Origin of the sequence: Streptomyces europaeiscabiei (assembly GCF_036346855.1) — a bacterium.
Classification (GTDB): Bacteria; Actinomycetota; Actinomycetes; order Streptomycetales; family Streptomycetaceae; genus Streptomyces; species Streptomyces europaeiscabiei.
The window spans coordinates 2,929,608-2,987,278 of record NZ_CP107841.1; the positions used below are offsets into that span (position 1 = coordinate 2,929,608).

The 57,671-nt window shown below is 70.9% G+C and carries 42 protein-coding genes and 3 pseudogenes (2 of these 45 cut by a window edge); 26 read left to right on the forward strand and 19 right to left on the reverse strand.

The window, feature by feature from the left end:
- Together OG858_RS12730 and OG858_RS12735 are read left to right on the forward strand one after the other, a co-directional pair.
- Positions 1-3,665, forward strand: partial view of an nSTAND1 domain-containing NTPase gene (locus OG858_RS12730; protein WP_328544904.1) — the 3' portion only. It extends 121 nt beyond the left edge of the window; 3,665 of the gene's 3,786 nt are visible here — the last part of the coding sequence; its start codon lies beyond the left edge, outside the window; the stop codon is at positions 3,663-3,665.
- A gap of 581 nt (positions 3,666-4,246) precedes the next feature.
- Positions 4,247-4,504 carry an SCO2583/SCO2584 N-terminal domain-containing protein gene (locus OG858_RS12735; RefSeq protein ID WP_319064590.1) on the forward strand — a complete coding sequence of 86 codons (258 nt, stop codon included), beginning with the start codon at positions 4,247-4,249 and terminating at the stop codon, positions 4,502-4,504.
- A 482-nt stretch (positions 4,505-4,986) separates the two neighbouring features.
- On the opposite strand, the gene OG858_RS12740 is transcribed toward OG858_RS12735, so the two are convergent.
- Positions 4,987-5,277 carry a hypothetical protein gene (locus tag OG858_RS12740; protein WP_037693903.1) on the reverse strand — a complete coding sequence of 97 codons (291 nt, stop codon included), beginning with the start codon at positions 5,275-5,277 and terminating at the stop codon, positions 4,987-4,989.
- Between the two features lie 174 nt (positions 5,278-5,451).
- On the opposite strand from OG858_RS12740, the gene OG858_RS12745 reads away from it, so the two are divergent.
- Positions 5,452-6,387 carry a phosphotransferase family protein gene (locus OG858_RS12745; RefSeq protein WP_328544903.1) on the forward strand — a complete coding sequence of 312 codons (936 nt, stop codon included), beginning with the start codon at positions 5,452-5,454 and terminating at the stop codon, positions 6,385-6,387.
- Positions 6,388-6,457: 70 nt separating this feature from the next.
- On the opposite strand, the gene OG858_RS12750 is transcribed toward OG858_RS12745, so the two are convergent.
- The gene (locus OG858_RS12750; protein WP_328544902.1) at positions 6,458-7,798 is read right to left on the reverse strand and encodes a DUF2252 domain-containing protein; all 1,341 of its coding nucleotides are present in this window, start codon (positions 7,796-7,798) and stop codon (positions 6,458-6,460) included.
- A gap of 686 nt (positions 7,799-8,484) precedes the next feature.
- Here OG858_RS12750 and OG858_RS12755 point away from each other — a divergent pair.
- Complete coding sequence (locus OG858_RS12755; RefSeq protein WP_328544901.1) at positions 8,485-9,666, forward strand: winged helix DNA-binding domain-containing protein; 1,182 nt, start codon at positions 8,485-8,487, stop codon at positions 9,664-9,666.
- A 275-nt stretch (positions 9,667-9,941) separates the two neighbouring features.
- Here OG858_RS12755 and OG858_RS12760 read toward each other — a convergent pair whose 3' ends face one another.
- Both OG858_RS12760 and OG858_RS12765 read right to left on the reverse strand, forming a co-directional pair.
- Complete coding sequence (locus tag OG858_RS12760) at positions 9,942-10,589, reverse strand: DUF4360 domain-containing protein (RefSeq protein ID WP_086747804.1); 648 nt, start codon at positions 10,587-10,589, stop codon at positions 9,942-9,944.
- A 314-nt stretch (positions 10,590-10,903) separates the two neighbouring features.
- Positions 10,904-11,218 carry a hypothetical protein gene (locus OG858_RS12765; protein ID WP_037696402.1) on the reverse strand — a complete coding sequence of 105 codons (315 nt, stop codon included), beginning with the start codon at positions 11,216-11,218 and terminating at the stop codon, positions 10,904-10,906.
- A gap of 176 nt (positions 11,219-11,394) precedes the next feature.
- Between OG858_RS12765 and OG858_RS12770 the strand changes: the two genes are divergently transcribed.
- From OG858_RS12770 to OG858_RS12800, 7 genes are all read left to right on the forward strand, one after another.
- Positions 11,395-11,754, forward strand: coding sequence for an arsenate reductase family protein (locus OG858_RS12770; protein ID WP_319266724.1), 360 nt, complete (start codon positions 11,395-11,397; stop codon positions 11,752-11,754).
- A 159-nt stretch (positions 11,755-11,913) separates the two neighbouring features.
- Positions 11,914-12,618 carry an RlpA-like double-psi beta-barrel domain-containing protein gene (locus tag OG858_RS12775; protein ID WP_086747818.1) on the forward strand — a complete coding sequence of 235 codons (705 nt, stop codon included), beginning with the start codon at positions 11,914-11,916 and terminating at the stop codon, positions 12,616-12,618.
- 316 nt (positions 12,619-12,934) lie between these two features.
- Positions 12,935-13,963, forward strand: coding sequence for a glutamine synthetase (gene glnII / locus OG858_RS12780; protein ID WP_086747803.1), 1,029 nt, complete (start codon positions 12,935-12,937; stop codon positions 13,961-13,963).
- Positions 13,964-14,059: 96 nt separating this feature from the next.
- A complete protein-coding gene (locus OG858_RS12785) occupies positions 14,060-15,037 on the forward strand; it encodes a DUF6891 domain-containing protein (RefSeq protein WP_327743705.1) in 978 nt (325 codons plus the stop codon).
- Between the two features lie 334 nt (positions 15,038-15,371).
- The gene (locus OG858_RS12790; RefSeq protein WP_327743706.1) at positions 15,372-16,007 is read left to right on the forward strand and encodes a winged helix-turn-helix domain-containing protein; all 636 of its coding nucleotides are present in this window, start codon (positions 15,372-15,374) and stop codon (positions 16,005-16,007) included.
- A gap of 285 nt (positions 16,008-16,292) precedes the next feature.
- Positions 16,293-17,315, forward strand: a complete 1,023-nt coding sequence (locus OG858_RS12795; RefSeq protein ID WP_256960418.1) for an NAD-dependent epimerase/dehydratase family protein — start codon at positions 16,293-16,295, stop codon at positions 17,313-17,315.
- Between the two features lie 277 nt (positions 17,316-17,592).
- A complete protein-coding gene (locus OG858_RS12800) occupies positions 17,593-19,173 on the forward strand; it encodes a DUF1996 domain-containing protein (RefSeq protein WP_319064597.1) in 1,581 nt (526 codons plus the stop codon).
- A 116-nt stretch (positions 19,174-19,289) separates the two neighbouring features.
- On the opposite strand, the gene OG858_RS12805 is transcribed toward OG858_RS12800, so the two are convergent.
- Complete coding sequence (locus tag OG858_RS12805) at positions 19,290-19,736, reverse strand: hypothetical protein (RefSeq protein ID WP_179200984.1); 447 nt, start codon at positions 19,734-19,736, stop codon at positions 19,290-19,292.
- Positions 19,737-19,851: 115 nt separating this feature from the next.
- On the opposite strand from OG858_RS12805, the gene OG858_RS12810 reads away from it, so the two are divergent.
- The 3 genes from OG858_RS12810 to OG858_RS12820 all read left to right on the forward strand — a co-directional run bounded on the left by OG858_RS12810 (position 19,852) and on the right by OG858_RS12820 (position 26,239).
- Positions 19,852-22,980: an alpha-N-acetylglucosaminidase gene (locus OG858_RS12810; RefSeq protein WP_327743707.1), complete on the forward strand. Its 3,129-nt coding sequence runs from the start codon at positions 19,852-19,854 to the stop codon at positions 22,978-22,980.
- Between the two features lie 533 nt (positions 22,981-23,513).
- Positions 23,514-25,469: a hypothetical protein gene (locus tag OG858_RS12815; protein WP_086749749.1), complete on the forward strand. Its 1,956-nt coding sequence runs from the start codon at positions 23,514-23,516 to the stop codon at positions 25,467-25,469.
- A 71-nt stretch (positions 25,470-25,540) separates the two neighbouring features.
- Positions 25,541-26,239 carry a TetR/AcrR family transcriptional regulator gene (locus OG858_RS12820; protein ID WP_086749747.1) on the forward strand — a complete coding sequence of 233 codons (699 nt, stop codon included), beginning with the start codon at positions 25,541-25,543 and terminating at the stop codon, positions 26,237-26,239.
- A gap of 70 nt (positions 26,240-26,309) precedes the next feature.
- Here the strand turns inward: OG858_RS12820 and OG858_RS12825 are convergent, their stop codons facing one another.
- From OG858_RS12825 to OG858_RS12845, 5 genes are all read right to left on the reverse strand, one after another.
- The gene (locus OG858_RS12825; protein WP_037693939.1) at positions 26,310-26,666 is read right to left on the reverse strand and encodes a 5-carboxymethyl-2-hydroxymuconate Delta-isomerase; all 357 of its coding nucleotides are present in this window, start codon (positions 26,664-26,666) and stop codon (positions 26,310-26,312) included.
- Between the two features lie 43 nt (positions 26,667-26,709).
- Positions 26,710-28,317 carry a fused response regulator/phosphatase gene (locus OG858_RS12830; protein WP_319266729.1) on the reverse strand — a complete coding sequence of 536 codons (1,608 nt, stop codon included), beginning with the start codon at positions 28,315-28,317 and terminating at the stop codon, positions 26,710-26,712.
- An 83-nt stretch (positions 28,318-28,400) separates the two neighbouring features.
- The gene (gene pulA / locus OG858_RS12835; RefSeq protein WP_328544900.1) at positions 28,401-33,833 is read right to left on the reverse strand and encodes a pullulanase-type alpha-1,6-glucosidase; all 5,433 of its coding nucleotides are present in this window, start codon (positions 33,831-33,833) and stop codon (positions 28,401-28,403) included.
- Positions 33,834-33,973: 140 nt separating this feature from the next.
- Complete coding sequence (locus OG858_RS12840) at positions 33,974-35,356, reverse strand: alpha-amylase (protein ID WP_086749242.1); 1,383 nt, start codon at positions 35,354-35,356, stop codon at positions 33,974-33,976.
- 227 nt (positions 35,357-35,583) lie between these two features.
- The gene (locus OG858_RS12845; RefSeq protein WP_086749243.1) at positions 35,584-36,447 is read right to left on the reverse strand and encodes an aldo/keto reductase; all 864 of its coding nucleotides are present in this window, start codon (positions 36,445-36,447) and stop codon (positions 35,584-35,586) included.
- Between the two features lie 74 nt (positions 36,448-36,521).
- Here OG858_RS12845 and OG858_RS12850 point away from each other — a divergent pair, with 74 nt between their 5' ends.
- The gene (locus tag OG858_RS12850; protein WP_319064601.1) at positions 36,522-37,220 is read left to right on the forward strand and encodes a helix-turn-helix transcriptional regulator; all 699 of its coding nucleotides are present in this window, start codon (positions 36,522-36,524) and stop codon (positions 37,218-37,220) included.
- 426 nt (positions 37,221-37,646) lie between these two features.
- Here the strand turns inward: OG858_RS12850 and OG858_RS12855 are convergent, their stop codons facing one another.
- The 4 genes from OG858_RS12855 to OG858_RS12870 all read right to left on the reverse strand — a co-directional run bounded on the left by OG858_RS12855 (position 37,647) and on the right by OG858_RS12870 (position 42,808).
- Positions 37,647-39,329 carry a glycoside hydrolase family 13 protein gene (locus OG858_RS12855; protein WP_179201200.1) on the reverse strand — a complete coding sequence of 561 codons (1,683 nt, stop codon included), beginning with the start codon at positions 39,327-39,329 and terminating at the stop codon, positions 37,647-37,649.
- 173 nt (positions 39,330-39,502) lie between these two features.
- The gene (locus OG858_RS12860; RefSeq protein WP_086750171.1) at positions 39,503-40,414 is read right to left on the reverse strand and encodes a sugar ABC transporter permease; all 912 of its coding nucleotides are present in this window, start codon (positions 40,412-40,414) and stop codon (positions 39,503-39,505) included.
- Between the two features lie 13 nt (positions 40,415-40,427).
- Positions 40,428-41,432, reverse strand: coding sequence for a carbohydrate ABC transporter permease (locus OG858_RS12865; protein ID WP_037693957.1), 1,005 nt, complete (start codon positions 41,430-41,432; stop codon positions 40,428-40,430).
- Between the two features lie 104 nt (positions 41,433-41,536).
- On the reverse strand, positions 41,537-42,808 hold the full coding sequence (locus tag OG858_RS12870; protein WP_328544899.1) for an extracellular solute-binding protein: 1,272 nt from the start codon (positions 42,806-42,808) through the stop codon (positions 41,537-41,539).
- A 480-nt stretch (positions 42,809-43,288) separates the two neighbouring features.
- Here OG858_RS12870 and OG858_RS12875 point away from each other — a divergent pair, with 480 nt between their 5' ends.
- Both OG858_RS12875 and OG858_RS12880 read left to right on the forward strand, forming a co-directional pair.
- Positions 43,289-44,323 carry a LacI family DNA-binding transcriptional regulator gene (locus OG858_RS12875; RefSeq protein ID WP_037693963.1) on the forward strand — a complete coding sequence of 345 codons (1,035 nt, stop codon included), beginning with the start codon at positions 43,289-43,291 and terminating at the stop codon, positions 44,321-44,323.
- A 132-nt stretch (positions 44,324-44,455) separates the two neighbouring features.
- Entirely contained in the window at positions 44,456-45,319 is an 864-nt protein-coding gene (locus tag OG858_RS12880) for a phosphatase PAP2 family protein (RefSeq protein ID WP_086750169.1), read from the forward strand.
- Here OG858_RS12880 and OG858_RS12885 read toward each other — a convergent pair.
- A complete protein-coding gene (locus OG858_RS12885; RefSeq protein WP_086750168.1) occupies positions 45,309-46,241 on the reverse strand; it encodes a LysR family transcriptional regulator in 933 nt (310 codons plus the stop codon). The genes OG858_RS12880 and OG858_RS12885 overlap by 11 nt on opposite strands.
- 73 nt (positions 46,242-46,314) lie before the next feature.
- Here OG858_RS12885 and OG858_RS12890 point away from each other — a divergent pair, with 73 nt between their 5' ends.
- Positions 46,315-47,298: a DMT family transporter gene (locus tag OG858_RS12890; RefSeq protein WP_327723904.1), complete on the forward strand. Its 984-nt coding sequence runs from the start codon at positions 46,315-46,317 to the stop codon at positions 47,296-47,298.
- On the opposite strand, the pseudogene OG858_RS12895 reads toward OG858_RS12890, so the two are convergent.
- Positions 47,264-47,515, reverse strand: a pseudogene (locus OG858_RS12895) (MBL fold metallo-hydrolase); the annotation flags it as partial. The gene OG858_RS12890 and the pseudogene OG858_RS12895 overlap by 35 nt on opposite strands.
- Here OG858_RS12895 and OG858_RS12900 point away from each other — a divergent pair.
- A pseudogene (locus OG858_RS12900) lies at positions 47,512-48,074 on the forward strand (CGNR zinc finger domain-containing protein); the annotation flags it as partial. The pseudogenes OG858_RS12895 and OG858_RS12900 overlap by 4 nt on opposite strands.
- Before the next feature lie 39 nt (positions 48,075-48,113).
- Here the strand turns inward: OG858_RS12900 and OG858_RS12905 are convergent.
- On the reverse strand, positions 48,114-51,125 hold the full coding sequence (locus OG858_RS12905) for a bifunctional [glutamine synthetase] adenylyltransferase/[glutamine synthetase]-adenylyl-L-tyrosine phosphorylase (protein ID WP_319064604.1): 3,012 nt from the start codon (positions 51,123-51,125) through the stop codon (positions 48,114-48,116).
- A gap of 309 nt (positions 51,126-51,434) precedes the next feature.
- On the opposite strand from OG858_RS12905, the gene OG858_RS12910 reads away from it, so the two are divergent.
- The 4 genes from OG858_RS12910 to OG858_RS12925 all read left to right on the forward strand — a co-directional run bounded on the left by OG858_RS12910 (position 51,435) and on the right by OG858_RS12925 (position 53,686).
- Positions 51,435-51,788, forward strand: a complete 354-nt coding sequence (locus tag OG858_RS12910; RefSeq protein WP_256960965.1) for a hypothetical protein — start codon at positions 51,435-51,437, stop codon at positions 51,786-51,788.
- 128 nt (positions 51,789-51,916) lie between these two features.
- A complete protein-coding gene (locus tag OG858_RS12915; RefSeq protein ID WP_086753023.1) occupies positions 51,917-52,432 on the forward strand; it encodes a pyridoxamine 5'-phosphate oxidase family protein in 516 nt (171 codons plus the stop codon).
- 78 nt (positions 52,433-52,510) lie between these two features.
- On the forward strand, positions 52,511-52,951 hold the full coding sequence (locus OG858_RS12920; RefSeq protein WP_086753036.1) for a VOC family protein: 441 nt from the start codon (positions 52,511-52,513) through the stop codon (positions 52,949-52,951).
- Between the two features lie 171 nt (positions 52,952-53,122).
- Positions 53,123-53,686: a DUF4291 domain-containing protein gene (locus OG858_RS12925; protein ID WP_086753024.1), complete on the forward strand. Its 564-nt coding sequence runs from the start codon at positions 53,123-53,125 to the stop codon at positions 53,684-53,686.
- A 28-nt stretch (positions 53,687-53,714) separates the two neighbouring features.
- Here OG858_RS12925 and OG858_RS12930 read toward each other — a convergent pair whose 3' ends face one another.
- Together OG858_RS12930 and glnA are read right to left on the reverse strand one after the other, a co-directional pair.
- A complete protein-coding gene (locus tag OG858_RS12930) occupies positions 53,715-54,212 on the reverse strand; it encodes a hypothetical protein (protein WP_086753026.1) in 498 nt (165 codons plus the stop codon).
- A 115-nt stretch (positions 54,213-54,327) separates the two neighbouring features.
- A complete protein-coding gene (glnA, locus tag OG858_RS12935) occupies positions 54,328-55,689 on the reverse strand; it encodes a type I glutamate--ammonia ligase (protein WP_037693979.1) in 1,362 nt (453 codons plus the stop codon).
- A 404-nt stretch (positions 55,690-56,093) separates the two neighbouring features.
- On the opposite strand from glnA, the gene OG858_RS12940 reads away from it, so the two are divergent.
- The 3 genes and pseudogenes from OG858_RS12940 to OG858_RS12950 all read left to right on the forward strand — a co-directional run.
- The gene (locus OG858_RS12940; protein ID WP_086753028.1) at positions 56,094-56,753 is read left to right on the forward strand and encodes a DUF3105 domain-containing protein; all 660 of its coding nucleotides are present in this window, start codon (positions 56,094-56,096) and stop codon (positions 56,751-56,753) included.
- 27 nt (positions 56,754-56,780) lie between these two features.
- Positions 56,781-57,401, forward strand: coding sequence for a DUF305 domain-containing protein (locus tag OG858_RS12945; protein ID WP_086753030.1), 621 nt, complete (start codon positions 56,781-56,783; stop codon positions 57,399-57,401).
- Positions 57,402-57,557: 156 nt separating this feature from the next.
- Positions 57,558-57,671 (forward strand): annotated as a pseudogene (locus OG858_RS12950) (hypothetical protein); its annotated part runs 483 nt beyond the window's last position; the annotation flags it as partial.

Below are 57,671 nucleotides of genomic sequence, written 5' to 3' on the forward strand. Positions count from 1 at the left end.
CCGGATTCTCGGCGACGACCCTGTCCCAGGCGGCGGCCGGGGAGCGGCTGCCCTCGCTGGCGGTCGTCCTGGGGTATGCGAGGGCGTGCGGCGGGGACCCCGGCGAGTGGGAGCCGTACTGGAAGGAGGCCGAGGCGGCGGCCTCGGCGGTTTCCGCGGACGACGAGAAAGACGCGCCGGCGCCGTACCGGGGCCTCGCCCGCTTCGAACCGGACGACCAGAAGCTGTTCTTCGGCCGCGACCGGCTGGTGGCGGAGCTGTGCGAGCTGATGGCCGCGCACCGCTTCGCCGCCGTGTTCGGCGCCTCCGGCAGCGGCAAGTCCTCGCTGCTGCGCGCCGGGGTCGTCCCCCGGGTCCGCGAGGCCATCGCGCGGCGGGAGAGCGCGGCGGTGCTGCGGGTGTTCACGCCGGGCGCCCGACCGGCCGAGACGTACGGACATCTACTGACCCCCGCGGCGGACGAGCCGGAGAGCTGGGTGGCGGTCGACCAGTTCGAGGAGGTCTTCACCCTCTGCCGGGACGAGGCGCAGCGGGCCCGCTTCATCGAGCTGCTGCTGACCGCCCGGGAACCCGGCTCCCGGCTGCGGGTACTCATCGCCGTACGCGCCGACTTCTACGCCCGCTGCGGCGAACACGCGGAACTGGCGAACGCGCTGAGCCGCGCCGGGCTGCTGGTCGGCCCGATGAACGCGGACGAACTTCGCGAGGCGGTGGTACGGCCCGCGCAGGCGATCGGTCTCCAGGTGGAACGGTCGCTGACCGCGACGCTCGTCGAGGAGGTCCAGGGCCGGCCCGGCGCGCTGCCCATGCTGTCGCACGCGCTGCTGGAGACCTGGCGGCGCCGCAAGGGCCGCATGCTGACGACGGCAGCGTACGAGGCGGCCGGCGGCCTCAACGGTGCGATCGCGGCGAGCGCCGAGGAGGTGTACGGGCAGCTGTCCGCGTCACAGGCCGCCGCCGCCCGGCAGCTGCTGCTGCGGCTGGTCGAGCCGGGCCGGGGCACCGTCGACACCGGGCGCCCCCTGACCCGGGCCGAACTCCTGGAGTGGTCCCACCCCGATGTGCACGTGGTGGTGGAGCGGCTCGCCTGCGCCCGGCTCCTGACCGTCGACGAGGACGGCGTGCGCCTCGCCCACGAGGCGCTGATCGGCTGCTGGCCCCGGCTGTACGGCTGGGTCGAGCAGGACCGCGAACGGCTGCGCCACCACCGGCAGCTCACCGAGGCCGCCCGTGCCTGGCTGGAGCACGACCGCGTCCCCTGCACCCTCTACCGGGGCACCCGGCTGGCCCGCGCCGCGGAGGTCTTCCCCGGCCACCGCCGCGACCTCGCGCTCACGGAGGTCGAACGGGACTTCCTCACCGCCGCGTTCGACGCTCGTGAGGCGGAGCGCCGGGCCGCCGCCCGCTCCACCCGCCGGTCCCGGACACTGGCCGGCGCGCTCTCGGCGGTCCTCGCGGTGGCGTTGGTCGTGGGCCTCGCCGCCTGGCGGGAGCACGACGACAACCGGCGACAGCACACGCAGAACACCGCCCGCCGCATCGCCGCGGTGGCCGACGGCCTGCGCGCCACCGATCCCCGGGCCGCCCTGCTGCTGGGCGCCGCTTCCTGGCGCATCGCCCCGCTGCCCGAGACCCGTCGGGCTCTCCTCGGTTCCCTCACCCAGCCCGAACTGGACTCCTTCAGCGACCCCGCGTCCGGCTACCGCTCCCAGCGCTTCCTCGCCGACTCCGGCCGCACCCTCCTCAGCGTCGACGACCGCACCTGGCAGACCTGGAACCTGGCCACGCGCCGCAGCACCGGCACCGGCCGCCTCCCCGAGGGCGAGGTCCAGGCGGCCGGCCCGGACGCCCGGATCCTGGCGATCGCCGGTACCGACGGCCGTATACGTCTGTGGGACACCCGTGCCGACCGCTGGACCGACGGCGAGCCACTGCCGCCCGGCCACCACGCGTTCGCCTTCGGCGCCGGCGGCGGTGGTTATGTCGTGGCCGATCCCGGACCCGACGTCGGCTCCGGGGCCGGCTCAGGCTCCGGCTCCGGACCCGGCCGCGTACGGCTGCGGTCCGTGGCGGGCGGCGAGGTGTTGTTCGAGACGCGGGAGGCCGGTCCGGCGAACGTGGTGCCGAGCGCCGATGGCCGGCTGGTGGCAGTGTGCCCCGTCGGGAAGGCCCCGCAGGTCCGGGAGATCGGCACCGGACGTGTGCTGCCGGGCTCGTGGCAGCGGACCCAGGGCCTCTGCGGTGCCGACTCGGCGCTGGTGTTCGGCGCCGGAGCCCAGTTCGCCGCCGTCTCCGAGGACGGGGTACGGGTGTGGGACATCAACTCCGGACGCCCGGTCGCCGAGATCGACGATCCCGGTGCGCGGTACGCCTCCTTCAGCCAGGACGGCAGGTTCCTGGCGACCGCCGGTGCCGCCGACGAGATCCGGGTGTGGCGGCTGTCGGACCCCGCCACGCCCGTCCTGCGCCACCCCCTGAACAACCAGCGGCTCCACGGCGGCCTCGCCTGGGACCCCGGCTCACCCGTCCTGCGCTACCTGGAAGGCAGTACGGTCCACACCCTCGACCTGGTGACGACCGTCACCTCCGCCTGGCGCGACCGGCCCATGGGCGTGCTGCTCAGCCCGGACGGCCGGGTGTTCGCCACCGCCGAACGATCCGGTGCCGGCTACCAATTCCAACTGCGCGACACCGAGGACGGCCGCCTCGTCCGCACCCTTCAGCCCCCGCCCCCACTCATGTCCCGCTCCCGCGTCGGGGAGCCGGTCGACCCTGGGGACACTGTCCCGGTGATGGTGTTCAGCCCCGACGGCGGCAGGTTCGTCTACGGCGTCTCCGCCCCCGGCCTGGGGGCCGCTCCCCAGCGGTTCATCATCTGGGACCTGACCCGCGACCGCGAACAGACCGCGCTGGATCTGGCGACGACCGAGTCCGGCACGGCGGTGACCGCCCTCGCCCTCCCCCCCGACGGCCGCACCCTCTTCACCGCCCGCACCTCGGCCGCCGGCGAGCTGAGCGCCGAGCACTGGGACACGGCCGACCGTCGCCGGACGAGGGTCGCCACCGGGCCCGGCCTGGCGGGTACCCGCATGGACCTCTCCCCGGACACCGAAATGATCGTCGGCGACAACCGCGTCTTCCGCCGGAGTACCGGTCGGAGTGTCGCGCTGGACCTCGTCCAGGGCGACCACACCAGCGCTGTCGCCTTCAGCCCCGACGGCAGCCGCGTGGCGGCGGGCGACCGTACGGGCCGGGTCGCCCTGTGGGACGGCGACCTGCGCCGCCGCGTCGGCGTCCTGCGCAACGTCTTCCCGGCCCCGCTCGGCGACACCCCCGAGGCGGTCAGCGCCCTCGCCTTCAGCCCCGACGGCCAGACCCTCGCAGTCGGCGGCGACGCCGGCACGATCCAGCTCTGGGACACGACCACCCAACAGCCCCTCGGCGACCCGCTCCCCTCCCCCGGCGAGCCCATCGCCTCCCTCGCCTTCAGTCCCGACAACGCCACCCTCTACACCGGCGGCGGCAACGTCCCCCTCCACCGCCACCCCGTCGACCCCACCCGCGCCATCGCCCACGTCTGCGCCCGCGCCGGGAACGAGGACCTGACGAGGAGCGAGTGGGACACGTACGTACCGGACGCGCCGTACAGAAGGGTGTGCGACTGAGGAGCAGCGATCGGCGGTCAGTGAGGGTGAGCGGGTAAGCGGGTCATTGGGTCAGCGACCGAACGTACCGCGTAGTGGGCGGCTGTTCCGCGACGGCCGTCTCGCGACGGCGAGGGAGCCACCCCCTGGGGAGCGGCGCCCTCGAAGACCCTCGGTCCGCCGTGGTGGTTCAGCGGTCGAGGACGATCTTCGTCGTGGTGACCGGCGCGGCGTTCGGCGAGGCGGTCGCGGACTTCTTCTTGTCAGGGTTGATGGCGTACTTAAGCCCTGGTCGGCACCGTTGGGCTTGGGCCGTCTGTGGGCCGTCCAAGGGTGGCCGGCGACGACCAACAACGACAGACAACGACAGCATCCGCGCTGGTTAGAGCGGAGGAGCAAACCCGCACCGAGGTCGCGGCACCGGGGCATCACTTCTTCGACGTGTGATCGAGCCCGCAGGCCCGTGCTTCGCGCCGCACGCGTGAGGTTCCGATCGGCCCGCCGAGTCGTTCGACGGCGCCCCCGTTCCGGCTTTGCGGGACGGGGGCGCCGTCGTATGGTTTCTGGCACGACTGTTCGAGAGATAACGGGGAGACGCGGGGATGCCCGAACAGGACGACGACGAGCGCGAGTTCGATATCAGGTGGGCGGACAACGCCGAGCACAAGGAGCCCTCCGCACGGGCCCGGATGCTCGCCGCGCGCTGGAAGGAGAACCCGCCGGCACCCCAGCCCTTCCGCGCCGACCCCGGCCCGGCCGGACCGCGCCGGTCCTCGTGGGTGTCGACGGTGATCGTCTTCGGATGCATGGCGGGACTCATCGCGCTGATCGGCTACGTCAACTACCGGTCGTCGTACTGAGCCTGCGGACCCGAAGGCCGTGCGAGGTTCGTGGGATCCGGGGAGGCGGGCCGAGCGGCATGGGGCTCATGGACGTCCGTCTCGGGCGTACGAAGCCGGTGGCACCCCCCGACCTCGACCGGCTCTTCTCCTCCCGTCGGCCGCCGTCGCGCTGAGGGCAGCCGTGTCCCTCACCTCGACCGGGACGGACGCGGGGCGGAGCGGGCCGCACGTCGGGGTCGAGCAGGACAAGTGCGCCTGCTCGTGAGCGCGGGACGTTCTGTCCGTTCGCGCCGCCGGCGGGTGCGGAAACGGCGGCGGGACAACGCGCTGGAGCCGCGGGTCCGGGCCGTATTCGGGGACGAGCTGCGGATCGAGCCCGCGCTGGGGCGGCGGTTCCCTATCTGAGGTGCCCCGGGGCTGTGAACTGCCCCGGGGCACCTTGCCTGCCGACTCGTCGACTCCTCGGCTGGTCGGCTCGTCGCTCCGGTTCCGTTCCTTCGCTACTTGCCGCTCTTGTCGCGAGCCTGCCGACGGGTCTCGGAAGGCCGTTCGCGGCTGTAGCGGCGCTCCCACTTCGCCTGCTGGTCACGGCGATCGCGGTACGCGCGGTAGGAAGCGGGGGCCGGGCCGCCGCTCGCCGGGGGTCCGGACGAGGACGCCGACGAGCCTCCCCCCGTGCGGCCGTAGCGGACGTACAGGTAGAGCAGGGCGACCGCGGCCAGCCAGAGGACTTGGTTGGAGAAACCCATGACGACCAGAACCGCGGTCGCCGAAAGGATCAAGGTGCCCATGACGGGACTCCTCGGGACGTGGCGTGGGTGATGACTGTGCGTGGAAGAGTAGCCCCGGGGCCGGAAAGTGATGCCCTTCCTGCGCGGGCCCGGTGATCGAGGACTCCGATGCGCGTATCCAGGATGCTCGTGCGACGGGTGCGCGGGCATCCCATTTATCGAGATGCTGGGCCCATGGAACGTGACGATCAGAGGTGGGCGGCGACCCGCACGTGGGTGGACAAGCAGCTGCAGGAGGGCCGCACCGTACGGAACTGGGCGGATCTGCGCGGTGGTTGGACCTCGCGGATGCGTCGGCTGACGCTCGACGACGGGACGGGTCTTGTCCTGCGGTCGTTCGTGAAACCGTTCTTCCGGATGCACGCTCCGGGGCTGTTGAACCGTGAGGCCGCGATACTCACACTGCTCGCGCCGTACGACGACATCCCGACGCCCCGCCTGTACGCCGTCGACCCGGCGGCCGAACTCACCGACCATCCCTCTTTGTTGATGTCCCTGCTGCCGGGATCGGTGCGGGTGGAGGAGGACGCCGACCTGGAGGCGCGGCTGGATCTGCTCGCCGGGCAGCTCGCCCGGATCCACGCGGTCGTACCGGAGGAACGGCCTCGTACGTACCAGGCCTGGACCTCGCCCGAGCGGGTCACCACGCCCGGTGGGCCGTTGTGGGAGCGGGCCGTGGACGTGATCCGGCGGGAGGCGCCGTCCTACCAAGGATGCTTCCTGCACCGGGACTTCCATCCGGGGAACGTCCTGTTCACGGGCTCGGGCGCGGGCGGGGATCTGCGGATCAGCGGGGTCGTGGACTGGGTGGAGACCTCGTGGGGGCCGGCGGATCTTGACGTGGCCCACTGCTCGACCACGCTGGCGTTGTTGTACGGGGCGGAGTACGGGGCCGGGTTCCGTGAGCGGTACGAGGCGCGGGGCGGGCGTCAACTGGACCAGGCCCAGGATCACTTGTACTGGCGGCTGCTGGACGCGCTGGCCTATGCGCCCGACGCGGAGAAGCTCGCGGTGCCCTGGCGGGAGCTGGGGCGGACGGATCTGACGCCGGAGGTGCTGGGGGCGCGGCTGGAGGCGTATGTGGGCGGGCTGTTGGAGCGGTACGTCTGACGGGCCGGGTGGAGCAGGGTGTGGGGCGGGGTCGGGCTGGGCTGTACCGAAGGTCTGCGCTCGCGACGGTTCACACGTTCGGTGTCGCCGTCACCACGCCCGCCGCGACCGCCGCGCCCAGGGCGGCGTGGTCCCTGACGGTCTGGTCGGCGTAGCGGAGGGCGAAGTCGGCGAGGGCGTGGTCGAAGGTGTCCTTGGCGCCGAGGTAGGCGGCGATGGCGACACGGTCGCCGGAGCGGGCGTGGGCGCGGGCGAGGGTGGTGCCGCAGAGGCGGGCGTAGGCGCGGAGGTCGTCCGGGGGCATGCCGGCGACATCCGCCGAGCCCTGTGTGTCGCGGAGCTGACGCCAGTAGTACGCGCGGCCCTGGGGGCCGGTCAGCCAGCCGAGGAAGATGTCACTGGCGGCCTGGAGAAGCCGCTGGCCTGCGACGACACGGTGCCCTGGGTGATCGTACGGGCCGCGGGGGAGATGGTGTTCGAGAACGGACCGGCCGGCTTCCTTGATCTGGAGGAAGAGCAGGTCGTCGGCGTCACGGCCCACGAGCAGGACGATGAAGCAGCGGGTGCCGACGCTGCCGACACCAACGACCTTACGGGCGGCGTCGGCGAAGCGATAGCGGTCGAGAAGGAGTCGGCGTTCCTCGGCGAGGGTGGAGCGGTAGTCGCTGAAGATCTTGCGGAGGGCCGCCATGTCGGAGGCGCCGGCGGGCTCCAGCAGAGGCGGGTCGTGGAGGATGCGGCGCTGTCCGTCGACGGTCTCGGTGAGCTTGCCGAGGGCGTGCAGGCTGGTGCGGCGGCGGGCCCGGCCGAGGCTCGACTCCAGGCGCCGTCGGCGACGGCCCGAGCGGACCAGCGGCAGCAGCCGGTCGGCGTCGACACTCGTGTACCAGACGGCGAGTTCGCCCTCCCCCGCCAGCTTCCGCATCGTCCGGCGGTACGCGGCGGCCGCCCCGTACGCGGCGGCCCTGGCGTCGGCCTCCGCGTGGCCGTTCTCGCGTGCGGCCACGGCGACGGAGGCCGCGAGCCGTTTCACGTCCCACTCGAAGGGGCCCGGGTACGTCTCGTCGAAGTCGTTCAGATCGAACTGCAGGGCGCGTTCCGGGGAGGCGTAGAGGCCGAAGTTGAGCAGGTGCGCGTCTCCGCAGAGCTGCACGGTGAGGCCGGTGTGCGGCTGGGCGGCCAGGTCGGCCGCCATGACGGCGGCCCCGCCGCGCAGGAAGGCGAACGGTGACACCGACATCCGGCCGTACCTGATGGGCAGCAACTCCGGCAGCCTGTCCCGGCCCTGGCGTTCGAGCACGGCGACGGGGTCGGAACGGTCGACGGAGGGAATCCAGGTGGCGTGCGCCGAGCGCGGCGCCTGTTTCCGGGCGTTCCTGCCCTGCCGGGCCCGGTCCGCCGACGTGGTCATCGCACTGCCTGCCGTATGCCGTGCCGCCCCATTCGGCCTCCCTGGACTCCGCGGCTCCGCCACGTGGTGGAGGACGGCGCCTCGGCTCCGCGACGTGGTGGATGCCCGCGCCTCGGTTCCGCCACGTGGTGGAGGCCCGCCTCGCCGATCTCCTGATCGCAGTGAAGGCCGAAGGGGCGGCGTACGCATGTCCGGCTACGGCGATCGGGTGACGGGGTGGGGGCGGGGGAGGGCCGGTCGGGGGCGGAGCAGGTCGGCGGGGGGCAGTCGGGGGCGCGGAGGGGAACGGCGGGGCGGCCGGCTGAGGGGGCTGGGGGGGTGGTGGCTCAGCGGAGGGCGGATCGGTCGACCGGGGGGCAGCAGACCGGCCGGGGGCGATCGGCGGCCGGTGGTAGGCGATGGGAGCCGATGCACGCCGCCGCCCGATTGTCAGAGGTGTCCGGGAGGATGCGGTCGAGGCCTGGGCTTCGAGGGCATCCGTGGCTTCGGGTGCCTCTGGGGCTTTGGAGGCCTCTGGGGCTTCGAATTGCGGGGGGCTTCGGGTCGCGGGACTCCGAGGCCTGGGGGCTGGGGACTTGAGCTTCCGGGGCCTACGGGACTCCCCGGCTACGGGGCTACGGGGCTACAGGGCTACAGGGCTACGGGGCTTTGTGAACGGACGCGGCGTACGAGTGGAGGCGGTCGGCATGGGTGACGGGCGGCGGTATGTCGGGGTGGCCGAGCGGCGGGCGCGGCTGGGGCTGCGGCAGCGATTGGCCGGATCGGTACGGGCGGCGGGCCCGGAGGAGGTGGCTGATGCGCTGGTCGCGCTGCACGGCTCGGATCCGGCGACCGTGCATCTCGCGGCGGGCGCGCGGCTCGCCGAGCCGGGGCGGACGGTGGCCGAGACCGAGCGGGCGCTGTACGCGGACCGCTCGCTCGTCCGGATGCACGGCATGCGGCACACCGTGTTCGTGTTCCCGACCGGTCTGACCGCCGTGGTGCACGCCTCGACCGGCATCACGGTCGCCGCGAAGGAGCGGGCCAAGCTGCTGAAGGACATGGCGGTGGCCGGGGCCCCGGACGCGGCCTGGCTGAAGGAGGTCGAGGAGTCGGCGCTGGCCGCACTGGCCCGCATCGGCGAGGCGACCGCGTCCGAACTCGCCGAGGACGAACCGAGGTTGCGGCAGCGGTTCGTGTACGCGGCCGGGAAGAGCTACGAGGGGACGCACACCGTCTCGACGCGACTGCTGAAGGTGCTGGGGGTGGAGGGCAGAGTCGTCCGGGGTCGGCCGCTCGGGTCCTGGACGTCGAGCCAGTTCCGCTGGGCGGTGGCCCCCGCGCACCCGGAGCTGGACGTGGCGGAGGCCCAGGCGTCCCTGCTGGGCCGGTGGCTGGCGGCCTGCGGCCCGGCGACCGAGGCGGACCTGAAGTGGTGGACGGGGTGGCGTGTCACCGAGGTCCGCCGGGCGCTGGCGGCGATCGGCGCAAGGACCGTGACGCTGGACGAGGGCACCGGGTATGTGACCGCCGACGACGAGGAGCCGGTTGACGACGCCGCCGAGCCCTGGGCCGCCCTCCTGCCCGCCCTCGACCCGACGGCCATGGGCTGGCAGCGACGCGACTGGTATCTCGCCCCTGAACTCCGGCCCGCTCTCTTCGACTACAGCGGCAATGTCGGCCCGACGGTGTGGTGGAACGGCCGGGTGATCGGCGGCTGGGCCCAGCGGTCCGACGGGGAGATCGTATGGCGGCTGCTGGACACGGAAGGGGTGGGGCGGGAGGCCGAGGAGGCGATCCGTGCGGAGGCTGCGCGGCTGCGGGGGTGGGTGGGGGATACCAGGGTCACGCCGCGCTTCCGGACGCCGCTGGAGAAGGAGTTGGCGTGATTGCGCGGAAGAGCTCGGAGGTTCGGGTGCGCTGGCGGATGCGGGTGCAGGTCCGGGTGCGAGTGCGGATGCGGGTGCGGGTGGGGGCTGGTCGCGCAGTTCCCCGGGCCCCTGAGAAGCACCGGCCGCGCCCTGTGCTTTTCGGCCCGCAAGGGCCGTAGGCCCTCAGGGACGCGGGGAACTGTGCGAGCAACCGCGAACCCACCCGCAGACGAACAACCCGCCCGAGCGAACCGCCGGGTGCCCGAGAACAGAAGGGCACCCGGCGCCGCGGCTCACTTGGCGGGGCATTCCTTCCACGCCAAGTGATAGATCGTGCTGATGTCACCGTCGGTGGAGTCCATGGTCATGAAGCTCGTGCTGCTGGCCGGCGACGATCCCCTGTTGACCCGCAGCTCGGTGTTGATGTTGAAGTTGCGCTCGACCCCGCAGGGCGCCCACACCAGTTGGGCCCAGTCGGTCTCGTCCGTGGCCTGCCAGTTGTCCTCGTACGGGCCGTTGAACGTGTGGGTCCTTGAGGCCGTGTCCGGGGAGCCCTGGAAGTAGTACGAGGCCTTCTCGATGCCGCTCGCGCCGCGCTGCAGCGAGGCGAAGCCTCGGTAGTCGACGCTGGCGATGGCGTAGGTGAAGCCGCCGGGGACATGGACGATCAGGTTGAGCTGGCAGTTCTTGCGGAACGCGGTGGACGGGGCGCCGCCGCCGACCTGCGCGAGGTAGTCACTGTAGGTCACCGTGAACGCGGTGTTGTCCGGTGAGACGGCGACCGCGGCCGTGCCCTGGGGACAGCCGGAGCCGTTCACCGTGGCGACCTTGATGACGATCTTGTCCGGGGGCGGGTCCTCGAACGGGGACTCGGCCTGCGCGGGAAGCGCACTGGCGAAGAGGGCGGCCACTGCGCCGCCCAGGAGGAGACCACGAACCATGGGGGGTTCTCCCATCAGAGTCATGCACATGTCAATAGACATGCACGAGAACCCCGCGGCCTGCGGAGACCCAGCCCACGAAAGAGCAGACTGTGAAACAGCTGTGAAGACCGAGGGGCGACCGCATCGTATGGACCTCGGGCGGGCAGGGCTAGGGCGATCTCCGGCCAACCCTGGCGGCCGGAGATCACCCCTCCCTCCCCGTCCGCCGAGTCTTCGCGCACGCCGGGACCCCCCGAACGCACCGGTGCCGTCCACCCCGCGAAGTGGACGGCACCGGAAATCGGCCGGGCGGCGTCAGCGGCCGTACCGCATCAGCGGCTGTAGCGCATCAGCGCCCGCACCATGTGGCACGTGGTGTCCGACGGCGGGTGCACACCGATGACCTCCGCCGTGCTCCGGATCGTCTCGTTGCGCGCCTGGTTCGGCATGTGGACACCGGAGTCGAGCAGGGCGATCGCGAGGCGCATGGCCTTCAGACGCCGGTTGTGGGTGACGTACCACTCACGCGGACGGCCCGGCGGCAGCGTGTGCTTCACCACCGGCGCGTAGGGCAGGTCGAGCAGGACGGGATGCTGGACGGTGGACTGAGTGGGCAACGGCTTCGACTTCAGTGCGGCAGCGGGCACGGCCATCCTCCTGTCGCGGTCTGGGCACCGACGGAATCCCCCGTCGACAACCCTCGAACACTGCTTCTATTTTACTACCCCCCACTGACAATCGCCCCTGGCCAGGGGGCATCTGAGGGGTCCTGTGACAGAGGTGGAACACGGGTTTTCACACCCGGTTGGTTACGGTGGGCGGCATGGAGATCTGGATCAATCCGGCCTGTTCCAAGTGCCGCAGCGCGATCAGCCTGCTCGACGCCGAGGGCGCCGACTACACCGTCCGCCGCTACCTGGAGGACGTCCCGAGCGAGGACGAGATCCGCGCCGTACTGGACCGGCTCGGTCTCGAACCATGGGACATCACCCGCACCCAGGAGGCCGCCGCCAAGGAGCTCGGCCTCAAGGAGTGGGCGCGGGACGCCGATTCACGCGACCGGTGGGTCAAGGCGCTCGCCGGGCATCCGAAGCTCATTCAGCGGCCGATCATCACCGCGGAGGACGGCACGGCGGTGGTGGCCCGCACGGACGAGGCGGTACGGGAAGCTCTGTCCAGGTAGCGGGCGGTTCGGACGGCCTGGCTCCAACTTTCCTGTGACGTGGGTTACTTGAGAGTTTGCTGTGACCGTTGAGTAGCTTTGTTCGACATCTCGTACGTAGCGGCGTACTCGTCCGATCCGGTGGCCGATCCGAAGGCCCGCCGGGAACAGGAGGCGCGCATGTCGCGTAGGAGAACGCTCGGCACGAAGAAGAAGGTCGCGCTGTTCGTGACCGCGGCGGCGGTGGCGGGGGGCGGGGCCTTCGCCATGGCGGCCACGTCGAACGCGGCGCAGTCCGCTGCGGAGTCCAGCGTCTGTCAGGGACTGGCCACCGCGCTCGGCAACAACGAGCGGTTCATCGCGGATCAGAAGGCGAAGCCCGACGCCCAGTCGGCGGCCCGGATCGCCAACCGCGAGGCGGTCATCGCCCAGATCAAGGTCCAGCAGGGCGCGTCGGACTGCGTGGTCGGGGAGTCGGCTCAGGACTCCCAGGCCGCACAGCCGCCCGCACAGCCCGCACAACCGTCCGCGCCGGCCGCGGAGACCGGGGGGTCGGCTCAGGACCCCCAGGGCGACGAGGCCGCGGGGAACGCGGGCGGTGCCGGAAACGCGGGCGGCGCGGGGAACGCCGGGGCCGGCGAGCAGGTCTGCAACGGCTCCACCGTCACCCTCTCCGGTGAGGGCGGTGCCCCGGCCGCGTCCAGCAACGAGTTCCCGGCCGGTACGAAACTGCGGGTGACGAACCTGGACAACAACAAGTCCACGACCGTCGAGGTCACCTCGGTCTCCGGCAGTTGTGTCCTGCTGAACAACTCCGCCTTCGAGCAGGTCCGGGAACCCGGCAAGTTCCTGATCCGCCGCGCGCTGATCGAGAAGGTGGGGTGACGCCGGCCTGGACGTCGGCGCATCAGGGTACGAAGCGGGCCTGCTCGTAACGGTGACGTGACGAGAAAGCGACCGCGATCCGGGGAGACCGGCCACCGCGCGGAGCGGTGGCCGGTCTCCTGTCCGCGTCCGACCAGCGCGTCCACCAGGACGTGAGTCGCGCCACAGCGGCCCCAGGTAACACGGGGTTCACATTCGAGCAACGACCGGGAAATCGCACGTTGACAGGCTGCCCGGCATCAGCGCGGCGTTTCAGTGCCGCAGCGCCGCAGCACCCGCACATGCGCCCAGTGACACACCCCGAAGGATGAGGCCCGTGACCTTCAAGGCTGAGTACATCTGGATCGACGGCACCGAGCCGACGGCCAAGCTCCGTTCCAAGACGAAGATCCTGGCCGACGACGCCAAGGGTGCCGAGCTTCCGATCTGGGGCTTCGACGGGTCCTCCACGAACCAGGCCGAGGGGCACTCCTCGGACCGCGTGCTCCAGCCGGTCTTCTCCTGCCCGGACCCGATCCGCGGCGGCGACGACGTCCTCGTGCTCTGCGAGGTCCTCAACATCGACATGACGCCGCACGAGTCCAACACCCGTGCCGCGCTGCGCGAGGTCGCCGAGAAGTTCGCCTCCCAGGAGCCGATCTTCGGCATCGAGCAGGAGTACACCTTCTTCCAGGACGGCTCCCCGCTCGGCTTCCCCAAGGGCGGCTTCCCGGCCCCCCAGGGGGGCTACTACTGCGGTGTCGGTGCCGACGAGATCTTCGGCCGTGACATCGTCGAGGCCCACCTGGAGAACTGCCTGGAGGCCGGTCTCGCCATCTCCGGCATCAACGCCGAGGTCATGCCCGGCCAGTGGGAGTTCCAGGTCGGCCCGGTCTCCCCGCTGGAGGTCTCCGACCACCTGTGGGTGGCCCGCTGGCTGCTCTACCGCACCGCCGAGGACTACGACGTCGCCGCCACCCTCGACCCCAAGCCGGCCAAGGGTGACTGGAACGGCGCGGGCGCGCACACCAACTTCTCCACGAAGGCGATGCGCGAGGGCTACGACGCGATCATCACCGCGTGCGAGTCGCTGGGCGAGGGCTCGAAGCCGCTCGACCACGTCAAGAACTACGGCGCCGGCATCGACGACCGCCTGACCGGTCTGCACGAGACCGCCCCGTGGAACGAGTACTCCTACGGCGTCTCCAACCGTGGCGCCTCGGTCCGTATCCCGTGGCAGGTCGAGAAGGACGGCAAGGGCTACATCGAGGACCGCCGCCCGAACGCCAACGTCGACCCGTACGTCGTGACGCGGCTGATCGTCGACACCTGCTGCACCGCGCTCGACAAGGCCGGCCAGGTCTGATCCACCGGGCTCTTCGGCCCGAGCTTCCGAGAGGGCGTCCACCGATTCCGGTGGGCGCCCTCCGGCGTTGTCGGTGGGGCGTGCCATGGTGGAGGCATGAAGATCCACGGGGGCGACGACCTGAGCGGCACGGACGAACTCGCCATCAAGGTCGCGACGGAGAACTGGGAGAAGCACGCCCGGATCCCGGCGGAACGGCTGCGTGAGCTGGTGTGCCGGATCGGGGACAAGGGCGACCGGTTCCTGGTCGTGCAGCGGATACCGGACCTCCCGGACGTCTTCGTCCAGGTCTGGCACGAGCGGACCGAAGACGGCACCGGCGACGGCACCGGCGGCGAGTACCAGCTGGAGCACCGGGAGGGCCGCGACCGGTTCTTCGGGGCGGTCCTCACCGACCCGGAGCGGGTCGCCGAGGCCATGACGGGCTGGGCACGGCGGACGCCGGGCTGGGAGACCGGGATCGACTGGACGCCCCTCGACCACGACGCCCCCGAGGAGGTGCCGGAACTCCCCGACGACGTAAGGGAACAGGTCGAGGAGCGGGTCCGGGAGCTGCTGCGCTGCGGTTACGACGACCGTGCGCGGCTCAGCGAGGCCGCCGAGGAGCATCTGGTCGACGGCGACACACGGCCCGTCTCCCGCGCACAGGCCCGGCAACTCGTCGACCGGCTCTGGATGGAGCGGCTCGCCGAGCAGGAGACCTGGGACGGGGTGACCGATCCCGAGCGGATCACCCGCGCCTTCGAGTCGCTCGGGGCCGCGCACGGCATCACCGCCCGGGAGAACTTCACCTGCTGCCGCAACTGCGGTACGACCGAGATAGGCGCCGAAGGCGCGCCGGACGCCCGGGGATTCGTGTTCTTCCACTCGCAGTGCACGGAGGGTGCAGCCGCCGGGTACGGACTGACGCTGCTGTACGGCGGGTTCGACGACGACGCCGAGACCACGACGGCGGTCGGGCAGCAGGTCGTCGCGGCGCTGGCGATGGAGGGACTGGCCACGCAGTGGGACGGTGATCCCACCAAGGCCATCACCGTCACCCCGCTGAATTGGCGGAAACGCCTGGTCGGATGAGGTCATGACACACCTCTGTCATGTCAAAGAAGCGTCCAAGCAGTGAGAGGAGGCTCCTGTAGCGGGCGTGTGTCTGCTTCAATGGGGTCATGGCCGGATTCCAGAATCGACGCGCGACGGGTCGCCATGACCTCGAGCCCTTCTGGCCTTCCCGTCAGCACCACGACTTCGACCGGGTGTGTTGCCGCGCGATGAACGCGCCGGCCCTCTAAAGCCGTACACCCCGGCCTTCGGTCGGCGCGGAACGACGTACGTCCCTCGGCGGGTCCCCGACCACGAACTCGGTCGCCGAGGTATCCCGGACGAACCTCTCGCGCGAAAGAGCTGACCTCTCATGGCGAACACCCGTTCTCTGTCGACCGCCACCCCGCTGACCTCCGCGTCGGGCTCCGTCCCCGTCGCCATCCCCTCGCCGGGCGCCTCCCCCCGGCACCGGCTGCGTGCCGTGGGCCGGGACGAGGTCGTGGACATCACGGACTTCCTGCCGCCGGGCGCGACATGGCTGCCCGCTCCCCAGCACACCCTGCCCACGCTGCCGGGCCGGCCGCCGATGGTCGGCTACCTGGTACTCGTGCCGGCCGACCAGCAGCCGCCGGTGCTGCCGTTCGTGGTCGCGGACGAGAAGCCTGGCGACCACGTCGGCTCCGCCGCCGGTCCCGGTTCCGTCGGGGCCGGGGACGAGCTGGTCCGCGTCGACACCGTGCAGCGCACGGCCGAGGTCGGCGGACGGCCGCTCGACCTCACCTATCTGGAGTTCGAACTCCTCGCCCATCTCGTCGCGCATCCGAACCGGGTACACACCCGCGACCAGTTGGTCACCACGGTGTGGGGCTACGGGCACGTGGGCGACGGCCGGACGGTCGACGTCCACATCGCCCGGCTGCGCCGCAAGCTCGGCGGGGAGTTCCGCCAGGCGATCCAGACGGTGCGGCGGGTCGGGTACAAGTACACGCCCCCGCTGAGCCGTTGACGACGGGCCCGCTCGCCCCGGCCCGGCGGATCTCCTGAGGGGCCAGGCTCTCCTCAGCCGTATCTCTTCGGGTTGTATCTCCTCGGACCGGACCCTCCTCGGACCGGACCCTCTCGGACCGGACCCTCTCGGACCGGACCCTCTCGGACCGGACCCTCTCGGACCGGACCCTCTCGGACCGGACCCTCTTGGACCGGACCCTCTTGGACCGGACCCTCTGCGAGCGGATCCTCTGCGAGCAGATTCCCGTTCCGCACCGTCCGCCCGGCGGGCAGAGTCGGCCGTATGAGACTTCTGATGCTGGGTGGTACGGAGTTCGTGGGCCGCGCCGTCGTGGAGTCGGCGCTGGCTCGCGGCTGGGAGGTGACCGTCTTCCACCGTGGGCGGCACGCGCCGCCGGCCGGGGTGCGGTCGTTGCTGGGCGACCGCACCGCACCGGACGGGCTCGCGGCGCTCGTCGACGCCGCCGACGCCGGCTCCGCTTCCGGCGGGGGCGGGTGGGACGTCGTCGTCGACACCTGGTCGGCGGCGCCGCGAGCCGTCCGGGACACCGCGCGGCTGCTGTCCGGCGTGGCCGAACGGTATGTGTACGTGTCGAGTTGCTCGGTCTACGCCTGGCCCCCGGCCGCCGGGTACGACGAGCGGGCACCCCTGGTGGACGGCGGGTCGGCCGACGCCGACGCGACGGACTACGCCCGCGACAAGCGGGGCGGGGAGCTCGCCACGGTCGAGGCGTTCGGCGTCGACCGCTCGCTCCTCGTGCGCTGCGGACTGATCCTCGGGCCGTACGAGAACATCGGCCGGCTGCCCTGGTGGCTCAACCGTGCCGCCCGGGGCGGCCCGGTCCTGGCGCCCGGCCCTCGGGACCTCCCCCTGCAGTACGTCGACGTCCGCGATCTCGCCGCCTGGATCCTCGGCGCCGCGGAGCACGGGTCGAGCGGCGCCTACAACCTGATCGGCCCCTCGGGCACGACCACCATGGGCGAACTGCTCGACACATGTGTGCGGGTCACCGGCGGGGCGGCCGAACTCCGGTGGACCGCACCGGAGTCGATCCTCGACGCCGGGATCGAGCCGTGGACGCAGCTTCCGGTGTGGGTGCCCGAGGGGAGCGATCTGCACGACGCGCTGCACCGGGCGGACGTGTCACGGGCCGTACGGGACGGACTGCGCTGCCGGGACGTGGAGGAGACCGTACGGGACACATGGGAGTGGCTGACGGGGCTCGGCGGGGTCGCGCCGCGACGACCGGACCGGCCGGCGGTGGGACTGGACGCGTCGGTGGAGGCGAAGGTACTGGGCCTCTAGACGACAATCGGCATGCCGACGGCGGTTCTGACGTATCTTGGCCAGGGCCGCCGAAACTCCCCCTTCACGGACCCCACCAGGGACCTTCAACGCGCACACGCCGTAGGGGATCGGCAACTCCCGGTGTCCACTGGGGCGTTGAAACCAGTTTGTCCCACGAATCTCTCATCAATTTCTGAGTCGGCTGAACACTCCTGGGACTCCCCGCGTATTCGATGGCGCCGCTTCACTCCTGTCGGGCGCCTCGATAGCCCCGCAAGGAAGTCAGAGGAGTTCCATGGGACGCAACACACGCAAACGACGTTCGCCGCTGGCCGTTCGGGCCATTGCCGCATCCGCGGCGCTCGCGGTCGCGGGCGGCGGCCTGGTCTGGGCGAACTTCTACGCCTCAGCGGGCGAGTCGAAGTCCAAGCCCAACGCGACGCTGGCCTCCGCTCAGGTGGCCACCATCGCCTGCCCGGACGTCGGCCAGAAGCTGACGAACGTGCCCAAGAAGGCGCGCGCGGGTGTCGCCAAGGAGCTGGCGCTGCTGGACCGGCAGATCACCGAGGCGTACAAGCGCCTGGCTGACACGCGCCAGGCCCAGGCGGGCGACGCCAACTTCGTCAACAACGCCATTCTCGGCCCGCTGAAGTCCAAGCGGACAGCCACCATCGACCGGATCGGCATCAACATCCGGCGCGTGGGCGGCCAGGCTCCGCAGGGCATGGCCCAGCTCGCGGCCTGCCAGGGCAAGGCCGACCAGGCTCAGACCAACGCCGGCGGGGGCCAGGGTCAGAACCAGGGCGGCAACCAGGGCGGTAACCAGGGTCAGAACCAGGGCGGCAACGGCCAGAACCAGGGCGGCAACCAGGGTCAGAACCAGGGCGGCAACGGTCAGAACCAGGGCGGCAACCAGGGTCAGGGCGCCAACGGCCAGGGTGGCAACGGTCCGGTCGCGGGTGACTTCCAGGACATCACCAAGGTCCAGCCCAACGGCGGCCCGAAGGGCGTGAACGGCAACGGTCTCGCCGCGAACGGCAACGGCGGTTCGAAGGGCACGTTCACCACGAGCTGCGGCATCAACCAGAACGAGCTCCGCAACTCGGACAACGTGATCGTCGCCCCCGGTGTCAGCAACGGTGCCCAGCACCAGCACGACTACGTCGGCAACCAGAGCAACAACGCCTTCGCGAGCGACCAGGACCTGGCCAACGCGCAGACCACCTGCCAGAACCAGGGTGACAAGTCGTCGTACTTCTGGCCGGTGCTCCGTATCCAGGACGGTTCGAACGACATCGACGCCAACGCCCCCGGCGGTGGCGTGGACAAGAACGTCGGCAAGATCGTGGAGCCGAGCCAGGCCCAGCTGAAGTTCGTCGGCAACAAGAAGGGCAACGTCGTCGCGATGCCGACGGCCCTGCGCATCATCACCGGTGACGCGAAGGCCTTCGTGAACGGCCTGAACAACGCCAACACGAACTGGAGCTGCACCGGCTTCGAGGACCGTCAGCTGACGGACAAGTACCCGATCTGCCCGCAGGGCAGCTCCGTGGTGCGGACGTCCTTCTTCCAGAGCTGCTGGGACGGCCAGAACATCGACAGCGCCAACCACCGCACGCACGTCGACTTCGTCGAGGCGGACGGCAGCTGCTCGAACGGCTTCCAGGCCATCCCCCAGCTCCAGGTCCGCCTGGTCTACAACATCCAGGCCCCGCAGATCCAGAACGGACAGGTCGTGAAGCCCTTCGCGGTCGACTCCTTCCCGGAGAACCTGCACAAGCCGATCACCGACCACAACGACTTCATCAACTTCTTCAACCAGCAGACGATGAACAAGATGGTCCAGTGCATCAACGGCGGCCAGAACTGCAAGTAGTACCGAAGCGCTTCTGAGCCACAGAAGAAGCCGGCGGTGGGAGGTTCTCCCACCGCCGGCTTTCGTCCTGCCCGGACCGCTTCGAAGGCGCGGGACGCATGCCGCGTCCCGCGCGGTCAGCCGCTGTGGCTGTTGTGGCTGCCACCGGGGTTCATGTGCTCGGACCCCTCCTGGAGGTCCCCGCCGAGTGTGCCCTGCAGCCCGCCCACCGTCTTCTTCTCGCCGACGGCGACCCACTTGCGGCCGACGAGGTAGTAGCCGCCGTAGTCCTTGGCGCCGGAGAGCCACTCCGCCTGGCCTCGGTCGGTGGCGAAGGTCGCGAGGACGAACCTGCCGTCGAAGTCGCCGTCCTTGTTCGTGCAGAGGGCCTGGCGGATGGTGTCCGCGTCGGTCTGCATGTCCGGCTTGCAGCCCACCTCGCCCGCGATGTGCTCCAGCGTCCCGGTCGCCGTCTTGGGCACCGCGGCCTCGGCGTCGTCGCCCGAGCCGCAGCCGGTCAGCACCAGCAGGGCGGCGACCGCGCCGGCCGCGCTCCCCGCAAGCCTCATCCTCGTCAAACTCATCCGTACCTCCGGGTCCGTTCAGGCGACGTGAACTCGCCAGCTCCGTGCGCACCGTTGTTCACGGACGGTCGCCCCGTTAGCGTGCCGCCACTGTCGACACAGGGGGCACACAGACATGAACAGTCCGTCGCGACGCACGGTGCTGGGCTCGGCCGGTGTCATCGGCCTCGGAACCCACCTGCGATGGTCGGTCCCGGCCCACGCCGCAGAGAGCCCCGGCGAGGGCCCCGCCTTCGATACGGCTCCCGCGCGCTCCGCGCTCAATCGGCTGCTGCCCGGTCATGCCGGACAGTTCCGGCTCAGTCTGCTCGACCGGAGCGCCACCGTCGACCGGTTCCGTGTCACAGGCACCACCGGACGCATCCAGGTACAGGCCACCACACCGGCCACTTTGCTCATGGGCGTCCACTGGTACCTCAAGTACGTCTGCGGGGCCCACCTCGCCTGGAACGGCAGTCAGCTGGACCTCCCGAGCCGCCTCCCCGCGCCCGCCCGCCCCCTGGAGAGATCCACCGCCCTCCCCCACCGCTTCGCCCTCAACGACACCAATGACGGCTACACCGCCCCGTACGCGGACTGGCCGTACTGGGAACACCAGATCGACCTCCTGGCGGCCCACGGCTGCAACGAGGTGCTGGTCATCGCGGGTATGGAAGCCGTCTACCACCGGCTGCTGAAGGACTTCGGCTACTCCGACGAGGAGTCCCGGGCGTGGCTGCCCGCCCCCTCGCACCAGCCGTGGTGGCTGCTGCAGAACCTGTCCGGCTACGGCGGCCCCCTCTCCCCCGAGCTGATCGCCCGCCGGGCCGCACTGGGCCGGCGCATCACCGACCGCCTGCGCGAGCTGGGCATGTCCCCGGTGCTGCCCGGCTACTACGGGCACGTCCCCAAGCAGTTCGTGGAGCGCAACGGCGGTGACGCGCACGTCGTCGCGCAGGGCATCTGGCACGGCTTCGAACGCCCCGACTGGCTGGATCCGCGCACCGACTCCTTCGCCCGTGTCGCCTCCGCCTTCTACGGCCATGTGAAGGACGTGTTCGGCGAGGCGGCCCACTTCAAGATGGACCTCCTGCACGAGGGCGGCACGGCGGCTGACGTGCCCGTCCCGGACGCGGCCCAGGGCGTGGAGCGCGCCCTGCAGAAGGCCCACCCGGGCGCCACCTGGGTGATCCTCGGCTGGCAGGAGAACCCCCTGCCCGAACTCCTGGACGCCATCGACAGGTCGAGGATGCTGATCGTCGACGGTGTCTCCGACCGCTACGCCAGTGTCACCGACCGCGAACGCGACTGGGGCGGCACCCCGTACTGCTTCGGCACGATCCCCAACTTCGGCGGCCGTACGACCATCGGGGCCCGCACCCACCTGTGGAACGACAAGTTCTTCGCCTGGCGGGACAAGGCGGACAGCGCGCTGGTGGGCACGGCGTTCATGCCGGAGGCCACCGACCGCGACCCGGCGGCCTTCGAGCTCTTCTCCGAACTGGCCTGGACACCGAGGAAGCTCGACCGGCCCGCCTGGTTCTCCTCGTACGCCGACTTCCGGTACGGCGGCCGCGACGACTCCGCGCGCGGGGCCTGGCGGGCGCTGCACGACACCGCGTACCAGCAGCAGGCCGTGGAGCGCAGCGACCCGCACGACTCCCTGTTCTGCGCCCGCCCCGACCTCGCCGCGAACCGGGCCGCCGAGTACGCGCCGAGGACGCTGACGTACGACCCCGGCCGTTTCGACGCGGCCCTCGCCGGACTGCTGGGCGTGGCGGGCGGGCTGCGCCGGAACCCGGCGTACCGGTACGACGTGGTGGACGTGGCGCGGCAGGCGCTCGCGCACCGCGGCCGCCAGTACCTGCCCCAGCTGCGGGCGGCGTACCAGCGCAAGGACCTCGACACCTTCCGTGCCCTGTCCACCCTCTGGCTGCGGCTGATGCGGCTGTCCGACGAGGTCACGGGCACGAACGGGGCGTTCCTGCTGGGACCGTGGGTGAACGACGCCCGGCTGATGGCGACCAACGACGCCGAGCGGGCGGAGTTCGAGCGGACGGCGAAGGTCCTGATCACGGTGTGGGGCGGGCGGGCCACCTCCGACACGGGGAATCTCCACGAGTACGGAAACCGGGAGTGGAGCGGCCTCATGGCCGACTTCTACGTCCCGCGCTGGCAGAAGTGGCTCGACACCCTGGAGGACTCGCTCGCCACGGGGACCGCGCCGACGGCCGTGGACTGGTTCGCGTTCGAGGAGCCGTGGACGCGGGAGCGCAAGGACCATCCGCTGCGGCCGGTGGGCGACGCGTACCGGACGGCGGCGCGGGTGCGTGACGTGCTGGCGCGGGCGCCGTACCAGGGGACGCTGACCGTCACCGCGGAGCCGCCGGTGCTGCCGCCGGGCGGGAGTGCGCGGCTGTCGGCGGTCCTCCGCAATGTCAACGGGTTGCGGGCCACCGGGCGGGTGGACTTCGCACTCGGCGGCTTCGACGGTACGGCCGAGCCGGAGGGGCCGACATCGTTGCCGAGCGTTCCGGCGGCCGGGTCGGGGACGGTGCACTGGCGCGCGGACGCACCGGGTGCGCCGCTCGACCGGCCGCTACGGCCCCTCCCGTACGCGATCACGGTCAGGTACGGGCCCCGGGGCGAGGACCGGGTCGAGGGGCGCTTCGACGGGTCGCTCTTCGAGGCCGGGCCGCTGGATCCGGGGTGGAGCACCTACACGAGCAACGGGGCCGTGTTCGGGCAGCTGGCGGACCGGTTCGCGATCGACGGGGCCGGGGCGGATCTGTGGCGGGGGACCTCGGAGTTCGGCACGGTCTATCGGGCGGGGGTGTTCCGGGAGGGTACGTCCGTCACGCTCCGGGTCGATTCCCAGGCGGCGACCGGGAACTGGGCGCGGGCCGGGATCGTGGTGCGGAACCGTCTCGGTACGGCCGGGTCGGCGGGGTTCTTGAATCTGGCGGTCACTCCGGCGAACGGGGTGGTGTTGTCGTACGACAGTTCTGGGGACGGGACGCTCGATACGTATCGGCGGATCACGGGGGTCAAGGCGCCGGTGGTGTTGCGGTTGGGTCGGACGGGGACGGGGTCGTACACGGGTGAGTGCTCCACCGACGAAGGTGTGAGCTGGCGGGTGGTGGCCACGGTGGCCGTTCCGGGGGCGGTGGGTGAGGGGCAGGACGTGGGGTTGTTCATGAGTGCGACGAACGGGGGGAACGGGGCGCGGGGGTTGGTCGAGTTCAGTGGGTGGTCCCTCACCTAGCTCTTCTCGCCCCCGCCGCCCCTACCCGTCCCATCCCCAGGGGCTCCGCCCCTTCGCCCCCGAGCGCTGGGTGGGGTGTTCGGGGGTGGGGGTGTCCGGGGGTGGGGGTGTCCGGGGGTGGGGGTGTCCGGGGTGCGTGGGTGTGTGCGGGGTGCGTGGGTGTGTGCGGGTGGGTGGGTGTGTGCGGGTGGGTGGGGGCTGGTCGCGCAGTTCCCCGCGCCCCTGAAAAGCAGGGGCTGCGCCCCATGCTTTTCGGCCCGCACAGCCGTCGTCTTTCAGACCCGCAGGGCCTGGCCCTTCAGACCCGCAAGGCCTGGTCCAAGGGCGCAGGACCCCTGGTCCTTCAGGCCCGCGTCAGGCACCGGTCCCACAGGCCCGCAAGGCGTGGTTTTTCGGGGGCGCGGGGAACTGCGCGATCAGCCCCCACCCGCCCGCGCCCGCCGACGCACAGGCACCCCCACCCCAATAGGCGCCCCGCCCGACCCAGCGGAGCGCTCAGGTGACCATCTGACCATTCGCTCGTTTTGTTGAACGTGCAGTCACAGGATGTCGCCCCGCGCCCCGCATCTTCCCGCGCCCAGGAGTCGGTCGTGGACGTCGAGCAGGCGGAGGCCGCGCTCGTCGAGCACTATCCGCGTCTGGTCCGGCTCGCCTATCTGACGTTGCCGTCGAGCCTGGGCCGGAACCGCCGCGTTTTGACGGCCCACGCCCTGACGCAGCGGGCGCTGCCCAGGGGCCGCAGGTCGGCGACGCTCATCCCGGCGCAGGCGACAGGGACGGGGGCGGTGGCGGGCCGGGAGCGCAACCCCGGGTACGCCCTGGTCCGGGTGCGAGTCGTCCGCACCGCCCTGGAGGCGGGACTCCCCCTGCGGCGCAGGGCGTGGCCGAAGCGGTCCCAACTGCCGCCGCTGCTCCCGCACGTGTGGGGCCTGCGGCTCTTCCCCCGTTCGGGCGGCGCCGACGAGCTGGCTCTGGACCAGCGGCTGTCGGCGCTCACCTCCCCGGCTCGCGCGGCCTACGTGCTCCGCGGTCTGGAGAAGCTCCCCGACCCGGCGATCAGGGCGCTCCTCGAGGAGGCCGGTGTCGACGATCCGGCCGCGGCGCTGAAGGAGGCCGGCTCCGTGCCGGCACAGCAGTACGCGCTGCTCTCCTCCCCCGAGTACGACCCCTGTTCGCTGCACGCCCGCCCCACCGATCTGATGCGCCGCCGCCAGCACCTGAAGGCCGCGCTGGCCGCCACGGCCGCCGTGGTCGTGTGCGGGGCGCTCCTCGGACTGCCCGGGGAAAGCTGGGGGCCCGACGGCGCGGCGGCACCCCCGTACGCGCGGAACCCGGCGGCCCAGGCGGCCCTCGATCCGGGCCGGTTGACGACGGCGACGGCCACGGCGTGGCAGACGACGGGGCGCAGCGACTTCACCACCTGGCCCGCGCGCGGCGACCTCGTCAAGGACAAGGCCCTGCTGCGGCGGGCCCTCGCGGTCTGGGCCCGCCCCGGCGAGTCCGTGCAGGTCGCGGTCACTCTCGGCACCCAGGCAGGGCCCCCGCCCGGCCCTCCGCAACTGCTGTACGCGGGCAAGGTCGACAACCTCCGGGTCGTCCTGCTCCACGACGGCCTGCGCATCGCCCGCTACGCCGAGCCCCTGGACGACCCGGGCGTGGCCGCCCTCGACCTGACCCGGGTCGATGGGGCGACCGGCGCCGGCGCGAGCGCCCTGGTGCTGGGCCGGGCGGACGGCAACGTCCGCTATCTGACGGCCCCGTGGGTGCGCGGGGCGGCCGTACGGGATCTGGCGAAGCCCGACGCGGCGGTGCGCAGGCTCGCGCTGACGAAGGACGGGACGACGGCCCCGTTCGCCGGCCCGGCGGTGCGCACCGGGAAGTGCCGGTCGTGGGACGTCCTGCAGCTGACCGATGCCACGGGCGGTACGCGGCTGCTGACCGACCTGTTGGAGGTGGCCCCCGCTCACCTCACGGTCGGCCGCCCGTCGACCGCCTCGCCGGGTCGTGACGCCTCCGTCGCGCCGGCGGTCTGGGCGCCCTTCGCCTGCTCCCTGGCCGCCGTGCGGTCGCAGGGCGTGCGGTCCGTGAACGCCTGGCAGTTCGCCCGCCAGCCGCTGCCCGACGGCAGCGGCCGGGCCGACTGGGTGTGCACCCGCAGCGAGACCTGGCGGGGCGCGGGAACCCGGGCGCTGGCCCAGTTCAACACCGCGGCCGGCGCGTACGTCACGGCCGCCGCCGACGAGGTCCCCGCCTGCGGCCCGGCCGATCCGCACGTCCTCGCCGCCGGGCCCTGGAAGTCCGCGACCGGCGACTCGTACCTGCTCGCCGCCGGCAGCAGGGGCACCGTCTTTGTCGAGTTGAGCGGCGGGGTGAGCGGTTCGGCCCGGGGCAACCTCCTCGCCGTACCGGCCGAGGAGGGCGCGCAGGCCGAGTTGCGAGGCACGCTGGCGAACGGCCGGGAGATCGGCGGACTCCAGTCGGCCGGGTGACCGCTCATGGATCGAACATCTCTACGCGATCCAGGCCATGGCAGGCTGGAATCAATCGGTAGGGTGTTCGTATGCAAACCGGTACGCGCCGCAGGATGGGTGTGGAGGAGCGGCGGCAGCAGTTGATCGGGGTCGCCCTCGAACTGTTCAGCCGGCGCTCCCCCGACGAGGTCTCCATCGATGAGATAGCGTCGGCGGCGGGCATCTCACGCCCGCTCGTCTACCACTACTTCCCGGGCAAACTCAGCCTGTACGAGGCCGCGTTGACGCGTGCCTCCGACGATCTCGCGCACCGTTTCGTCGAGCCCCGTGAGGGCCCGCTCGGCGCCCGGCTGCTCCGCGTCACGCACCGCTTCTTCGACTTCGTCGACCAGCACGGCCCCGGTTTCTCCGCGCTGATGCGCGGCGGCCCGGCGGTCGGTTCCTCCCGCACGAACGCTCTCATCGACGGCGTACGCCAGGCCGCGTATGTCCAGATCCTTTCGCACCTGGATGTCGACGCCGTGCCCGCCCGCCTCGAACTCGTCATCCGCTCCTGGATCTCCCTGGCCGAGTCCACGGCCCTCATCTGGCTCGACGGGCGCCGCATCCCGAGGGAGGAGCTGGAGGTCCAACTCGTCCACGACTTCGCGGCCCTCGCGGCGGTGAGCGCGGCCCAGGACGAGGAGATGGCGGACCTGCTCCGCAGGATGCTCGCCGAGGAGCCGCCGGACGGCCCGTTCAGCGAGATGGCGGGACGCCTGGTGGCTTTGGGGCGCGCCACCATCTAGGGGCGCGGGGAACTGCGCGAGCAACCACGACGCCCTCGCACCAGGCAGTCCCCCGAAGTCCCAACGGCGCCTAGATCTCGAACTTCCGGTACGAGGGATCAAGGTCGCGCACCTCAGCCGACGCATGAAACGCCAGCCCCTGCCCCACCTTCACGAACTCCCGAAGCAGTTCCAGCACGTTCTCGGTCAACGTCACCTTGGTCTCGTCGGTCCGCCCCGCGAGCAGCCCGAGCGTGACGTGCACGATCGCGTGGCCGTCCGTGTCGGGCCCGACCACCGTGTCCTCGGTGGCCCGGAACTGCGTCTTGCACGCCTCCGGCTTCGCGGCAGCGGTCCGCACGACCTCCTCGTGCAGGGCCTTGGCGAACGCGGGCCGGTCAAAGCCCTCGGAGAGAACGGCGGAGTAATCCACGGTGATCTGCGGCATGGGACGCCCCTCATACAAGGTCAACTACAACAAGGCAACCCGGTCAGCCTAGCCGCAGGCGCAACGCGAGCATCGCGATGTCGTCCTCCCGGTCCCTGCCGAAACAGTGCAGCAACGTGTCGCACAGCGCGACCGTCCCGGCCGGGGCGCCCGCCGCGGCGGCCCGCAGTTGTTCCAGGGAGAGCGAGAGATCGATCCCCCGGGTTTCCACGAGCCCGTCCGTGACCATGAGCAGCCGATCCGTCGGCCACAGCACCGTCTCCGTGGGCTCGGGCCGGTCCAGGCCGAGCCCCAGGAGCGGCCCTGCGGCCTTCACGTACTCGGCCTCTCCCGAGTCGCGGACGATCAGCGGCGGGATATGGCCCGCGTTGGCGATCCGTACGCGCCCACTGCCCGGCTCGACGAGGGCCAGACAGACCGTGGCGGTGACGTCGGGGTGGTAGTGCTGGAGCATCCGGTCGAGCCGCCGGGCGAGCGCCACGGGGTCGGACTGCTCCACGCAGTAGGCGCGCAGGGCGTGCCGGATCTCGACCATCACGGTGGCCGCCTCCAGCGAGTGCCCGACGACGTCGCCGACGGCGGTGAGGACGCCGTCGCCGGTGGACAGGGCCGCGTAGAAGTCGCCGCCGATCTCGGTCCGGCGGGACGCGGGGACGTATCGGACGACCACTTCGAGGCCGGGAAACTCGGGCACCCGCTTGGGCAGGAAGCTGTGCTGGAGGGTGAGCGCGACATGGCGCTCGACCTGGTACATGAGGAGGGGCTGCGCTGCCAGGGCGGTGGCCTGGGCGAGACGGGCGACCAGGCCCGTGGCGTCGGATGCCGTGCCGCGGGTGCCCCGCACGGGTGTGGCGACGCAGACGGGTGTGCCGCTCTCGGTGCGGGCCAGGACCAGCCGGGCGTCCTCGGCGACGCCGGGCCGGAAGAAGCCCGCGGGCCACAGGGGCGCGGGGACGACGGTGTCGTGCGGCCCGGGGTCGCCGTCGGTGACGCGGCGGATGAGCCGGGCCACGGTCTCGTGCGCGCCGGCGTCGGGGAGGGTGGTGCGCGCTCGGGCCCGGGAGGTGCCGCTGCAGAGGTGGCCGTCCTCGCCGAGCACGAACACGGCGGCGGGCGACCGGGTGAGCCGGGCGGCTCCCTCGGCGGCGGCTCCGGCCAGCTCCTCCAGGGTGCGGGCGGCCTGGACGTCGACGATGGTCTCGGACAGCAGGGTGAGCCGTCGTACCAGGGCCTCGGCGCCGTTGCGCATACGGGCGCCGCGGACGGCCGCGCGGACGACCGCCTGGATCTCCTCCGGCTCGGCGGGGACCGTCAGATAGGCCTCGCCGCCCGCGTCCAGTCCCCGGCAGCGGTCGCCGGGGGCGACGGCCGCCGCGGAGAAGTGGACGACGGGCAGGGCCGCCGTCGGGGGTTGCGCCTTGAGCCGACGGCAGAGTTCGAAGCCGCTCATGTCCGGGAGGCCGACGTCGACGAGGGCCACGTCGGGCAGGGCTCCCGAGCGGAGCCGCAGGTCGAGTTCGGCGAGCGCCTCACCGGCGCTGGCGACGGGGACGACACTGTGTCCGGCCCTGCGCAGCACCGCGCCCATCGCGTACCGGCCGGCGGCCGCGTCGTCGACCACCAGCACCGTGGTGCCTGCTGCGTCGGCCATCAGACTCATGAGGCTCTCGTCGTCGCTGAAGCTCGGGTGGTGCGGGCCGTCCCCTCTCCGCCCGCACCACCCAAACTAGCGCTCTACCGGTCGGATCGTGCGAATACCGCCACGGTCCGCCCCGGAACGACGAACGTCCCCGATTCCGCTTCGTACGACGAGGTCCGGACGGTAGAGTCCGCACCCGCCGCCTGCACCGGGTGCAGGACGTATGCCGTCCCGGCCAGGTCGTCCACGGTCTGCTTCCGCTTCTCGGGGGTGGCGTTGAAGACGACGACGAGGTCGCCGAGTTCCATGGTGATCACGCCCGGGGTCTCGTCCTTCCCCGACAGCGGGAAGGACAGCTTCGACTGCACCTGCCCGGTCGTGTCGAGGGAGAACACGCCCTCCGTCGTACGGATTCTCAGCAGGTCCCGGTAGGCGGCCGAGGCCCCCTCGATCTGTTCGCAGCCGACCCCGACGGAGGTCAACAGGGGCTTGGCGTAGGGCCACTTGGACTGGTTGTCGGCCGCGAGGGGCAGTCCGCGCCCGAAGCCGTTGCCGTCCCGGCAGTCCCAGTGGATCGCGTTGAACCAGTCGCCGCTGTCGTAGGAGTTCCGGTCGAGGGACTTGGACCGCAGCAGGTCGGTGCCGGCCTGGGAGAGCGCCGGGCCCTGCGAGAGGGCGGCGGTCGCCATGGCGAGGACCTGCATACGGGCCCGGTCGGCCGCGCTCGTCGACTTCGGCAGCTTGAAGGCCAGTGCGTCGAACAGGGACTCGTTGTCGTGCGCATCGACGTAGGCGAGGGCGTCGCCGGGGGCGTCCGCATATCCGGCGGCGGCCCCGTTGTAGTCGACCTCGGAGCCCTTGACCTCCTTGCCGTCGGTGTCGGTGAACCGGTAGTTCGCGAGGTTGCCGCTCAGCCCGACCTTGATGAGGTCCTGGTAGTGCAGCAGCCGTGCCTTCTGCTCGGCCGGAGTGCCGTTGTCGTCCGCGGAGTTGGGCTCGGTGTAGAGACCGGAGGCGAAGCCCTGGACACCCGGGTCCTCGTCGAAGGGTCCGCCGCCGCGCACCGCGTCACGGGCCCGGTCGGAGAAGGTCGCGACGCCCGTCCCGGCCATGTTCTTCTGCGTGGCCTGGGTGAAGCGCGCGTCGTCGGCGACCTCGCCGAAGTTCCAGCCCTCCCCGTACAGGATGATCTTCTTCCCGTCGACGCCGTCCTTCTTGAGGGTCAGCGCGTCGAGGGCCTTGCGCACCGCGAGGATGTTGGCCTTCGGGTGGTGCCCCATGAGGTCGAAGCGGAACCCGTCGACCTTGTACTCCCTGGCCCAGGTCACCATCGAGTCGACTACGAGCTTGCCCATCATGGTGTTCTCGGGCGCGGTGTTGGCGCAGCAGGTGGAGGTGGCGACGGAACCGTCGGCGAGGAGCCGGTGGTAGTAGCCGGGGACCACCTTGTCGAGGACGCTCCTGTCGGCCTGGCCGCTGGCCGGGGTGTGGTTGTAGACCACGTCCAGCACGACCCCGAGGCCGTCGCCGTTGAGCGCCTTCACCATCTTCCGGAACTCGACCGTGCGCCGGGTGCCGTCCGGGTCGGTCGCGTACGAGCCCTCGGGGACCGTGTAGTGGTAGGGGTCGTAGCCCCAGTTGAACCCGTCCTTGGCCGCGGCCTTCGCGACGCACTCCTGCTGCTTGTCGGAGTCGGCGGCGTACGAGCCGAGGTCGCAGTCGACACTCGCCTGGTCCGCCTTCCTCTCGGGGATGGTGGCGATGTCGGCGACGGGGAGGAGGTGCACGTACGAGGTGCCCGCCTTCGCCAGCTTCCGCAGATGCTTCGAGCCGTCGCTCCCCCGGTCGGTGAAGGCGAGGTAGGTGCCCTTGTCCTTCGCGGGCACGGTCCTGTCGTCGATGGAGAAGTCCCGGACGTGCAACTCCTGGATCTGCGCGTCCTTCAGCGGTACGGCCTTGGGCTTGGTGTACGACGACCAGCCGCTCGGCGCCAGGGACCTGTCCGCCAGGTCGACGACGAGGCTGCGCTCGGAGTCGGCGGTCAGGGCGACGGAGTACGGGTCGGTGACCTTGTTGGTGACGACCTCGCGGACGCTGGGCGCCCACACCTTCACGACGTACCGGTAGGGCTTGTTCTTCCAGGACTTCGGTCCGGTGACGGACCAGACTCCGGTGGCGTCGTCCCGCTTCATGGGGAGCGTCCTGCCGTCCAGGTCGAGGGAGACCTTCTGCGCGGTGGGCGCCCAGACGGCGAGCGTCGGACGGCCCTTGGCGAAGGTCGGGCCGAGGTCGGCGTTTGCCGCGCTCCTGCCGTACAGGTCGTCGAGCACACCGGCGATCTGCACGCCCGTCGCCGCGAGCACGGCCCCGTTGGCGGCCCGCTGGGAGGCGACGAGCTGGCCGCGCAGGGCCGCACGGACCCGGTCGCGGTCGCGCGGGTCGACGGTCCAGGCCGTGTACGACTTCAGGTGCGGGAACCTCGCCTTCTGGGCGTCGGTGAGGGCCGACTTCGTGAGGCGGAGCCACCGCTCGTCGGTGCCGGTCAGCGCGCCGTCCTTCGCGGCGATGGAGCCGGTGCGGGAGGAGAGCAACTGGGTGGACGCGGCGGTGTCGTCACCGTTCCACGCGACGGTGTTCCGGTCGATCCAGACCGCCTTGGAGGTGGTCAGGTCGAGGGCGGCCGCGCTGCCCGCGGGCTGCGGGAGCAGGTACTTCTCCTGGCCGTTGAGCAGCCACACCTCGTGGCCGTCGGCCTTGAGGTCGAGCGCCTGGTCGGTGGAGAGGTCCTTCTCGTCGCCCTTGTGGATGATGTAACTGAGGCTGGTGGCCCCGTCGGTGAGGGGCACCTCGAAGACAGCGCCGTAGGCGTCGGTCCGCACCGGTTCCAGGGGCTTGGACCAGTCCGTGGGGTTCGCCGCGCCGGACCAGACGTGCAGGCCCCAGCCGTCGTGGTTCCCGTCGGCGCGGTGGTAGTGCAGGACGGCCTTGGTCTTGTCCTGCTCGGGGTAGTCGGCGGCCGGCTTCTCCGTCAGGACGGCCTCCGTGCCCTGCTCGACCCAGATCTCGCCCGTCTTCGTGACGTCGATCGAACGGTCGGCGGGGACGTCCTTGTTGCCGTCCTTGTCGATGACGAGGTAACTGACGTTCGAGGCGCCGGGCTTGAGCTTGACGTAGGCGAAGGCGCCGTACGCGTCCCGCCCGACGAAGTCGTGCCCGTCCGGCCAGGTCGTCCCCTCGCCGTCGGCGATGTCGCCCCAGGCATAGAGCCGCCAGTCGGTGTAGTCGCCGTCGGCGCGCTTGTAGTGGACGATCGCGTAGTCGCGTGAGGAGGCCGTGGGGGTCTCGGGGGCGGGCGGGGTGCCCGTGGTGGAGGTCGCGGTGGCACTCGCCGTACGTCCGGCTCGGTCGATCACAACTGCCTTGTACCGCAGGGCGGTTCCGGCGGCAACGTCCTCGCCGATGGTCTGGGTGACCCGGTACGGGGCGTGGTCGGCGGAGCCCAGCGTCTGCCACTTGCCGTTGCCGACCTGCGCGGCGAAGACGACGCGGTTGAGCTGTCCCCCGTCGACGTCGGCGCCGATGTCCACCGTGCCGGTGGCACCGCCGGCCGGGGCCTTGAGGGTGAGGGACGGCTCGGTGGCGGGCTTCGCGAGCGGGCCGGCGGCCTTGAGGACGATCGCGGACCCGGCCGGGACGGTGACGGTGACCTTGCGGTCGGCGTCGCTCGTCACCTTGGCGTCGGTCCCGTAGATGCCCTTGAAGGCCATGCGGGCCGAGCCGGTCGGGAAGTCCGCCGTCCTGGCTTCGCCCGCGTTGTTGAAGGCGACGACGTACTCGGTACCGGTCTCGGTGTCCGTGCGGGAGAAGGCGTAGACGCCCGCGCCGTCGGCCGCGTAGCGCTCGGTCTGGACGCCGTCGGCGAGGGCCGGGTTGGCCTTGCGGAGCTTGGCGAGAGCACTGATCCGCTGGTAGAGCGGTGCACTCGTGTCGTACGCGTCCGAGGCGTGGGTGCGGTCCGTGCCGAGTTGGTCGTCGTCCAGGTAGTCGGCGACCTCGGAGGCGAACATGGTCTGTCGGGAGTCCTTGTCACCGCCCGGGCCGGTGAAGCCCTGCTCGTCGCCGTAGTAGACGACCGGGTTGCCCCGGCTGAGGAACATCAGCTCGTTGGCGAGCCTGTCCTTGGCGAGCAGTTCGGCGTCGTCGGCCTTCGGGTTGTCCTGCTCGACGAAGGTCCCGATCCTGCCCATGTCATGGTTGCCGAGGAAGGTGACCTGCTCGTACGCGTTGGCCTTGTCGGTCGTGTACTTGTAGTCGTCCCCGAACACCGAGGCGAGCTTCTGGGCGCTGCCGCCCTGGGAGGCGTACGCCCGTGCCGCGTCCTGGAAGGGGAAGTCGAGCGTGGAGTCGAGGCGGCCCTGCGTGACGTACGGGGAGGTCACCGACGTGTCGGCGGAGTAGACCTCGCCGAACATGAAGAAGTCGTCGCGGCCCTTCCTCGCGGCGTACGCGTCGAGCGCGGTGGCCCACTGGGTCCAGAACTCCGTGTTGACGTGCTTCACGGTGTCGATCCGGAAGCCGTCGATGTCGAAGTCCCGCACCCACTTCTCGTAGATCTTCTCCATCCCGCTGACGACCTCGGGACGCTCGGTCCACAGGTCGTCCAGCCCGACGAAGTCGCCGTAGGTGGCGGACTCTCCGGCCCAGGTGGAGTCGCCCCGGTTGTGGTACATCGTCGGGTCGTTCAGCCAGGAGGGGACCTTGGCGTTCTTCTTGGCGGTGGGGACGACGGGGGTGCGGGGGAACGAATCCCGGTCGACCTTCGGGAACCGTTCGCTCCCGTCCGCGTGGTGGGCGTCGTCGAAGGGCTCGCCGTCCTTCGTCAGATAGGGGAAGGCACCCTTGGAGAGGTAGTCGTACGACTTCTGCTCGTAGTCGACGACATCGGCGGTGTGGTTGGTGATGACGTCGAAGAAGACCTTCATACCCTTGGCGTGGGCCTTGGAGATCAGGGTCTCCAGGTCCTTGTTGGTGCCGAAGTGCGGGTCGACCTGGGTGAAGTCGGTGATCCAGTACCCGTGGTAGCCGGCGGAGGCGTTCTCGCCGGTGCCCTGGACGGGCTGGTTCTTGAAGATGGGCGCCATCCAGATGGAGGTCGTGCCCAGGCCCTTGATGTAGTCGAGCCGCTCGGTCAGGCCCTTGAGGTCGCCACCCTGATAGAAGCCCTTGTCGGTGGGGTCATGGCCGGTGACGAGGCGCGAGCCGGTGAGGCCGCCCTTGTCGTTCGCCTTGTCACCATTGGCGAAACGGTCCGGCAGGACGAAGTAGAACTGCTCGCGGGTGAGGTCGTGACGGGCGGCGCTCTTCGCCAGCTTCGCGTCGGACGGCGGTGCGGGCGGGGTCGCGGCCCCGGCCGCGAGGGGCTGGACGAGCGCTGCGGTCAGCGCGGTCACGGTGACCGCGCCGACCACTGCGGCCCGTCCGGCGTGGGTGGTACGGCGCCTCGACGGCGTCGGCCATCTCGGTATCACAGATGGACTCCTTGCGATGACGGCTCTGATGGGTCCGACCCCGCGCGACCGTATCGCCGCCGAAAGCTTTTCAGCAAGAGGCTTGAAAGTAACGGAAAGAACTTCCAGGGGTGCTTGTCGCGGTCAGCGGGTGGAATCCCTCAGCAGGTGGACTTGCCGGTGTAGATCGCGAGGGCCGTGTTGGCGCCGAGGGTGGCGGTGAACCGGCCCGAGCCGTTGACGGTCACCGTCGTGTTGTTCTGCACGTTGCAGTAGGTGCCGGCCGCGAGGGAGGTCTGGTACGTACGGCTGAGGCTGCCCGACTCGTGGTTGATGGCGACGAAGCCCTTGGTGCCCCGGCCGAAGGCGATCGCGTCGCCCCCGTTGTCCCACCAGTTGGTGACGGCCTCACCGCGGGTGGCGTTGCGGAAGGGCACCATGCGCATGATCTCCGGCCAGGCGTGCTGGCACTTCCACCCGTCCTGCCAACAGGCGTTGACCGTGCCGCCGTTGGGCGGGCCTGCGTCGGTGGAGGAGAACTCGTAGCCGGAGTTGATGTCGGGCGCGCCGTAGGGGTAGGCCAGCATGAAGACATTGGCCATCGTGTAGGTGGCATTGTCCTTGTAGCTGAGCGTGGAACCGTTGCGCTCGGTGTCGTGGTTGTCGACGAAGACCCCGGCGACGGAGCTGCTCATGTAGCCCCAGCCCTCACCGTAGTTCTTCAGGTAGGCGAGGTTCTCGTTGTTGAAGACCCGCTTGAGGTCGAAGGCGTACCGGAACTCCTGCACGTCCCCGTTACCCGTGTACTCGCTCGGCTGGACAGCCTCCCCGGAGCCGTAGATGGCCTCCTGTTTCCAGTACACGGACGTGTTGCTCAGTCGCGACCTGATGTTGGCGAGGTCGGCGGCGGGAATGTGCTTGGCGGCGTCGATCCGGAACCCGTCGACGCCGTACCCGAGCAGGCTGTTCATGTACCCGGCGACGGCCGACCGGACGTACTCCTCACCGGTGTCCAGGTCGGCGAGGGTGACGAGCTCGCAGTTCTGGACGTTGGCGCGGTTGGTGTAGTCGCTGATGGTGGCGGTGCAGTCGTCGAAGTCGAAGGAGGAGTAGAGACCGGGGTAGTTGTACTTCGTGTACGACGAACCACCGGTGCCGGTGCCGCTCCCCGCGGACATGTGGTTGACGACGGTGTCGACGACGACCTTGACGCCGGCCGCGTGGCAGGTGTCGACCATGTTCCGGAAGGCGGTGGCATCCCCGAGCCGCCCGGCGATCTTGTAGCTGACGGGCTGGTACGACGTCCACCACTGCGAGCCCTGTATGTGCTCGGCGGGCGGCGAGACCTGGACGTATCCGTACCCGTTCGGTCCGAGGGTGTTGGTGCACTCCTTGGCGACGGAGGCGAAGCTCCACTCGAACAGGACGGCGGTCACGTCCTTGGTTCCGGGCGGCGACGCGTACGCGCTGCCCGCGGGCACCGCCAGCGCGATCGACGCACCCGCCGCGAGAGCGAGCGCACCGGAGAGGGTTCTGCTGGTCATGTGTGGGGTCCTTCTCCGTTGAAGGGGTCCGAAGGATCAGCCGAAGGGCCTGGGGAACCCGACGCGATCCACGCAAGATCCGTTGCCGTTTCTTGCTGCAAGATGGCTGAAAACTTTCAACCGACAGGAAGGTACGAGTCCGCTTGTCGCACGGTCAACCCTCCGGACACACCTTCTTGACGCCCCCGAAATCTCTTCACAGGGCGGGCTGTTGGGGCGGCGGGACGTCAGGAGAGGTCCGCGAGGTCCTCTCGGGTGAGGGTGATCGACCCGGCGGCGGTGTTCTCCTCCAGGTGCTCGAGTGAGCCGGTGCCGGGGATGGCCAGGGTGACGGGAGAGGCGGCGAGCAGCCAGGCCAGGGCGATCTGCGGGACCGAGGCGCCGTGTCGCCGCGCGACCTTGGTGATGCGGTCGCCGGTGAGGTCGGTGAGGCCGCCGCCGAGGGGGAAGAACGGGACGTAGGCGATGCCGGCCTCCTCGCAGACGGACAGGACAGCGGTGTCGTCACGCCTGTCGGCGTGGAAGTGGTTCTGGACGGCTGCAACGGGGGCGATCGCGCGGGCCTCGGCGAGGTGATCGACGCCCACGTTGCTCAGGCCCAGGTGGCGGATCAGGCCCTCCTCACGCATGGCGGCCAGGACCTCGAAGCGTTTTGCGACGGACTCACCGTGGGGTGGCAGCCCTGCGCCCCCGATGCGCAGGTAGACCAGATCCAGGCGGTCCACGCCGAGGGTCGTGAGGTTCTCCTCCACCAGCGGTCGCAGGTCCGCGGGGTCGGTGGTGGCGGCCAGGCCGCCGTCGGGGGTGCGCAGCGGGCCGACCTTCGTGGCGATGACCAGGCCGGCCGGGTAGGGATGGAGGGCCTCGCGGATCAGGGCGTTGGCACTGACGGTGCCGTCGCCGCTGACGTAGAAGGCGGCTGTGTCGATGTGGTCGACGCCCAGTTCGACGGCACGGCGCAGGACGGCGCGGCCGGTCTCGGGATCGCGGGCCGGACCGTGGAAGGTGTTCGTGGGCAGGCGCATGGCCCCGAAGCCGAGGCGGTTGAGCGGCAGGTCGCCACCGAGGCGGAAGGAGTTGTCATCGTTCATGAACTCAGCCTGGGCGAGGGGTTGTTCGGGTCGCGAACCGCTGGCAGGTTACTGCCATCGGGCACAATGGCGGGGTGGCAGAGATCGTGACCATCCGCGGTGACCTGGAGCTGCTCACCCGTACCGGGCATCTGTTCTCCTCCGTCCAGGAGGAGTTCGTCTGTGCCGCCCGCGACCTCGACACCTGGCCCCGCCCCGAAGCCCGCCGGACCGCCCGTGCCCGGTTACGAGGCAGCGGCTCTCACCGGATCCGCAAGCTGCTCAGCACGGCCTCGCTGGCCGACGAACACAGCCGTGAGCACCTGAGCGAACTCGCCGACCGGGGCGCCCTGGTGCGGATCGCCGCCACCGCCCTCCCCCACGAGACGATCATCATCGACCACCGCTTCGCGATCCTGGCCGGCGCGCACTCCCCCGGCGGCCGCGAGTACACCCTCACCACTGCTCCCACCCTGGTCGCCGGGGTGTACGCCCTGTTCGAAGCCGCCTGGGAGACCGCCACCGACCTCAGGGCCTTCCTCCGCGACGAGCGGCCCCGACTCGACGCCGAGAGCCGGAAGGTCCTGCGCGCACTGGGCTCGGGCGCCACCGACGAGACCGCCGCCCGCCAACTCGGCATGTCCCTGCGGACCTACCGCCGCCGGGTCGCCGAACTGCTCGACACGTTGGACGCGGGGTCGCGGTTCCAGGCGGGGGTGCGGGCGGGTGAGCTGGGGCTGAGCGGCTGGAACGGGCCGTCCACGGCCGCGCCGCCGTTCTGTGGTCGTGGGTGAGCCTGCGGTGGTGCACCGTACGGTTCGTCAACGGGGCGCTGTGCCGTCAGGCCCTCTCCGCCGCCGGCCTCCAGGCCAAATCCAGCCGCTGTGAGAGCCGGCGGATGAAGGCCGGGTAACGGGCGGACAGCCTCACCCGGACCGGCACGCCCGTTCCGCAACGGGTGGTGCGCCCGACACCGTCCATCGCCACCGGCAATCTTGTCGAACTCGACGAAGGGCAGCTGGAGCGCGGCCGACAGGGCTTGCCGTGGCCACGGCCCGCTGCCTCTGCCGATCTCCCATCCGCCGTGACGCTCGAACCCGCGAGCGTTCATCTGCCGCCGTCGCTGCCGGTGGATACGGGTGGTTCGGCGTGGTCGACTCCTGGGACGGAACGGCTCGCCACCCGAGCCTGGGTGGCGAGCCCCGAAGTCCGAAGCCCGATCAGACGGTCGTCCACCAGAGCGTCGTGTCCCCCGGCAGTTTCGCCTCGTCCTCGCCCACGGTCACCTCGCCGCTGGCGACCAGGACGCGGCCGTACGCCGGGATCGTGACCGCCTCGCCCGTCGTGTTCGCGACGCACACGAAGTCGCCCCGGCGGAAGGCCAGGACACCGGCGGGCGCCTTCAGCCACTCGACCGAGTCGCCCGCGCCGAGGCCCGGCTCCGCGCGGCGGACGGACAGGGCGGTGCGGTACAGCTCCAGGGTCGAGTCCGCCGCGCCCGTCTGGGCCTCGATGCTCAGGTCGCCCCACCCGGAAGGCTGCGGCAGCCAGGAGCCGCCCCCGCCGAAGCCGTACGACGGGCCGGACCGGGTCCACGGGATCGGGACGCGGCAGCCGTCCCGGAAGCCGTCCTGGCCGGCGCCCCGGAAGTACGCCGGGTCCTGGCGGACCTCGTCCGGGAGGTCGACGACGTCGGGGAGGCCCAGTTCCTCGCCCTGGTAGACGTAGGCCGAGCCCGGGAGCGCCAGCATCAGGAGGGAGGCGGCCCGGGCGCGACGCAGGCCCAGTTCGCGGTCGCCCGCCAGGCGGATCTGCGTGCCCAGGCCCGGTTCGTTCGCGAAGCGGGTCGCGTGGCGGGTCACGTCGTGGTTCGACAGGACCCAGGTGGCGGGCGCGTTCACCGGGCGCATCGCGTCCAGGGTGCGGTCGATGACGACCTTCAGCTCGGCCGCGTCCCAGTCCGTGCCCAGGTACTGGAAGTTGAAGGCCTGGTGCAGCTCGTCCGGGCGGACGTAGTTCGCGGTGCGTTCGACCGTCGGGGTCCACGCCTCCGCCACGAAGATGCGCTCCCCCGCGTACTCGTCAAGGACCAGGCGCCACTCGCGGTAGATCGCGTGGACGCCGTCCTGGTCGAAGAACGGCATGACATCGTTGCCCAGCAGTTTCAGCTGGTCGTGGGCGCCGAGGTCCGGGAGGCCGTCCGCCTTGACCAGGCCGTGGGCCACGTCGATACGGAAGCCGTCCACGCCCATGTCGAGCCAGAAGCGCAGCACGGAGCGGAACTCGTCGCCGACCGCCGGGTGGTCCCAGTTGAAGTCGGGCTGTTCCGGGGCGAACAGGTGCAGGTACCAGGCGCCCGGGGTGCCGTCCGGCTCCGTCACCCGTGTCCAGGCCGGGCCGCCGAAGATGGACTCCCAGTCGTTCGGCGGGAGTTCACCGGACGCGCCCTTGCCCTCGCGGAAGTGGTAGCGGTCGCGCAGCGGGGAGCCCGGGCCCTCCGCCACCGCCCGCCTGAACCACTCGTGCTGGTCGGAGGAGTGGTTCGGGACCAGGTCGACGATGATGCGCAGGCCCAGGTCGTGGGCGTCGCGGATCAGGGCGTCCGCGTCCAGCAACGACCCGAACATCGGGTCCACCGCGCGGTAGTCGGCGACGTCGTATCCGGCGTCGGCCTGGGGCGAGGCGTAGAAGGGGCTGAGCCATACGGCGTCGATGCCGAGGTCGCGCAGGTACGGAAGTCGGGAACGTACGCCCTCCAGGTCGCCCATGCCGTCGCCGTTGCTGTCGGCGAAGCTGCGCGGATAGACCTGGTAGATCACCGCGTCGCGCCACCAGTCGCGGCGGGAGGCGACGGTGGCGAGCGCGGAGTTGTCGGCCGGGTCGGCAGAGGAGTGCTGGCTCATGACGTCCTTGGTACGTAAAGGAGTTCGGGACATGTGTCGAGGCGTCGGTGTGTCGGTCGGTGTATCGGTCGGTTGACGAGGCGGCCGCGGTGACAGCGGGGTCGGATGGTCACCGCGGCCGCCAAGTGGTCCCGTACGACGAGGCGTACGGGAGTCTGTTCCGACGAAGGGCCTCAGCCCTTCGTGCCGCCGGCCGTCAGCCCGGTCACCAGGTTCTTCTGCACGAGGTAGAAGAACGCGGAGACGGGGATCGCGACCAGTACCGCGGTGGCGGCCATCAGGTTGCGCTGGGCGTCGTGTTCGCTGACGAAGCTCTGCAGGCCGACGGCGAAGGTGTACTTCGTGTCGGACAGCATGAACGTCGAGGCGAAGGCGACCTCCCCGAACGCGGTGATGAAGCTGTAGAACGCGGCGACCGCGAGGCCCGGCTTGGCGAGCGGCAGGATCAGCCGTGCGAACGTGCCGAAGGGGCTCAGCCCGTCGACGCGTCCCGCCTCGTCGATCTCGAAGGGGATCGTGTCGAAGTAGCCCTTGAGCAGCCAGGCGCAGTACGGCACGGCCGTCGAGCAGTAGACGAGGACGAGTCCGAGGTAGCTGTCGATGAGTTTCAGTTCCGACAGGATCTCGTACATCGGCACCATCAGTACGGCCACCGGGAACATCTGCGTGACCAGGAGCACCCACATGAACTTCCGGTAGCCCGGAAAACGCATGCGGGAGACCGCGTAGCCGGTGGTCGCCGCGATCAGCACCCCGATGACGGTGGTGCCGAGCGAGACGACGAGGGTGCTGACCAGCCAGTCGAAGAACGGTGTCTCCTGGAGCACGTACGAGTAGTTGGCAAATGTCATCTTGCCGAAGATGCGCCCTGGATGCAGGTAATCGTCCTTGTCCGGGCCGAGGGACAGGAACAGCAGCCAGGCGATCGGGAACAGCGCGGCCAGGCTCGCCACGACGAGGATCGCGTGGGAGGCGAGGGAGCCGGCGAGGCTGTTCTCGCCGCGTCGGCGCGTGTTGCGGGGCGCGGCGGTCCGCGTGGCCGGCCGGTCTTCCCCAGCCGTGGTCTTGAGGGTCGTGGTGCTCATGGGGGCTCCTGCCTCAGATCGCGAGCTGCTGCTCATCGCGGTTCAGCCAGCGGCGGTAGACGGAGGTGAAGACGATCAGGATGGCCAGCAGCAGGATGCCGTAGGCCGCCGACTGCGCGAAGTCACGCGGCTGCTGCCCGAACCCGAGGTAGTACGCCCAGGTCACGAGGATCTGCGCCTCGGGCGCGGTGTCGCCGAACAACAGGAAGATGACGGCGAACTGGTTGAACGTCCAGATGACGCCGAGGAGTACGACGGTGGAGCTGACGGACCTCAGGCCCGGCAGGGTGACGTAGCGGAAGCGCTGCCAGGCGCTCGCGCCGTCCATCTCGGCGGCCTCGTACAGGGACGTGTCGATGGACTGCAGTCCGCCGAGCAGCGAGACCATCATGAACGGCACACCGCACCACGTGTTGACCATGATCGCGGCGAACCGCTGCCAGAAGGTGTCCTCCAGCCACAGCGGGGCCGGCAGGTGCAGCGCTTCGAGGGCGGCGTTGATGACACCGCCGTCGGCGAGCATGAACCGCCAGCCGAAGACGGTGACGAAGGTGGGCACGGCCCACGGCAGGACCAGGATCAGCCGGTAGAAGGTGCGGCCGCGCAGCTTCTGGTTGAGCAACAGCGCGAGGCCGAGGCCGATGACGTAGTGCAGGGCGACGCAGAGGGCCGTCCAGGCGATCGTCCAGACGAAGTGCGACCAGAAGCGGTCGTACGAGGTCGGGCCCCACAAGATGTCGGCGTAGTTGTCGAAGCCGATGAACTCGTAGGTGGCCTCGATGTGGTTGACGCCGATCGTGCGCGCCGAGTTCAGGCTGTTGGCGTTGGTGAGCGTGAGGTAGAAGCCGCGCGCCAGCGGATACAGCACCAGGACGCCGAGCACGACGACCACCGGGGCGATCATCGCGTACGCGTACCAGTACCGCTGGTACGACTGCCTCAGGCGGGTCAGCCGGCCCGGGCGCCCGCCCGGTTCACCTCGGCGCTTGCCGGTCGCTCGGTCGATGGCGACTGTCATCGTTCGACACCTTCTGGAAGATCAGGGGCTGGGCTGGGGACAGGCCGGTGACCGCCGCATCCGTCCCCGGCGGAAGCGGGGGAGGACGCGGCGGCCACGCGGGGTCACTTGCTGAAGTCCGGGACCAGCTTGGCGATCGCGGTCTCCGCGTTGCCCAGGCCCTTGTCGAGGGACTCCTTGCCGCCGGCGATCGCGAGCAGCTCGGTGTCGAGCGGGCCCCACAGGGAGCTGTACTCGGGCAGCTCCGGGCGCGGCTGGGCCGCGGCGAGGACGGTCTGGTAGCCGGCGATGCCCGGGTCGGCCTTGACCTCGGTGGTGTAGGCGTCGTCACGCGTGGGCAGCGTGGAGTTCTTCAGGGCGATGGTCTCCTGGGACTTCGCCGAGGTCATGAAGTTGATGAACTTCAGCGACGCCTCCTGCTTCGCCTTGTCCGAGCCGGCGTAGACCGACAGGTTGTGACCGCCGGTCGGGGCGCCCGCCTTGCCGGAGGTGCCGGCCGGGACGGTGGCGATGCCGAGGTTGGCCTTGTCCTTGAAGGCCTCGCCCTTGTAGAAGTTCGTGATCTCCCACGGACCCTGGATGATCGAGGCGACCTTGCCGTTGACGAAGGCGTCCTGGATGTGGGCGTAGGCGTCGGCGGTGGTGTCCGCCTTGTGCAGGCCCTTGCCGTCGAAGAGGTCCAGCCAGGTGCCGTACGCCTTCTTGGCCTCGGCGGAGTTGACCGTGATCTTCTTGGCGGCGACGTCGACGGTGTCGGTGCCGTCGCCGTAGAGGAAGGACTGGGCGTAGTAGGCCTGGGTGGAGCCCCAGTAGCCGTCGACGCCCGTCTTGTCCTTGACGGTGGCGGCGGCCTTCTTCAGGTCGTCCCAGGTCTTGGGGGCCTCGGTGATGCCGGCCTTCTCGAAGAGGGCCCTGTTGTAGACCAGCGCGAGGGTGTCGGTGACGAACGGGACGCCGTAGGTCTTGCCGTCGTACTGGGCCTGCTTGATCAGGCTGGGCTGGAACTTGTCCTGGTCCTTGAGGGCGTCCGTGCCGTCCAGCGGCAGGAAGAAGCCCTTCTTGGCGAAGGCGGGCGTCCAGCCGACCTCGGAGCGCAGGATGTCCGGGGCGCCCGTGGCTCCGGCGGCGGTGTCGAACTTGTTCTGCGCCTGGTCGAAGGGCACGTTGACGTACTTGACCTTGATGTCCTTGTTGGCGGCCTCGAACTCCTCGACCAAGGCCTTGTACGTCGGTGCCTCATTGGTGGCGTTGGACGTGTCCCACCAGGTGATGGTGACCGGACCGTCGGCCGAGTCGCCGCTGTCGCTTCCGCCGCAGGCCGTCGCCGTGAGGGCGATCGACGCCACCAGCGCGGTGGCCGCTATGCCACGCCGCATGAGATCTCCTTGAGGGTGAAAGCCCGTGTGCTTGGGGCCGGCCAGGGCCCCTGGGAGGGCCCCGTCCGCCGCTCCCGCTGCCGGGGGCGTCGTTGCCGCCGCCGGGCGTGGCCGAACGTAACAGCGATGTAAGCCGGACGAAAGACCTTGCTGCAAAAAAATGCAAGAACCGGTGATGGTTACGCCGCCGTGACCTGCCCTCGACCACCCCGAAACCCAGTATCCAGGCCGCTCAGCGAGCATGGTGGCGACCATGAAAGACTCTGCAAGCCCTTGCCACGACGCGCGCGTACGGCAATCATCACTCCGTCAGCGCCTTGCGGAAGTCACCCCCTGTCCGCGCACGGGCGCCCCCACGGACACCGACCAGAATCACGAGGGACCGCGATGACGCAGCAGCCCGCAGCGGGCCGCACCCCCGCCCGCACCCGGCGCCGGGCCGGTGGGCAAGCGCAGGCCCGGCCGGTACAGTCCAGTGCTGTGACCACACGGCTTGCCGACATCGCAGCCCAGGCGGGGGTCAGCGAGGCGACTGTCAGCCGCGTCCTGAACGGGAAGCCGGGCGTCGCCGCCACCACTCGCCAGTCCGTTCTGGCCGCCCTCGACGTGCTGGGCTACGAGCGGCCCGTACGGCTGCGTCAGCGCAGCGCGGGCCTGGTGGGCCTGATAACCCCGGAGCTGGAGAACCCCATATTCCCGGCCCTGGCCCAGGTCATCGGCCAGGCGCTGACCCGGCAGGGCTACACCCCGGTCCTCGCCACCCAGACCCCCGGCGGTTCGACGGAGGACGAGCTGACCGAGATGCTCGTCGACCGCGGCGTCGCCGGCATCATCTTCGTCTCCGGTCTGCACGCCGACACCTCGGCCGACATGCAGCGCTACGAACAACTGCGCGCCCAGGGCGTGCCGTTCGTCCTGGTGGACGGTTTCTCGCCGAAGGTGCAGGCGCCCTTCATCTCGCCGGACGACCGGGCGGCGATGTCCCTCGCGGTGACGCATCTGGTGTCCCTCGGGCACACACGGATAGGTCTGGCCCTGGGCCCCAAGCGCTTCGTCCCGGTCCAGCGCAAGATCGAGGGTTTCGTCCGTACGATGCAGGACCAGTTGGGTCTGGCGGCCGCGACCGTCGAGTCCGAGTTCGTCCAGCACTCCCTGTACACCCTGGAGGGCGGCCAGGCGGCGGCCCTGGCGCTCATCGACCGGGACTGCACGGCGGTGGTGTGCGCGAGCGACATGATGGCGCTGGGCGCGATCCGGGCGGCCAGGCAGCGGGGCCTCCAGGTGCCGCAGGACGTCTCGGTCGTCGGTTTCGACGACTCCCCGCTGATCGCGTTCACCGATCCCCCTCTGACGACGATCCGCAAGCCGGTCCCGGCGATGGGGCAGGCCGCGGTGCGGACGCTGCTGGAGGAGATCGGCGGGACTCCGGCACCCCACAGTGAGTTCGTGTTCATGCCGGAACTGGTGGTGCGGGGTTCCACCGCTTCGGCTCCTGGGGACCGGAGTCGTACCTAAGACGGAGAAGGCGGGGAGCGATGCAATACGTGCGTAGGAGATGTCTGTCCGCCGTACCCCGACAGAGGTGCGTGATGAACCCGACCAGAGGATGATCGGTGGGGTACCGCTTTTCTGGCAGACTCTGTGCCCATGGGTGACTCGACCGTGACGACACTGGAGGAAGGCCGGGAGCAGGCCGCTCCGCGGTCCGTCACGGGCGCGCCGGGGCAGGGGTTCCTGCACCGGCTGAGAGTTCCGCGTCGCCCTCGTATCTGGTTCGAGATCCTGCTGATCGCGGTGAGTTACTGGACGTACTCCCTGATCCGCAACGCGGTGCCCGAGCAGAAGACGCAGGCGCTCGCCAACGCCGACTGGATCTGGAAGGTGGAGCACCACCTCGGGATCGCGGTCGAGGAGACGGTCAATCACTCCGTGAACTCGGTGACGTGGCTGATCGTCGGCATGAACTACTACTACGCGACTCTGCACTTCGTCGTCACGCTCGGTGTTCTCGTGTGGCTCTACCGTAGTCATCCGGGTCGTTACGCGGCGACGCGTCTGGTGCTCTTCGCCACCACCGCGGTGGCCCTGGTCGGCTACTACTTCTATCCGCTGGCCCCGCCCCGTCTGATGCCCAACGAGAACTTCATCGACACGGTGGTCGTGCACCAGACCTGGGGCTCGATGGCCTCCGGCGACCTGAAGAACATGTCGAACCAGTACGCCGCGATGCCGTCCATGCACATCGGCTGGTCGCTGTGGTGCGGGTTGACGATCTTCGCGCTGGCCTCGGTGCCGTGGGTGCGGGTGCTGGGCCTGCTCTACCCCACGCTGACGCTCGTCGTGATCGTCGCCACCGCCAACCACTTCTGGCTGGACGCGGTGGGCGGCATGCTGTGCCTCGCGTTCGGCTTCGGCGTGGCCCGGGTCTGGTACGGGGCGCTGCCGTACGCGCTGCCCCGCCAGGTGGCGGGACGTGCCGGGGAGACGGAGTTGGCGCCGGTCAGGGCGTAGCCGCACGGCCGGGTTCCGCCTGTCGCGGGCCCGAGGCGTGGGCGGCGTCCCGCAGCGCCCGTACGAAGGTTGTCAGGGCGGGCTGCGCCGGAGCCGTCTCGCGTACGGCCACGTGGATGGAGCGCCGGGGTTCCGGGCCGACGAGGCGGCGTACGACGACATCCGGGTGCGGGCTGCCCAGGCCGAGCCGGGGGATGAGGCCGACGCCCAGTCCGGCGGCGACGAAGCCCTGCGCGGTCGTGTAGTCCTCGCTCTCGACGACGAACCGGGGCCTGAATCCGGCCGCGGCGCACGCGTCCAGCTCGGCGTCCAGGCAGGGTCCCGGCGACTCGCTGCCGACCCACGGCTCGTCGGCGAGGTCGGACAGTGCGAGGGCGGGCCGGTCGGCGAGGGGGTGCGCGGCGGGCAGGACGGCGAAGTAGGTGTCGTCGAGCAGGTGCAGCAGACGTATGCCCTCGGGGTCGGCCCCGCGCGGCAGTACGACGATCGCGAGGTCGGCCCGGCCCTCCTTGACGGCCGGGAGCGGGTCGTCGGGGTCGATGAGCTTCAGCTCGACCTGGACGCCGGGGTGCTCGGCGCGCAGCCGGGCGACGGCGGGGGCCACCAGGGAGGCACCCACCGTGGCGAAGTACCGCACGGCGAGCCGTCCCGTGCGCCCCTCCCGCAGATCGGCCAGCGCGGTCTCCGCCTCCGCGACCTGCCGGCCGATCGTGCCGGCGTACTCCGTGAGCAGCAGCCCGGCCGCCGTGGGCCGCACCCCGCGCCCGACCCGCTCCAGCAGCGCGATCCCGGCCTCCTTCTCCAGGGCCGCGACCTGCTGGCTGATCGCGGAGGGCGTGTAGCCGAGCGTGGTCGCGGCCGCCGTCACCGAGCCGCTGGTCACCACGGTCCTGAGCACCTGCATCCGACGCACATCAAGCATGTAGACCAGCTTAAAGGTATGTGTATGATTCTTCGCTTGTCCTTATGTGTCCTGGTGCCCGACCGTGGAGCACATGCCTCTCGCGTCCACGCTCCGCATGGCCCTGCTCGCCCTGCTCTGGGGCTCCGGCTTCCTCTGGATCAAGCTCGCCCTCAACCACGGCCTGTCCCCGCTGCAGATCACCGTCACACGCTGCGCGCTGGGCGCGGGGGTCCTGCTGGCCATGGCCCTCGCCGCCCGTCAGCGCCTGCCGCGCGACCGGCGGACCTGGGGCCATCTGCTGGTGGCTGCCTTCTTCTGCAACGCCCTGCCCTTCGCCCTGTTCGGCATCGGCGAGCAGACCGTCGACTCGGGCACGGCGGGCGTCCTCAACGCGACGACACCCCTGTGGGCCCTGCTCCTCGGTCTCCTCCTCGGCACCGACCGCCCCCTCTCCCCCGCCCGCCTCACCGGCCTGCTGCTCGGGTTCGCCGGAGTCCTGCTGATCTTCGCGCCCTGGCAGCGGGCGGGGCTGATGACCGGGGGTGCGCTCGCCCTGCTCGGGGCGGCCGTCAGCTATGCGGTGGCCTTCGCGTACATGGGCCGCCATCTGATGAGCCGCGACGCCCCGCTGGCGGTGTCCGCCGCGCAACTCCTCACGGCGACGGGGTGGGCAGGGCTGGCGCTGCCCGCCGGGAGCTCCGTCGCGGCCGGGGTGGACCTGACCGCCCTGGCCGCGGTGACCGTCCTGGGGATCTTCGGAACAGGGATCACCTTCTACCTCCACTACCGCCTGATCGCGGACGAGGGGGCGACGAACGCGGCGACGGTCGGCTATCTGCTCCCGGTGGTGTCGATCGCGTTGGGCGCGCTGTTCCTCGACGAGAGGGTGGGGCCGCGGGTGATCGCGGGGATGGTGGTGGTTCTGGCGGGGGTGGCGCTGACGCGGCCGCGCAAGGGGCCGGCGGGGGCGGGGGTTGAAGCGACTGCGGGTCCGGCTGCGACCGCGGGTCCGGCTGCCGCCACTGCCGCCGCAGCTACTGCTACCGCAGGCGGTCGGCCAGGCCCGCGGCGGTGAAGGCGGCGTCCAGTTCGTCGCGGCCCTCGGTGAAGTGGCCCCAGCTGTCGAGGTGGACGGGGACGGCACGGCGCGCGCCGAGGCCGGCGGCGGTTTCGGCGGCCTGGGCGCTGTCGAGGACGAGCAGCGCGTCGTCGAAGATGTGGCCGCGGGGCGCGCCCGCGAAGAGGACCGCCGTGACCACCGGGCCGAACCGCTCGGCGATCTCCTTGACCAGGCGGCGGGGCGGAGCAGTACCCCGCGCTCGACTTCGCCAACAGTGCGCTCGCCCTGCCCGAGGCCACTTCCTTGACCTTCTCGGGACGCCGGTGACAGCCGACCGGTGGCTCACCGCACACGACCTCGCCCCCGTGGACGCCGGGACGCGGGAGATGTGCGCAGCGCGGTTGCGGTCACTGCGCGAACAGATCCGGGCGTTACTGGCGGCCCGGGGGGACGGTCGGCCCGCGCCGCCGAGCGCCCTGGCCGCCGTGAACGACGCGCTGCCCCGGGCCCCCGCGGCCGCACTCCTGCGCTGGGAGCCGGGGCGCGGGATGTACCGGGCGGCCTCCCACCCCACCACGCAACTCGTCGACCACACCCTCGCGGTCCTCGCCGCGAACGCCGCCGACCTGCTGACCGGCCCCGACGCCGGCCGGCTCACCGCCTGCGGCTCCAGCCCCTGCAACCGCCACCTCCTGCGCCACGGCCGCCGCCACTGGTGCTCGACCCGCTGCGGCGACCGGGCACGGGCGGCACGCGCGTATGCGCGGCGGACCGGGCAGGAGCAGGGGTGACCGGGCGCGACGGAGACCCGGGGGGCGTGGCCGGGGGTCTCACCCCCCGTAGAACAACTCCTCCACCACACCCCGAGCACGCCGTGTGATCCGGCGGTAGTCGTCGAGCATGTCGCCCACATGTCCCGGGCCGTACCCCAAGTACCGCCCCACGGCGGCGAGTTCCCGGCCGTCGGACGGGAACGTGTCGCCGGCCCGGCCCCGTACGAGCATCACGGCGTTGCGTACGCGGGTGGCCAGCACCCAGGCCTCGTCGAGTACGGCCGCGTCCTCGGCGCTCACCAGGTCGGCCGCGCGGGCCGCGGCCAGGGCCTCGCGGGTGCGGGTCGTGCGCAGGCCCGACTCGCTGTGCCCGTGCCGGAGCTGGAAGAGCTGGACGGTCCATTCCACGTCGGACAGGCCGCCGCGGCCGAGCTTGGTGTGGAGCGTCGGGTCGGCGCCGCGCGGCATCCGCTCCGACTCCATACGGGCCTTCAGGCGCCGGATCTCGCGTACGGCGTCGTCGCCGAGTCCGTCCGCCGGATAGCGCAGCGGATCGATGAGGTCGATGAAGCGGCGGCCCAGTTCCTCGTCACCGGCGACGGGTTCGGCGCGCAGCAGCGCCTGCGACTCCCAGCCCAGCGACCAGCGGCGGTAGTAGGCCTCGTACGACTTCAACGTCCGCACGACGGGGCCGGACTTGCCCTCGGGGCGGAGGTCCGCGTCGATGAGGAGGGGCGGGTCGGCGCTCGGGATCTGCAGCAGGCGCCGCATCTCGGCGACGACCGCGTTCGCGGCGCGGGCCGCCTCCTGCTCGTCGGTGCCCTCCCTCGGCTCGTGGACGAACAGTACGTCGGCGTCGGAGCCGTAGCCCAGTTCGTGGCCTCCGAAGCGGCCCATGCCGATGACGGCGAAGCGGGTGGGGAGGGTGTCGCCCCAGCGGTCGCGGACCACGGCCCGCAGGGTGCCGGCGAGGGTCGCGGCCGTGAGGTCGGAGACCGCGCCACCGACGAGGTCGACAAGGGCGCCCTGGTCGGCGGTTGCCGGGGACGCCTCGGTGCCGTAGGAACCCACGATGTCCATGGCGGCCGTACGGAACAGCTCGCGGCGGCGGACGCCGCGCGCCGCCGTGACGCCCTGTTGGGCGCCGTCGGCGCGGCCGACGGCGGCGAGGATCTCCTGTTCCAGGTGGGCGCGTACGCGGGGTTCGAGCCCGCCGGCGCCACCCGCGACACCGTCCCCGTCACCGAGGAGGGAGACGGCCTCGGGGGCGCGCATGAGGAGGTCGGGGGCGAGACGGCCGGCGGAGAGCACGCGCGCCAGGTTCTCCGCGGCCGCCCCCTCGTCGCGCAACAGCCTCAGATACCACGGGGTTCTGCCGAGGGCGTCCGAGACCTTGCGGAAGTTGAGGAGCCCGGCGTCCGGGTCGGCCGAGTCCGCGAACCAGCCCAACAGGACCGGCAGCAGCGTGCGTTGGATGGCCGCCTTGCGGGAGACGCCGGAGGCCAGTGCCTCCAGGTGACGGAGGGCGGCGGCCGGGTCGGCGTAGCCGAGGGCGACGAGGCGTTCGCGGGCCGCGTCGGCGCTCAGCCGGGTCTCGCCGGGGGCTAGTTGGGCGACGGCGTCGAGGAGCGGACGGTAGAAGAGCTTCTCGTGCAGTCGGCGTACGACGGCCGCATGGCGCCGCCACTCGCGGTTCAGCTCGGCGACCGGATCGGTGCGCAGGCCGAGCGAGCGGCCGAGGCGCCGCAGGTCGTCGTCGTCCTCGGGGACGAGGTGGGTGCGGCGCAGGCGGTAGAGCTGGATGCGGTGTTCCATGGACCGCAGGAAGCGGTACGCGGCGTCGAGTTGGGCCGCGTCCGACCGCCCCACGTACCCGCCGGCGGCCAGCGCGCCGAGCGCGTCGAGCGTGGTCCCGCTGCGCAGCGAGGTGTCGCCGCGCCCGTGCACGAGCTGAAGCAACTGCACGGCGAACTCGACGTCCCTCAACCCGCCCGGTCCGAGCTTGAGTTGACGGTCGATCTCGGCGGCCGGGATGGTCTCGACGACCCGGCGGCGCATGCGCTGCACGTCGGCGACGAAGTTCTCCCGCTCGGCCGCCTTCCAGACCAGCGGTTCGAGCGCGGAGACGTACTCCTCGCCGAGGCCGAGGTCCCCCGCCACCGGCCGGGCCTTCAGCAGCGCCTGGAACTCCCAGGTCTTGGCCCACCGTTGGTAGTACGCGAGATGACTGCTCAGCGTGCGCACGAGCGGTCCGTTGCGCCCCTCCGGCCGCAGATTCGCGTCGACGGGCCAGATGCTGCCCTCGACGGTCGTCTCGGAGCAGATCCGCATCATGTGCGAGGCGAGCCGGGTGGCCGCCCGGATCGCCTTCTGCTCGTCGGCCCCGTCCGCGGTCTCCCCGACGAAGATGACGTCGACGTCGGAGACGTAGTTCAGCTCGTGGCCGCCGCACTTGCCCATCGCGATCACCGCGAGCCGGCACAGCGCCGCGTCCTCCGGCGCAGCGGCGCGGGCGATCGCGAGGGCGGCGCGCAGCGTGGCGGTGGCGAGGTCGGCGAGTTCGGCGGCGGTCTGGGCGAGGTCCGTCGTACCGCAGACGTCACGGGCGGCGATGGAGAGCAGACAGCGGCGGTAGGCGACCCGCAGCGAGACCGGGTCGGTGGCCTCCGCGAGCCCCTGTTCGAACTCCTCGACGCCCGGATGCAGGTCCTGCGCCTCGTACGTCACGAGCGCCTGCCAGTCCTGCGCGTGCCGGGCCAGATGGTCGCCGAGCGCGGCGGACGCGCCGAGCACCCCCAACAGACGGTCCCGCAGCGGCTTCGCCGCTATCAGCGTGTCCAGCACCGACCGCCGCGCCGTACGGTCCGGCTGCGCCTCCAGCAGTCGTACGAGACCCAGCAGTGCGAGGTTGGGGTCGGCGGTCGCCCCCAGCGCGTCCAGCAGCACCGGGTCGTTCCGTACGGCCGACAGCTCCCCGCTCTCCAGCAGCCGCTCGGCGGCGCTGGGATCGGTGAAACCGTGCCGCAGCAGTCGCGAGAACGTGGTGCTCCTGCGCCCCGGCGCCGTCATCCAGGCCTCCCGTCGGATCAAGCCCGCTCGTCCGCTCACCCGATCGCCGGACTCCATCGATCAAGGTCGTACGGGCTTGAGCCTAACCGGAGAGCCTGGGAGAAGCGCCGGTCGGCGGGGTTCCGGGTTCGGTGGCGACGAGAAGTTCCACGCAGCCCCGGCCGGGGCTGCCCACCGGTGCCGCTGTCCCGACGGGGCCACTTTCGCCATGTCCACGGCTACTCTGCCGAGGTGGATGACGAGAAGGACGGCGGGAACGGCTCGATACGGCGTCGTTCGTGAGGGACGGTGCTGTCGTCGGAGGCGGTGGTGACCACTGCCCTGCTGGAACTCGCCGGTCTCGCCGCCTATGGAGTCGTCACGCTGGTGGGGTGGCTGTTCGGGTCGCCGCCCAACCTCCATCTCGCCGCGTTCACCGCGACCATCGCCGCGTCCAGGCCCGCGATCGAGCTGTACCGCGAGGGGCGCCCGCCACGTCGGCTCGCCGTCGTCGCCGCCCTGCTGGCGCTGGCGGCGTTGAGCCTGCTCGGGGCCGCGGCGACGAACTGGGCCCTGCCCCCGGCGGCCGACCCGGGCATCGGTCTCCTGGTCGGCTATCTCGTCGCGATGCCTGCCGGTGTGGCTGTGCTGGCTCGGTTTCTCGGGGTGGAGGAGCCCGCGTGACGTCGAAGTGCGGAGCACGCCGACGAACGGTGGGATGAGTTTCGGCGCTCTGTGGAGTCTGCCCTTCGACATCCTTGACAGGTACCGGTGCCGGCTCGACAGGTACCGGTGACAGGAAGAGACACCCCATGTCCGACACCAGCACACCGCAGACCCGGCTCGACCCCCGCTACAGCGACCCGGACGCCGCCGCGATCCCCTGGTCGCAGGCCGAGGCGCGGCTGTCCGGCGCCGAGTTGTTCTGGATCTCGACGGTACGGCCGGACGGGCGGCCGCATGTGACTCCGTTGCCCGCGGTGTGGTCGCAGGGGGCGTTGCACTTCTGCACGGGGCCCAAGGAGCGGAAGGCCAGGAACCTCGCGCAGAACCCGCACGTCGTGCTGACGACCGGCACGAACACCTGGGACGAGGGCTACGACCTGGTGGTGGAGGGCGAGGCCGTACGCGTGGCGCGGGACGACCGGCTGCGGGAGCTGGCCGTCGCGTGGGAGGCGAAGTACGGCAGTTTCTGGCACTTCGAGGTGCGGGAGGGGTGTTTTCAGCACGGCGCGGGACGGGCTTTCGTCTTCTCGGTGGCGCCCGGCACGGTTTTCGGCTTCGGTAAGGGGGAGCCGTTCAGCCAGACGCGGTGGCGGTTCGGCTGATGTGAAGGCTCGCGCAAGGAACCGGCACGAAGGATGTGCACGGGCACTCCCGTCAACGGCGACTTGGAGGACCAAAGGATGCAGTACACGCTCGAAGTGATTCCGCTGCCCGTGAGCGACATCGACCGGGCCCGGGACTTCTACCGGGACAAGGTCGGTTTCCATGTCGACATCGACCAGGAGGTCATGCCGGGCATGCGGATCGTCCAGCTGACTCCCCCGGGCTCCGGCTGTTCCATCGCCCTCGGCGACGCCATCTGGGACATGGCCCAGGGCCCCAAGCCAGCCCCCGGCGCGTATCAGGGCCTCCAGCTCTGTGTCGCCGACATCAAGGCCGCCCACGCCGAACTCCTCGAACGGGGCCTCGACGTGTCCGAACCCATCCAGTACGCCCCCGACGACGGCGCCACCTTCATGTACTTCAAGGACCCGGACGGCAACGGGTGGGCGATCCAGGAGTACCGGCGCAGGGTCACGGAGCCGCTGCACCAGGTGCTGGCGGGCCTGGCGCAGCAGTAGGCAGCCGGCCTGGCGCACCCGTCGTGGCGGACCGCCGGGGGCCGGCGGCGGTCCGCGGCGGTCCGCGGCGGTCTGCGGCGGTCTGCGGCGCACCGTGTCCGCCTGCGGTTCTGGCTCCACCGGCGAATATTGGCTCGCGGCCCCCGCGATGCGGCTGGCAGGGTGCCGCGCATGGCGCCCCAGTATGAGATCCGTGCCGACTACGACGCCCGGACGATCGTCGTCTACCAGGCGTACGCACCCGCCGTCGCCGACGCGGCGCTGCGGGCCGGCCGCTTCGTCGAGCCGTTCTCGTTCCGTCGGATGACGTGGATCAAGCCGTCGTTCCTGTGGCTGATGCACCGCAGCAACTGGGCCCGCAAGCCCGGCCAGGAGCGGGTGCTCGCGGTGCGGATCACCCGGGAGGGCTGGGAGGAGGCGCTGTCCCGGGCCGTGCTGACGACGGCGGACCCGGCGGCCGTGGCGGGGGCGGCCGTCCATGTCCAGTGGGACCCGGAGCGCTCGCCGCGCGGGGCCGCGCTGAACCACTACAGCATCCAGGTCGGCATCGGCCGCCATCTGATCCGGACCTTCACCGACGAGTGGATCGTCGGTCTCACGGACCTCACCCCCCAGGTCCGCAAAGCCGCGACCCTGGTGCAGACCGGCCGGACCGACAAGGCCCAGCGTCTGCTGCCCCCGGAACGCGTCTACCCACTGCCCCCGGCGCTGGCCGGCCTTCGCACTCCGCGCTGAGCCGCCCACCGGGAGCGGCGGTCGCACGTCACACGGTCCCCGTCGCGGCGTAGCGGCAGCCTTCGAGGCGGCGATACCACCAGACATACGGGCGCCACCCCCGACGGACGTGGACGAACGGGTCCGGCAAGGTGCGTTCCAGGTAGCGGACGTCGAGGGACGCGACCAGTCGACCCAGTTCGGCGCGGGGCCGCGGGGGCAGGTGGCGCAGGACCGTGCCGAGCATGTCGCGGACATGCCTGATGTCCCTGAGGGCGCAGGCGCGGCACCCGCAGTCGTCCAGGAACGGGTAGCGCGGCCGGCGTCCCTGCGCCCCCACGAAGGCTCGGTAGCGCCGCAGGGCGGAGGCGGTCATGCCGGGGAAGACGTCGTAGTCGGCCGAGAGCGCCTCGTAGCGGTGCACGGAGGCGCTGGTGCGGGCCGAGAGTCCGTGGATCCGGCTCCGTGGTGGGCTGTCCCGGTTCAGGGGACGGTCTCCTCGGAGCCGCTGGGCGGCGCGCAGCGCGCCGGGCCGATTACGCGGCATCGGCCTTTCGTCGGGATGCGTTCATGTCGATCATCATGCCGGTTCCCACCGGCACACGGAAGGGGAGCCCCGTGACCGGGGCTCCCCTTCCGCGTCCGCGCCTGCCGCCCGGCGCCTACAGCACCGGCAGGTTCTTCCGCAGCTCGAAGGCCGTGACCTCGGAGCGGTACTCCTCCCACTCCTGGCGCTTGTTGCGCAGGAAGAAGTCGAAGACGTGCTCGCCCAGGGTCTCCGCCACCAGGTCGCTGCGCTCCATGAGGGTCAGGGCCTCGCCCAGGTTCTGCGGGAGCGGCTCGATGCCCATCGCGCGGCGTTCCGCGTCCGAGAGGGCCCAGACGTCGTCCTCGGCGCCCGGCGGGAGCTCGTAGCCCTCCTCGATGCCCTTGAGGCCGGCGGCCAGGAGCATGGCGTACGCCAGGTACGGGTTGGTGCCGGAGTCCAGGGAGCGGACCTCCACCCGTGCCGAGCCCGTCTTGCCGGGCTTGTACATGGGGACCCGGACCAGGGCGGAGCGGTTGTTGTGGCCCCAGCAGATGTACGAGGGGGCCTCGCCGCCGGCGCCGGCGGTGCGCTCGGAGCCGCCCCAGATGCGCTTGTAGGAGTTGACCCACTGGTTCGTCACGGCGGCGATCTCGGCCGCGTGCTTCAGCAGGCCCGCGATGAAGGAGCGGCCGACCTTGGAGAGCTGGTACTCCGCGCCCGACTCGTAGAACGCGTTCCGGTCGCCTTCGAAGAGCGACAGGTGCGTGTGCATTCCGCTGCCCGGGTGCTCGCTGAACGGCTTCGGCATGAACGTCGCCTGGACGCCCTGCTCCAGCGCCACCTGCTTCATGACCAGGCGGAACGTCATGATGTTGTCCGCGGTGGACAGCGCGTCGGCGTAGCGGAGGTCGATCTCCTGCTGGCCCGGTGCGCCCTCGTGGTGGGAGAACTCGACCGAGATGCCCATGGACTCCAGCATGGTGATCGCCTGGCGGCGGAAGTCCATGCCGACGTTCTGCGGGGTGTGGTCGAAGTAGCCGGAGTTGTCGGCCGGGGTCGGGCGGGAGCCGTCGACCGGCTTGTCCTTCAGGAGGAAGAACTCGATCTCGGGGTGGGTGTAGAAGGTGAAGCCCAGGTCGGAGGCCTTGGCCAGGGCGCGCTTGAGGACGTAGCGCGGGTCGGCGAAGGACGGGGAGCCGTCCGGCATGAGGATGTCGCAGAACATCCGGGCGGTACCGGGGGCCTCCGCGCGCCACGGCAGGACCTGGAAGGTCGACGGGTCCGGCTTGGCGATCATGTCGGACTCGTACACCCGGGCGAAGCCCTCGATGGCCGAGCCGTCGAAGCCGATGCCCTCGTCAAACGCCTGTTCCAGTTCGGCGGGGGCCACGGCGACGGACTTCAGGAAGCCCAGGACGTCCGTGAACCACAGGCGTACGAAACGGATGTCGCGCTCCTCCAACGTACGGAGCACGAACTCCTGCTGCTTGTCCATCTTCCGCTTCCACCCATTCCTTGCTGGTCAGGCCGCCTTGCTCCCGAGCGACGGGAGACGGTCGGGCACCTGAGCATCCCACCACAACACCATTTCATGCGCGTTGCGCACCTTGATCGGCAAACCGACCTCCAGTCGAACGCCCGGCATACGGCGGGTGTACCTCCCGAGGTTTACCTCCCGCTGTGGGGGTGTACCGCTCGCTCCGCCGCTCAACCGCTCTGCCGCCCATCTTGCCTGCTCGCGCCGACATCCGTAACGCCCGTGTCGTTCCGTGGGCAGCCCGGGGTGCCGGCGGGCAGCATGGGAGGCGGGATCCCTCGTTTACGAGAGGGAGCGGATCAACTTACGATCAGCTGATCCGACCGTCCCATCCGACCCATCCCCCACTAAGGACACACCCCATGGCCGCCAAGACCAACAGCAGCGGGGACCGCAAGGCGCGCATCGAGGCGATGCGCCGTGCCGAGCGTTCCCGTGAGCGCCGGACCCGGATCCTCACGATCGGCGCCAGCGTGCTGATAGTCGCCGGCCTCGTCGTGGGCGGGACGGTCCTGATCCGCTCGCAGTCCGACGACAGCAGCAGCACCGCGAGCGACTCCAAGGCCACGGGCAAGTGGAAGACCGGGTCGGACGGCGTCAAGACCTGGAGCACCAAGCTCACCCAGAACCACGTCACCAAGAGCGTGAAGTACCCGATGGAGCCCCCGGTGGGCGGCGACCACAACCCGGTCTGGCAGAACTGCAACGGCGACGTCTACGACAAGGCGATCAAGAACGAGAACGCCGTGCACTCCCTGGAACACGGCGCGGTCTGGGTCTCGTACAACAGCAAGGCCTCCGAGGCCGACGTGAAGGCGCTCGCGGAGAAGGTCAAGAAGACCCCGTACACGCTGATGAGCCCGGTCGAGGACCAGAAGGACCCGATCATGCTCAGTGCGTGGGGCCACCAGCGCACGGTGACGAGCGCGAAGGACCCGAACGTCGACAAGTTCTTCGAGTCCTACGTCCAGGGCGAGCAGACGCCCGAGCCGGGTGCCGCCTGCACCAACGGCGTCTCCTAGCGGCAGCGGCCTGGCACAGTGGGAAGCATGAAGCACATCGGTTGGATCGCCTCCGGGGCCGCGGCGGTACTCGTCGCGGCCGGAGCGATCACGTACGCGGTCGCCGACGGCGACGAGTCCGGGCTGAAGGCCCCCGCCGCCGACTCCGCCGACGCGGGGTTCGCCCGGGACATGGCCGTCCATCACCAGCAGGCCGTCGAGATGTCGTACATCGTGCGCGACCGGACGGACGACGAGGAGGTCCGGCGGCTCGCGTACGACATCGCGCAGACGCAGGCCAACCAGCGCGGCATGATGATCGGCTGGCTCGATCTGTGGGGCCTGCCGAAGGTGTCGTCGCAGCAGCCGATGGCCTGGATGGGCATGGGCTCGATGGCCTCCGGCGAGGACGGTTCGCTGATGCCGGGCATGGCCACCGACACCGAGATGGAGAAGCTCGGCAAGCTCAACGGCAAGCAGGCAGAGATCTTCTTCCTCCAGTTGATGACCGACCATCACAAGGGCGGCGTCCACATGGCGGAGGGCTGCGTCTCCAAGTGCACGGTCGGCGTGGAGAAGAAGCTCGCGCAGGGCATGGTCAACGCCCAGGAGTCCGAGATCTCGTTGATGACGGGGATGCTCAAGGACCGGGGCGCCGCGCCACGGTAGGTAGCCCTCCGGTCGAAGTGACCGGTCACCCCTGAGGCCCCGGGGACGTATGTCGCAATTCCCTTGCGCGTACGGTTCCTTGGGGCTTCCGTACGTTTCCATACGTTCGCTTGGGGGGTTCTTGGCCCAGCCGTGCCCGCCGCCATTCCCTGGCGTGAGGCGCTCGCGACGGCGAACGGGGCCGCGCCGATGCGTACGGTGCCGGACATCGCGGCGATCGCCGACCCGAACACCGGGTTCCTGATCGGGCAGACGCAGACCCTCCCCGAG

Bases quoted from the DNA above. Each gene is read 5' to 3' on its own strand.
- OG858_RS12760 (WP_086747804.1), bottom strand. From the start codon at position 10,589: ATGGTTCGTGGTCTCCTCCTGGGCGGCGCAGTGGCCGCCCTCTTCGCC.
- OG858_RS12740 (WP_037693903.1), bottom strand. From the start codon at position 5,277: ATGGGCACCTTGATCCTTTCGGCGACCGCGGTTCTGGTCGTCATGGGT.
- OG858_RS12790 (WP_327743706.1), top strand. From the start codon at position 15,372: ATGGCGAACACCCGTTCTCTGTCGACCGCCACCCCGCTGACCTCCGCG.
- OG858_RS12870 (WP_328544899.1), bottom strand. From the start codon at position 42,808: ATGCGGCGTGGCATAGCGGCCACCGCGCTGGTGGCGTCGATCGCCCTC.
- OG858_RS12840 (WP_086749242.1), bottom strand. From the start codon at position 35,356: ATGACCAGCAGAACCCTCTCCGGTGCGCTCGCTCTCGCGGCGGGTGCG.
- OG858_RS12890 (WP_327723904.1), top strand. From the start codon at position 46,315: ATGCCTCTCGCGTCCACGCTCCGCATGGCCCTGCTCGCCCTGCTCTGG.
- OG858_RS12880 (WP_086750169.1), top strand. From the start codon at position 44,456: ATGGGTGACTCGACCGTGACGACACTGGAGGAAGGCCGGGAGCAGGCC.
- OG858_RS12945 (WP_086753030.1), top strand. From the start codon at position 56,781: ATGAAGCACATCGGTTGGATCGCCTCCGGGGCCGCGGCGGTACTCGTC.
- OG858_RS12830 (WP_319266729.1), bottom strand. From the start codon at position 28,317: ATGGCCGACGCAGCAGGCACCACGGTGCTGGTGGTCGACGACGCGGCC.
- OG858_RS12785 (WP_327743705.1), top strand. From the start codon at position 14,060: ATGAAGATCCACGGGGGCGACGACCTGAGCGGCACGGACGAACTCGCC.
- OG858_RS12855 (WP_179201200.1), bottom strand. From the start codon at position 39,329: ATGAGCCAGCACTCCTCTGCCGACCCGGCCGACAACTCCGCGCTCGCC.
- OG858_RS12865 (WP_037693957.1), bottom strand. From the start codon at position 41,432: ATGACAGTCGCCATCGACCGAGCGACCGGCAAGCGCCGAGGTGAACCG.
- OG858_RS12805 (WP_179200984.1), bottom strand. From the start codon at position 19,736: ATGAGTTTGACGAGGATGAGGCTTGCGGGGAGCGCGGCCGGCGCGGTC.
- OG858_RS12770 (WP_319266724.1), top strand. From the start codon at position 11,395: ATGGAGATCTGGATCAATCCGGCCTGTTCCAAGTGCCGCAGCGCGATC.
- OG858_RS12920 (WP_086753036.1), top strand. From the start codon at position 52,511: ATGCAGTACACGCTCGAAGTGATTCCGCTGCCCGTGAGCGACATCGAC.
- OG858_RS12775 (WP_086747818.1), top strand. From the start codon at position 11,914: ATGTCGCGTAGGAGAACGCTCGGCACGAAGAAGAAGGTCGCGCTGTTC.
- OG858_RS12820 (WP_086749747.1), top strand. From the start codon at position 25,541: ATGCAAACCGGTACGCGCCGCAGGATGGGTGTGGAGGAGCGGCGGCAG.
- OG858_RS12735 (WP_319064590.1), top strand. From the start codon at position 4,247: ATGCCCGAACAGGACGACGACGAGCGCGAGTTCGATATCAGGTGGGCG.
- OG858_RS12915 (WP_086753023.1), top strand. From the start codon at position 51,917: ATGTCCGACACCAGCACACCGCAGACCCGGCTCGACCCCCGCTACAGC.
- OG858_RS12940 (WP_086753028.1), top strand. From the start codon at position 56,094: ATGGCCGCCAAGACCAACAGCAGCGGGGACCGCAAGGCGCGCATCGAG.
- OG858_RS12810 (WP_327743707.1), top strand. From the start codon at position 19,852: ATGAACAGTCCGTCGCGACGCACGGTGCTGGGCTCGGCCGGTGTCATC.
- OG858_RS12860 (WP_086750171.1), bottom strand. From the start codon at position 40,414: ATGAGCACCACGACCCTCAAGACCACGGCTGGGGAAGACCGGCCGGCC.
- OG858_RS12795 (WP_256960418.1), top strand. From the start codon at position 16,293: ATGAGACTTCTGATGCTGGGTGGTACGGAGTTCGTGGGCCGCGCCGTC.
- OG858_RS12925 (WP_086753024.1), top strand. From the start codon at position 53,123: ATGGCGCCCCAGTATGAGATCCGTGCCGACTACGACGCCCGGACGATC.
- OG858_RS12745 (WP_328544903.1), top strand. From the start codon at position 5,452: ATGGAACGTGACGATCAGAGGTGGGCGGCGACCCGCACGTGGGTGGAC.
- OG858_RS12845 (WP_086749243.1), bottom strand. From the start codon at position 36,447: ATGAACGATGACAACTCCTTCCGCCTCGGTGGCGACCTGCCGCTCAAC.
- OG858_RS12930 (WP_086753026.1), bottom strand. From the start codon at position 54,212: ATGCCGCGTAATCGGCCCGGCGCGCTGCGCGCCGCCCAGCGGCTCCGA.
- OG858_RS12885 (WP_086750168.1), bottom strand. From the start codon at position 46,241: ATGCTTGATGTGCGTCGGATGCAGGTGCTCAGGACCGTGGTGACCAGC.
- OG858_RS12755 (WP_328544901.1), top strand. From the start codon at position 8,485: ATGGGTGACGGGCGGCGGTATGTCGGGGTGGCCGAGCGGCGGGCGCGG.
- glnA (WP_037693979.1), bottom strand. From the start codon at position 55,689: ATGGACAAGCAGCAGGAGTTCGTGCTCCGTACGTTGGAGGAGCGCGAC.
- OG858_RS12825 (WP_037693939.1), bottom strand. From the start codon at position 26,666: ATGCCGCAGATCACCGTGGATTACTCCGCCGTTCTCTCCGAGGGCTTT.
- OG858_RS12800 (WP_319064597.1), top strand. From the start codon at position 17,593: ATGGGACGCAACACACGCAAACGACGTTCGCCGCTGGCCGTTCGGGCC.
- OG858_RS12750 (WP_328544902.1), bottom strand. From the start codon at position 7,798: ATGACCACGTCGGCGGACCGGGCCCGGCAGGGCAGGAACGCCCGGAAA.
- OG858_RS12905 (WP_319064604.1), bottom strand. From the start codon at position 51,125: ATGACGGCGCCGGGGCGCAGGAGCACCACGTTCTCGCGACTGCTGCGG.